This window comes from Methylotenera sp., from assembly GCF_029945535.1.
Classification (GTDB): Bacteria; Pseudomonadota; Gammaproteobacteria; order Burkholderiales; family Methylophilaceae; genus Methylotenera.
In genome coordinates, this window is sequence record NZ_JAQSCU010000019.1 from 1 (window position 1) to 57,671 (window position 57,671).

Annotated in this window: 59 protein-coding genes, 1 tRNA gene and 1 pseudogene (1 of these 61 running past the window's edge); 6 read left to right on the forward strand and 55 right to left on the reverse strand. The window is 42.1% G+C overall.

The window, feature by feature from the left end; genetic code table 11:
* The 6 genes and pseudogenes from PSU72_RS14015 to PSU72_RS14040 form a co-directional block, all read right to left on the reverse strand.
* Nucleotides 1-463, reverse strand: a pseudogene (locus tag PSU72_RS14015) (hypothetical protein); the annotation flags it as partial.
* A 349-nt stretch (nucleotides 464-812) separates the two neighbouring features.
* The gene (locus PSU72_RS14020) at nucleotides 813-1,253 is read right to left on the reverse strand and encodes a hypothetical protein (RefSeq protein ID WP_300433317.1); all 441 of its coding nucleotides are present in this window, start codon (nucleotides 1,251-1,253) and stop codon (nucleotides 813-815) included.
* Between the two features lie 110 nt (nucleotides 1,254-1,363).
* Nucleotides 1,364-1,882, reverse strand: a complete 519-nt coding sequence (locus PSU72_RS14025; RefSeq protein ID WP_300433318.1) for a hypothetical protein — start codon at nucleotides 1,880-1,882, stop codon at nucleotides 1,364-1,366.
* An 82-nt stretch (nucleotides 1,883-1,964) separates the two neighbouring features.
* Nucleotides 1,965-2,336, reverse strand: a complete 372-nt coding sequence (locus PSU72_RS14030; protein ID WP_300433320.1) for a lysozyme inhibitor LprI family protein — start codon at nucleotides 2,334-2,336, stop codon at nucleotides 1,965-1,967.
* A gap of 235 nt (nucleotides 2,337-2,571) precedes the next feature.
* Nucleotides 2,572-3,084, reverse strand: coding sequence for an arsenate reductase ArsC (locus tag PSU72_RS14035; RefSeq protein WP_300433321.1), 513 nt, complete (start codon nucleotides 3,082-3,084; stop codon nucleotides 2,572-2,574).
* A 55-nt stretch (nucleotides 3,085-3,139) separates the two neighbouring features.
* Complete coding sequence (locus tag PSU72_RS14040; RefSeq protein WP_300433322.1) at nucleotides 3,140-3,364, reverse strand: hypothetical protein; 225 nt, start codon at nucleotides 3,362-3,364, stop codon at nucleotides 3,140-3,142.
* Between the two features lie 276 nt (nucleotides 3,365-3,640).
* Here PSU72_RS14040 and PSU72_RS14045 point away from each other — a divergent pair, with 276 nt between their 5' ends.
* Nucleotides 3,641-5,461 carry a GGDEF domain-containing protein gene (locus PSU72_RS14045; protein WP_300433323.1) on the forward strand — a complete coding sequence of 607 codons (1,821 nt, stop codon included), beginning with the start codon at nucleotides 3,641-3,643 and terminating at the stop codon, nucleotides 5,459-5,461.
* Nucleotides 5,462-5,657: 196 nt separating this feature from the next.
* Nucleotides 5,658-5,897, forward strand: a complete 240-nt coding sequence (locus PSU72_RS14450; RefSeq protein ID WP_367186096.1) for a helix-turn-helix transcriptional regulator — start codon at nucleotides 5,658-5,660, stop codon at nucleotides 5,895-5,897.
* 5 nt (nucleotides 5,898-5,902) lie between these two features.
* Here PSU72_RS14450 and PSU72_RS14050 read toward each other — a convergent pair whose 3' ends face one another.
* The 9 genes from PSU72_RS14050 to rpsU all read right to left on the reverse strand — a co-directional run bounded on the left by PSU72_RS14050 (nucleotide 5,903) and on the right by rpsU (nucleotide 14,870).
* Entirely contained in the window at nucleotides 5,903-6,460 is a 558-nt protein-coding gene (locus PSU72_RS14050; RefSeq protein WP_300433324.1) for an FxDxF family PEP-CTERM protein, read from the reverse strand.
* Between the two features lie 301 nt (nucleotides 6,461-6,761).
* Nucleotides 6,762-7,454 carry a hypothetical protein gene (locus tag PSU72_RS14055; RefSeq protein ID WP_300433326.1) on the reverse strand — a complete coding sequence of 231 codons (693 nt, stop codon included), beginning with the start codon at nucleotides 7,452-7,454 and terminating at the stop codon, nucleotides 6,762-6,764.
* 25 nt (nucleotides 7,455-7,479) lie between these two features.
* The gene (locus tag PSU72_RS14060; RefSeq protein ID WP_300433328.1) at nucleotides 7,480-9,612 is read right to left on the reverse strand and encodes an SEL1-like repeat protein; all 2,133 of its coding nucleotides are present in this window, start codon (nucleotides 9,610-9,612) and stop codon (nucleotides 7,480-7,482) included.
* A 175-nt stretch (nucleotides 9,613-9,787) separates the two neighbouring features.
* Nucleotides 9,788-9,866 (reverse strand) — tRNA-Ile (locus PSU72_RS14065).
* A gap of 49 nt (nucleotides 9,867-9,915) precedes the next feature.
* A complete protein-coding gene (gene rpoD / locus PSU72_RS14070) occupies nucleotides 9,916-11,853 on the reverse strand; it encodes an RNA polymerase sigma factor RpoD (RefSeq protein ID WP_300433330.1) in 1,938 nt (645 codons plus the stop codon).
* A gap of 161 nt (nucleotides 11,854-12,014) precedes the next feature.
* Nucleotides 12,015-13,751 (reverse strand): DNA primase, encoded by a 1,737-nt coding sequence (gene dnaG / locus PSU72_RS14075; RefSeq protein WP_300433332.1) that lies wholly within the window; start codon nucleotides 13,749-13,751, stop codon nucleotides 12,015-12,017.
* A gap of 142 nt (nucleotides 13,752-13,893) precedes the next feature.
* Entirely contained in the window at nucleotides 13,894-14,337 is a 444-nt protein-coding gene (locus PSU72_RS14080; RefSeq protein ID WP_300433334.1) for a GatB/YqeY domain-containing protein, read from the reverse strand.
* A 7-nt stretch (nucleotides 14,338-14,344) separates the two neighbouring features.
* Complete coding sequence (locus tag PSU72_RS14085) at nucleotides 14,345-14,650, reverse strand: DUF3144 domain-containing protein (protein ID WP_300433336.1); 306 nt, start codon at nucleotides 14,648-14,650, stop codon at nucleotides 14,345-14,347.
* Nucleotides 14,651-14,657: 7 nt separating this feature from the next.
* Nucleotides 14,658-14,870, reverse strand: coding sequence for a 30S ribosomal protein S21 (gene rpsU / locus PSU72_RS14090; protein ID WP_013149160.1), 213 nt, complete (start codon nucleotides 14,868-14,870; stop codon nucleotides 14,658-14,660).
* A gap of 212 nt (nucleotides 14,871-15,082) precedes the next feature.
* Between rpsU and tsaD the strand changes: the two genes are divergently transcribed.
* A complete protein-coding gene (gene tsaD / locus PSU72_RS14095; protein WP_300433338.1) occupies nucleotides 15,083-16,117 on the forward strand; it encodes a tRNA (adenosine(37)-N6)-threonylcarbamoyltransferase complex transferase subunit TsaD in 1,035 nt (344 codons plus the stop codon).
* 9 nt (nucleotides 16,118-16,126) lie between these two features.
* Here the strand turns inward: tsaD and plsY are convergent, their stop codons facing one another.
* The gene (gene plsY / locus PSU72_RS14100) at nucleotides 16,127-16,750 is read right to left on the reverse strand and encodes a glycerol-3-phosphate 1-O-acyltransferase PlsY (RefSeq protein WP_300433415.1); all 624 of its coding nucleotides are present in this window, start codon (nucleotides 16,748-16,750) and stop codon (nucleotides 16,127-16,129) included.
* Between the two features lie 267 nt (nucleotides 16,751-17,017).
* On the opposite strand from plsY, the gene folB reads away from it, so the two are divergent.
* A complete protein-coding gene (gene folB / locus PSU72_RS14105; protein ID WP_300433340.1) occupies nucleotides 17,018-17,371 on the forward strand; it encodes a dihydroneopterin aldolase in 354 nt (117 codons plus the stop codon).
* Between the two features lie 5 nt (nucleotides 17,372-17,376).
* Complete coding sequence (locus PSU72_RS14110; RefSeq protein WP_300433342.1) at nucleotides 17,377-18,075, forward strand: endonuclease/exonuclease/phosphatase family protein; 699 nt, start codon at nucleotides 17,377-17,379, stop codon at nucleotides 18,073-18,075.
* A 298-nt stretch (nucleotides 18,076-18,373) separates the two neighbouring features.
* On the opposite strand, the gene xerD is transcribed toward PSU72_RS14110, so the two are convergent.
* The 25 genes from xerD to PSU72_RS14235 form a co-directional block, all read right to left on the reverse strand.
* Nucleotides 18,374-19,282, reverse strand: coding sequence for a site-specific tyrosine recombinase XerD (xerD, locus tag PSU72_RS14115; RefSeq protein WP_300433343.1), 909 nt, complete (start codon nucleotides 19,280-19,282; stop codon nucleotides 18,374-18,376).
* Nucleotides 19,275-19,784: a methylated-DNA--[protein]-cysteine S-methyltransferase gene (locus PSU72_RS14120; RefSeq protein WP_367186097.1), complete on the reverse strand. Its 510-nt coding sequence runs from the start codon at nucleotides 19,782-19,784 to the stop codon at nucleotides 19,275-19,277. Before PSU72_RS14120 ends, xerD begins: the two co-directional genes overlap by 8 nt.
* A gap of 379 nt (nucleotides 19,785-20,163) precedes the next feature.
* Complete coding sequence (gene rplS, locus PSU72_RS14125) at nucleotides 20,164-20,559, reverse strand: 50S ribosomal protein L19 (RefSeq protein WP_300433345.1); 396 nt, start codon at nucleotides 20,557-20,559, stop codon at nucleotides 20,164-20,166.
* A gap of 67 nt (nucleotides 20,560-20,626) precedes the next feature.
* On the reverse strand, nucleotides 20,627-21,373 hold the full coding sequence (gene trmD, locus PSU72_RS14130) for a tRNA (guanosine(37)-N1)-methyltransferase TrmD (protein WP_300433417.1): 747 nt from the start codon (nucleotides 21,371-21,373) through the stop codon (nucleotides 20,627-20,629).
* A 37-nt stretch (nucleotides 21,374-21,410) separates the two neighbouring features.
* Entirely contained in the window at nucleotides 21,411-21,950 is a 540-nt protein-coding gene (gene rimM / locus PSU72_RS14135) for a ribosome maturation factor RimM (RefSeq protein ID WP_300433418.1), read from the reverse strand.
* A gap of 104 nt (nucleotides 21,951-22,054) precedes the next feature.
* Nucleotides 22,055-22,555 carry a 30S ribosomal protein S16 gene (gene rpsP / locus PSU72_RS14140; protein WP_300433346.1) on the reverse strand — a complete coding sequence of 167 codons (501 nt, stop codon included), beginning with the start codon at nucleotides 22,553-22,555 and terminating at the stop codon, nucleotides 22,055-22,057.
* Between the two features lie 163 nt (nucleotides 22,556-22,718).
* Complete coding sequence (gene queC, locus PSU72_RS14145) at nucleotides 22,719-23,411, reverse strand: 7-cyano-7-deazaguanine synthase QueC (RefSeq protein WP_300433347.1); 693 nt, start codon at nucleotides 23,409-23,411, stop codon at nucleotides 22,719-22,721.
* A 26-nt stretch (nucleotides 23,412-23,437) separates the two neighbouring features.
* Nucleotides 23,438-24,076, reverse strand: a complete 639-nt coding sequence (queE, locus tag PSU72_RS14150) for a 7-carboxy-7-deazaguanine synthase QueE (RefSeq protein WP_300433348.1) — start codon at nucleotides 24,074-24,076, stop codon at nucleotides 23,438-23,440.
* A gap of 208 nt (nucleotides 24,077-24,284) precedes the next feature.
* Nucleotides 24,285-25,133, reverse strand: a complete 849-nt coding sequence (ybgF, locus tag PSU72_RS14155) for a tol-pal system protein YbgF (RefSeq protein ID WP_300433349.1) — start codon at nucleotides 25,131-25,133, stop codon at nucleotides 24,285-24,287.
* A gap of 46 nt (nucleotides 25,134-25,179) precedes the next feature.
* The gene (gene pal, locus PSU72_RS14160) at nucleotides 25,180-25,755 is read right to left on the reverse strand and encodes a peptidoglycan-associated lipoprotein Pal (protein WP_300433350.1); all 576 of its coding nucleotides are present in this window, start codon (nucleotides 25,753-25,755) and stop codon (nucleotides 25,180-25,182) included.
* A 125-nt stretch (nucleotides 25,756-25,880) separates the two neighbouring features.
* The gene (tolB, locus tag PSU72_RS14165) at nucleotides 25,881-27,185 is read right to left on the reverse strand and encodes a Tol-Pal system beta propeller repeat protein TolB (protein WP_300433351.1); all 1,305 of its coding nucleotides are present in this window, start codon (nucleotides 27,183-27,185) and stop codon (nucleotides 25,881-25,883) included.
* Between the two features lie 183 nt (nucleotides 27,186-27,368).
* A complete protein-coding gene (locus PSU72_RS14170; protein ID WP_300433352.1) occupies nucleotides 27,369-28,202 on the reverse strand; it encodes a TonB C-terminal domain-containing protein in 834 nt (277 codons plus the stop codon).
* 35 nt (nucleotides 28,203-28,237) lie between these two features.
* Nucleotides 28,238-28,636: an ExbD/TolR family protein gene (locus PSU72_RS14175; protein WP_300433354.1), complete on the reverse strand. Its 399-nt coding sequence runs from the start codon at nucleotides 28,634-28,636 to the stop codon at nucleotides 28,238-28,240.
* Between the two features lie 3 nt (nucleotides 28,637-28,639).
* Nucleotides 28,640-29,314 carry a protein TolQ gene (gene tolQ, locus PSU72_RS14180; protein WP_041360197.1) on the reverse strand — a complete coding sequence of 225 codons (675 nt, stop codon included), beginning with the start codon at nucleotides 29,312-29,314 and terminating at the stop codon, nucleotides 28,640-28,642.
* Between the two features lie 2 nt (nucleotides 29,315-29,316).
* A complete protein-coding gene (ybgC, locus tag PSU72_RS14185; RefSeq protein WP_300433356.1) occupies nucleotides 29,317-29,754 on the reverse strand; it encodes a tol-pal system-associated acyl-CoA thioesterase in 438 nt (145 codons plus the stop codon).
* Between the two features lie 4 nt (nucleotides 29,755-29,758).
* Nucleotides 29,759-30,793 (reverse strand): Holliday junction branch migration DNA helicase RuvB, encoded by a 1,035-nt coding sequence (gene ruvB / locus PSU72_RS14190; RefSeq protein ID WP_300433357.1) that lies wholly within the window; start codon nucleotides 30,791-30,793, stop codon nucleotides 29,759-29,761.
* 57 nt (nucleotides 30,794-30,850) lie between these two features.
* Nucleotides 30,851-32,968 carry an EAL domain-containing protein gene (locus PSU72_RS14195; protein ID WP_300433358.1) on the reverse strand — a complete coding sequence of 706 codons (2,118 nt, stop codon included), beginning with the start codon at nucleotides 32,966-32,968 and terminating at the stop codon, nucleotides 30,851-30,853.
* Nucleotides 32,969-33,907 carry an ABC transporter substrate binding protein gene (locus PSU72_RS14200; RefSeq protein ID WP_300433359.1) on the reverse strand — a complete coding sequence of 313 codons (939 nt, stop codon included), beginning with the start codon at nucleotides 33,905-33,907 and terminating at the stop codon, nucleotides 32,969-32,971.
* A 69-nt stretch (nucleotides 33,908-33,976) separates the two neighbouring features.
* A complete protein-coding gene (locus tag PSU72_RS14205) occupies nucleotides 33,977-36,004 on the reverse strand; it encodes a TonB-dependent siderophore receptor (protein WP_300433361.1) in 2,028 nt (675 codons plus the stop codon).
* Nucleotides 36,005-36,055: 51 nt separating this feature from the next.
* Entirely contained in the window at nucleotides 36,056-37,114 is a 1,059-nt protein-coding gene (locus PSU72_RS14210; RefSeq protein ID WP_300433362.1) for an AI-2E family transporter, read from the reverse strand.
* A 66-nt stretch (nucleotides 37,115-37,180) separates the two neighbouring features.
* Nucleotides 37,181-38,086: a DUF4349 domain-containing protein gene (locus PSU72_RS14215; RefSeq protein ID WP_300433364.1), complete on the reverse strand. Its 906-nt coding sequence runs from the start codon at nucleotides 38,084-38,086 to the stop codon at nucleotides 37,181-37,183.
* Between the two features lie 60 nt (nucleotides 38,087-38,146).
* Nucleotides 38,147-38,725, reverse strand: a complete 579-nt coding sequence (gene ruvA / locus PSU72_RS14220; protein ID WP_013149186.1) for a Holliday junction branch migration protein RuvA — start codon at nucleotides 38,723-38,725, stop codon at nucleotides 38,147-38,149.
* A gap of 77 nt (nucleotides 38,726-38,802) precedes the next feature.
* Nucleotides 38,803-39,366, reverse strand: coding sequence for a crossover junction endodeoxyribonuclease RuvC (gene ruvC / locus PSU72_RS14225; RefSeq protein ID WP_013149187.1), 564 nt, complete (start codon nucleotides 39,364-39,366; stop codon nucleotides 38,803-38,805).
* Nucleotides 39,367-39,437: 71 nt separating this feature from the next.
* Entirely contained in the window at nucleotides 39,438-40,163 is a 726-nt protein-coding gene (locus tag PSU72_RS14230; RefSeq protein ID WP_013149188.1) for a YebC/PmpR family DNA-binding transcriptional regulator, read from the reverse strand.
* A 59-nt stretch (nucleotides 40,164-40,222) separates the two neighbouring features.
* The gene (locus PSU72_RS14235) at nucleotides 40,223-41,158 is read right to left on the reverse strand and encodes a DMT family transporter (RefSeq protein WP_300433368.1); all 936 of its coding nucleotides are present in this window, start codon (nucleotides 41,156-41,158) and stop codon (nucleotides 40,223-40,225) included.
* Nucleotides 41,159-41,254: 96 nt separating this feature from the next.
* Between PSU72_RS14235 and PSU72_RS14240 the strand changes: the two genes are divergently transcribed.
* Complete coding sequence (locus tag PSU72_RS14240; protein ID WP_300433369.1) at nucleotides 41,255-41,686, forward strand: CBS domain-containing protein; 432 nt, start codon at nucleotides 41,255-41,257, stop codon at nucleotides 41,684-41,686.
* Between the two features lie 62 nt (nucleotides 41,687-41,748).
* Here the strand turns inward: PSU72_RS14240 and PSU72_RS14245 are convergent, their stop codons facing one another.
* The 14 genes from PSU72_RS14245 to PSU72_RS14310 form a co-directional block, all read right to left on the reverse strand.
* Nucleotides 41,749-42,285, reverse strand: a complete 537-nt coding sequence (locus PSU72_RS14245; protein WP_300433370.1) for a cytochrome b/b6 domain-containing protein — start codon at nucleotides 42,283-42,285, stop codon at nucleotides 41,749-41,751.
* Between the two features lie 39 nt (nucleotides 42,286-42,324).
* Complete coding sequence (locus PSU72_RS14250) at nucleotides 42,325-42,588, reverse strand: PepSY domain-containing protein (protein ID WP_300433371.1); 264 nt, start codon at nucleotides 42,586-42,588, stop codon at nucleotides 42,325-42,327.
* 77 nt (nucleotides 42,589-42,665) lie between these two features.
* The gene (locus PSU72_RS14255) at nucleotides 42,666-43,346 is read right to left on the reverse strand and encodes a Fe2+-dependent dioxygenase (protein ID WP_300433373.1); all 681 of its coding nucleotides are present in this window, start codon (nucleotides 43,344-43,346) and stop codon (nucleotides 42,666-42,668) included.
* Between the two features lie 86 nt (nucleotides 43,347-43,432).
* Nucleotides 43,433-45,757, reverse strand: a complete 2,325-nt coding sequence (locus PSU72_RS14260) for a TonB-dependent siderophore receptor (protein ID WP_300433374.1) — start codon at nucleotides 45,755-45,757, stop codon at nucleotides 43,433-43,435.
* Nucleotides 45,758-45,995: 238 nt separating this feature from the next.
* On the reverse strand, nucleotides 45,996-46,658 hold the full coding sequence (locus PSU72_RS14265; protein WP_300433375.1) for a PepSY-associated TM helix domain-containing protein: 663 nt from the start codon (nucleotides 46,656-46,658) through the stop codon (nucleotides 45,996-45,998).
* 30 nt (nucleotides 46,659-46,688) lie between these two features.
* Nucleotides 46,689-47,348, reverse strand: coding sequence for a hypothetical protein (locus PSU72_RS14270; protein ID WP_300433377.1), 660 nt, complete (start codon nucleotides 47,346-47,348; stop codon nucleotides 46,689-46,691).
* Nucleotides 47,349-47,373: 25 nt separating this feature from the next.
* Nucleotides 47,374-49,560, reverse strand: coding sequence for a TonB-dependent receptor (locus PSU72_RS14275; RefSeq protein ID WP_300433378.1), 2,187 nt, complete (start codon nucleotides 49,558-49,560; stop codon nucleotides 47,374-47,376).
* A gap of 141 nt (nucleotides 49,561-49,701) precedes the next feature.
* Nucleotides 49,702-50,889, reverse strand: coding sequence for a DUF6607 family protein (locus PSU72_RS14280; protein ID WP_300433379.1), 1,188 nt, complete (start codon nucleotides 50,887-50,889; stop codon nucleotides 49,702-49,704).
* Nucleotides 50,890-50,930: 41 nt separating this feature from the next.
* Nucleotides 50,931-53,198, reverse strand: coding sequence for a TonB-dependent hemoglobin/transferrin/lactoferrin family receptor (locus tag PSU72_RS14285; RefSeq protein ID WP_300433381.1), 2,268 nt, complete (start codon nucleotides 53,196-53,198; stop codon nucleotides 50,931-50,933).
* 137 nt (nucleotides 53,199-53,335) lie between these two features.
* Nucleotides 53,336-53,815, reverse strand: a complete 480-nt coding sequence (gene azu, locus PSU72_RS14290; RefSeq protein ID WP_300433383.1) for an azurin — start codon at nucleotides 53,813-53,815, stop codon at nucleotides 53,336-53,338.
* Nucleotides 53,816-53,936: 121 nt separating this feature from the next.
* Nucleotides 53,937-56,174 carry a TonB-dependent siderophore receptor gene (locus PSU72_RS14295; RefSeq protein ID WP_300433384.1) on the reverse strand — a complete coding sequence of 746 codons (2,238 nt, stop codon included), beginning with the start codon at nucleotides 56,172-56,174 and terminating at the stop codon, nucleotides 53,937-53,939.
* Between the two features lie 102 nt (nucleotides 56,175-56,276).
* Nucleotides 56,277-56,450 carry a hypothetical protein gene (locus PSU72_RS14300; protein ID WP_300433385.1) on the reverse strand — a complete coding sequence of 58 codons (174 nt, stop codon included), beginning with the start codon at nucleotides 56,448-56,450 and terminating at the stop codon, nucleotides 56,277-56,279.
* A 1-nt stretch (nucleotide 56,451) separates the two neighbouring features.
* A complete protein-coding gene (locus PSU72_RS14305) occupies nucleotides 56,452-57,624 on the reverse strand; it encodes a PepSY domain-containing protein (protein WP_300433387.1) in 1,173 nt (390 codons plus the stop codon).
* A 26-nt stretch (nucleotides 57,625-57,650) separates the two neighbouring features.
* Nucleotides 57,651-57,671, reverse strand: the 3' portion of a protein-coding gene (locus PSU72_RS14310; protein ID WP_300433389.1) for a biopolymer transporter ExbD. 402 nt of this gene lie beyond the right edge of the window; only the last 21 of its 423 coding nucleotides appear in the window; its start codon lies off the right edge, out of view — the gene reads right to left on this strand; the stop codon is at nucleotides 57,651-57,653.

A 57,671-nucleotide genomic window follows, 5' to 3' on the forward strand; every position in this document is an offset into this window, starting at 1 on the left:
CAGATTTTTTGATGGGTGTAACTGGTACATATTTTAGATCTACGTCTGAGGAAACTAGCTTATTGACCTCGGCCATAAACGCTACTGAATCAAGCTTTTCATAGCCACGTACTTTACCTTCCAGCAATTTGACTAAACCTTCATGCTTCAGTACAGCTAATAAGAATCCAGGTGTGTTAACTGATTTACCTATAAACAGATTGATGAATGGGATTGCTGTGATGGGATGTGCTGCTTTATCTAATGCGTCCAAAGTTGCTTTAAGTGGTATCCACTCTTCACTAAAGAATCCACCACCAGAATTCTCAATAATGCGGATGTGTACTTGATTGTCTTTGTTACATCCAAAATGATAAGTTAGATTGGCTTTACCAGAACATGTGGGGCAGGATGCGATTTTAATGATGCGCATTGATAGTGTGGAGTTTTCAGAGGTGGAACTGCTGCTTGTTGCTTCTTTCATGGTAAGTCTCCTTGGTTGATGTTTAGATAGGCATGTTGGTCTTTCATATAAGATGGGTGAAAAGGCGCAGTTAAAAGCAAGATTAATTGATGCATTCTTTAACTTTGGACGTAAAAAAGCCTGCAAGTTTTTTAGGCTATGCAGGCTGGGATTTGATGTGCGTTAATGGTTAAGTTGAATGATCTTAATCAGGTAAGATGAAAATTGAAAATGGACTTATCAATAGCGTTCGTTCGAGATCCTTCACTTTCGACACTTAGCAATCATTTAAAATGTAGACATTTTGAAAGTCCTATCGTCATAGGTAAGGGCGCGAAGCCGAATGCAGGACATCGGGTTGAGCTCAGAGTTAGTTGTACGGCGTGGCATAGCGCGCGAATATTAAGAGACTAGCCATACCACTCAACATAGTGGCCGCCACATAAACGTAATACCCCATCGTGTTCCGACGCGTTTTGTAAAATTGCCAGACGGCCACAGCTAAAACCGATAAGACAGTTGCCACAGAGGCAAGTAAATAACTGCCAAGGATGCCAGCCCAAATACTGCTATATACGATGCCAAAGAACCATAGTGACAAGGCCTCTACTGGACGAGAAAGAACAATGGGCTTTTCTGGAAGACCCAAACGCTTTGAAATTGCCTTCGCGTACCAAACCACTCCCAAAGCAACTCCTGTTGCAGTGATGAGTGCCATACCTCCAGCTGGAAATGATGGAAATGCTTCCTTTATCGCCACTGCAAGAAAAAGCCCCGCAATAAGCCCTAAAATAATACGTAGCTTGTACATGATGCGTCTGTGAATTGAAAGGGTAGTGACATCGGTCTTCTAACGTTTTAATTTAGGGGTGCCGTTAGGCGTCCTGTTTGAATGATTGGTAGGAATGTTCGATGGTGAGTTCATAATTTTGACAGACGTTCGTCGAAGTACTTCATAGGCGACTCCCCAATACTTAATACCTCACGGGCTTTTTCTAAAGGGACATAAAATTCAATTCGGAACTCCCACAAACTTGCATTTTCTAGAGGCGACTTGGCTTCGTCAAAATGAGTATTTAGCGCTGAACCCTGTAATTGGCATGTGAAAGAATCTCTTTGATAGGAAATACCAAACTTAAGCTGCTGTACTTCCCTACTTCTATAACCATCTGACGCTGCTTCATAACCTCCATTTAGGGCAAAGGTGGCTATTCTCGGCCCATGAAATTCGTATGAGACTCCACTGCGCATATTCTCAACTGACTGGCCTGTAACAATCATGCTTGATAGAAAGCTACAGGAGAATCTGCCACCATTGTTTTTCATAAACGGAACTTCAAGTCCCATCGCAAACTCTGGTCGAAATTTAGGGGCGGTAAATTTTTCTACTAACTGACCATTAATTACGATTTGACCTTCTACGTCATCATTTGGATACATCGCTTGCCTCACGCCATTATAAAACGGAACAATTGAATACAAGGGTGCCGTTAGGCGTCCAGCTTGATGGACGTGCTAAACATTAAAGCTTGCTATTTTGGCAACCTGAGCTTGAGCATTCTCTGATACGGTCTTGCAGGAACTGAGACCTTTTGATTGTTGTACTAGTGGCACAATCTAGATTTACAAAAAATCCATTGGCTTCACGTTTTGAGCAATTATTGTTTCGCTCTTCCATCCATGAAAGCTGGCTGAACTTAAGTGCTTTTTTGCCGTCACTATCAAGCTTTGTAGTTAATTTTTTGTAGTTTTCGTTTAGTTCTTTATCCGCTTCTTGGTAAACTTTATTCAGGCAATATAAACCATCAAAATCGTTTTTTGGAATATCGCATGCTGAGTTTGCAAAAGCTACGTTACATGAACAGAACAGTAAAACAAACAGCATTTTTTTCATTGTACAAAACCTTCACGCATCTTAAAGATAATACTGTAAGCGATCATGATGATGATTTTATGACTTATATAAAACTGGGTTAATAAGTGCATCAGTAGGCGAAATAGTGATGCGTACTACTATGTTGTTCATCGCATTTTGTGTATGTGATTAACTATGTAGCAATATTTAATACATTTCATTCACGCTTACTGCTCTGAGAGCTAGCTTGAGACTGAGAATTACTTTAGTTAGTTTAGAGTTTAGGGGAGCCTGTAATTGTCCCAATGGCATCTATTTCACCTTTGAGTTTAATTCGATTTAAATTATCGATTGGCAAAGCAACGAAAAGTTTAATGCGATTCTCTAAATACCTACAGCATCTTTGGAACACTTCCAGTCTTTCCTCATCTGTACCTTTAGCTACAACAGGATCTTCAATTCCCCAATGAGCTGTCATTGGCTGACTAGGCCAGATTGGACAAACCTCACCAGCTACATCATCACAAACTGTAAATACAAAATCCAAATGAGGCGCGTCTTTTCCAGTAAACTCATTCCAACTTTTACTTCTTAGCCCGTCGATATTCAGCCCATGGGATTCTAAGGTCTTAATCGTTAAAGGATCGATCGAACCTTTTGGGGTATTACCTGCACTATAAGCTTTGAATTTCCCTTTGCCCCAGTGTTCCATCAATTTTTCTGCCATGATGCTGCGTGCTGAATTATTGTTGCAAAGAAAAAGCACATTAAATACGTTTGGTTCCATTTGATTACAACCTCGCTAATTAATTATATGACTCGCAACTCAGTATAAAATCGAATTATGTATCTTTAAATTTTTCGTTTAATTTAACTCTGTTCTCACGCCACTCTTCAAGCTCCTCATCTTCTCTTTCAAGCTGTATTGCTATAGCCTCAATAGTACTGAATATTTTGTCATCTATTCTGCGTACTAATTTTGTACGCATACGGCTTAATAGACGTTCAGTATCTTCCTCATTTAAATTAGCTGCTTTTTCAAGATAGTCTTTATCAGGTTTTCTCATTTTCAGCATTCCCCTTCTAGAGTTCATATTTCATAAATGGTAATCGACAGTATAGTTCACTGAAATTAGTGCATTATTATAGTGACGATTAATGACAGGAAGATATTAGAACTTATTGAACTGGACTACACTAACTTTCTCGCCTTATTTAGGCTACTGACTGAAGTGTTATCAAAGCATGAACTAGGAAGAATAATTTAAACTACTTTTCCGATTTTAATTAGATTGTCATTTAGTTATGCAATTGTTGATTTTTTATTCAGTTGAAAAATAGTGATGATAAACGGGATTTTCGACAATACATTCGCCAAGGAACATGATTCAAGTTTTGGTGAAGCATTACATCTACACCTTCATGACATTGTTCAAAGCAATCTGCTTACCGCTGTTTTTCAGCCAATACTAGATATGCAGCAAGCCAAAATTATTGGATATGAGGGATTGATTCGCGGTCCTGCAACCAGCGTACTTCATACTCCAATTGAGTTATTTCGTGTGGCAAGGGCATGCGGCATGGTGGCAGAGGTCGAGTACCTTTCTCGTCGCACAGTGCTTGAGTCTTTCGCTAAACAGAATCTGTCAGGTAAGATATTTCTAAATGTCAGCCCTGACGTGTTATTGCAACCTGATTCAAAAAATGGAGAAACTCTAAAATATCTTGAAGAGTTAGGCTTACAACCTAATCAGGTGATCATTGAACTTACTGAAAATGCTCAGGCCCTTGATTATCAGCTATTACGTGATGCAACTCAGCATTATCGTAATATGGGTTTTGAAATCGCGATTGACGATCTCGGTGAGGGTTTTTCTGGTTTACGCCTGTGGTCTGAGATTCGCCCTGAGTATGTCAAAGTAGATAAGCACTTCATTCATAACATTCATCTCGACCCAGTAAAAATGCAATTTGCCCGCTCCATACAGGAAATTGCCGCCAAATCAGGTGCACTTGTTATCGCAGAGGGTATAGAAATACAAGATGAGTTAATGGCTATTAGAGATCTTGGCATCACTTATGGCCAAGGTTATCACATTGGTAGGCCTAGCATCTTGCCTTCACAAGTAGTACCTACTGAAATCACCAAATCTCTAATGCGAATAGAAATTTCCCGAGAAAATTTGCTACAGAATCGCGCTACAGTAGAGAAATTGCTAAAACACGTCTCCCCAGTTGCACCAACATGTAATAACGAAGATGTGTTCAAAATGTTTGACATGAATGCAGATCTTTACGCTCTTCCAGTAGTAGTTGATGGTCGTCCCATTGGACTTATTGGGCGCAATATGATGATTAATGACTACGCACGTCCTTACCGCCGTGAATTATATGGACGCAAACCTTGCGAAATGATGATGGATCGTTCAGCCATCATAGTAGATCAAATGATTAGCTTGCAGGAGTTAAGTGATTTGATTCTAAAAAGTGACCCTCGTCACTTATCCATTGGTTTTATTATTACCGATAACGGTATATACCGAGGCATGGGTAGCGGTCATGACTTGTTAAGAATAATCTCACAAATGCAGATCAATGCAGCACGATATGCTAACCCACTGACAATGTTGCCAGGTAATGTGCCCATCAGCGAACAAATAGACAGCTTGCTAGAGTCCGGCGTTTCATTTGTTGCCTGTTACTGTGATTTAGATAACTTTAAACCGTTTAACGATGTCTACGGCTTTAAAAAAGGGGATGAAGTCATCCAATTAACTGGGCGTTTGCTGACTGAGGTTTGTGGACCATATGATTTTCTTGGACACATTGGTGGCGACGATTTTATCGTACTCTTTCAGAGTGAGCATTGGGAAACCCGATGTGAGGAATTTCTGTCGAAAGTAAGTGATACATTTCCGCAGTTTTACACGAGTGTTGATCAGCAACGCGGGGGTATTGAAACTGAAGATCGCCAAGGTGAACGACGTTTCCATTCAATTCTCAGTATTTCTATCGGAGCACTTATTGTTGAACCAGATCATTATCCGTCACACCATGAAGTATCTGCAGCCTGTGTTAACGCTAAGAAGCAAGCAAAGAAAATCCCTGGAAACAATCTATTCATTGAGCGTCGAACTGAAAATAACCCAGAAGTTATTTCCTGAAAATCCTAACTAGTCTGATTAAACGTGTTTGATGACGTTGCAAACAACTTAACATGGCACCTGTTGCTACTGTATAAAAGAGCCATTAGCTCTGGCTCCTACACTTACACAGCAACTACAAACATATCTAAGCAAACTTTAATTAATATGTGGCTAAGAATCACCATCACTCTCTTGAAAGCCCCCGCTTGTTAGCTTGGGTACTGCCATACGAGCAGCAAGGAAGGCAAAGGGCCTCTCTCAAGAAGCCTTAGCTAAGCTGGCTGATATGGATCGTTATTACATGAGCGAGATTGAAAGAAGCAATTATGCACGATTGGAAATTACAAAAGAAAAAAGGACCCAGATTTCTCCGAGTCCTTTATTTTGGTGGCCCCTTGTGAGTCGAACACAGCACCAACGGACTATGAGCTTAGGCCCTGTCAGGAATACTTAAAATATTTAGCTAATTCTACGACGACGTGAAATAAGTCCGATTACACCCAAACCTACTAACAACATAGCATACGACTCTGCTTCTGGCACTGGGGTTGTAATATTCAGCACACCTGCATAGGATCCACCGGATAGGCCAGCAACAGTGCCCTTAATTTGTAATGTATAACTACCCGCCAATAACGATATAGGATTTAACACCACAGTGGTGATACCTACAGTTGGTGAGAAGTTTACTGTAGTTCCCCAATTTTCAATGATAGACGCTACTGAGCTTGCTGTGTCATTCACATTGCCAGCATAAAGTCGCGCTTTAAGGTTACTTAAACCCAAAATACTGTCTAAGTTAATTGAGGATGTAACAGAGTTTGCAGAGCCATTCGGAATGGTGAAATAAAACGCATCAAAAAACGTTGTGCCTGTAGTTGCAGCTGCAAATGAATTGCCATAATTAAGTGAAGTTGGTAGGGATCCTACCGTCAGATTAGTTGCTGAATCAGCAAATGCAGTCACGCTAGATACGGCTAGCATGCCAGCAAATAAGATACTTTTAATTAATTTCATTTGTGTAACCCCAATTGATAAATTTATATTTAAGTACGATTTAATACATGCAATCATGTTATGGGTAGATTGTGACAATGTTGATGAAAAGTTATATTGATTCATAGTTAATATGGACTATATTTTCCAACCATTTATTACATTGTAAAAATTGAGTTAATAGGCTTTCCCATCCTTATAACTAGAAATATGGTTTTAATCTCTAGTGACTACAAAAAGAAAAAAGGACTCAGATTTCTCCGAGTCCTCATTTTGGTAGCCCCCTGTGAGTCGAACACAGCACCAACGGATTATGAATAAACTACTTCTCAAGTCTTCGCTCGCCTGTACATTTTTCACTATAAGTCATTAGAGTATCGTTAAATGATTTTTTTCGATTATTAAACTGCGTTGTTTTATCGTTCAAATATTCTAACTTCAATTTTAATGGCGTTAATGACTCATTAAAAATTTTCTGCTTTTCTTTAAAAAGCCTAATACGTTCATTTAATGCAGATGAGTCAGCATTTTGTAGCTTAACTTCTTTATTAAATTGATCTATTTGTGAGTTTATTTTTTTGGCTGCTGCCGAATCAACTTTTTTAGAAGTTAAAGCCGTAAGCTCTAATTTTTTCTTATCCAGCACTTCACCTCGACTATTCATTTGAGCAGTTTCTGCATTAAGAACTGTGACTTCTTTTTCTATTATAAGTCTAGCACTATCATTTTCTTTGACCTGATTTTCAACTACCATGACTTCATCATTAATTAACTTTGTTTCACTCTGAAAGTAGTCATACTTTTGTCGAATATTGTTATCTTGTCCCATACACTTTTCAATTTCTTCGATAGTAATGGTCGGCTTATTTTGCGCATCTTCTTTCAAAATATGATAAATCCCCGGCAATCTAACTGATGACGACGGTAAGTCTTCACAAACACCACTGATGCTATAACTAGAAATCAGGCTAGCAAAAATATTGAGAATGTTTGCTGTGTTATTGTTTTTTTTCATATCAAATTCCGAATGCACTTATAAACTAAATAGAATTTATTGGTTTATTTTGGTGTTTATCTTTCCAATCACTAAGTGCATTTTTTGAAGTGTTAATTTCAGCTGTCGTCATACTTTTTTCTAAAGTATTCAACTTGGTTTTAATATTTTGAATTCTCTTAGCTTCTGCGGATGAGTCTATCCCAATCTCAAGTCTAAAACCATTAGGGGCGTCTTCTTCAGGGTTGTAATCAGATGCGGACGGAAAGGCACCAACCGACAATGGCTTTATACTCGCAATTTTCTTTGAATATTCGATAACTAAGCTATACCAGACATAGGCTTGTGATTTATCCAATGGCACACCTAATCCATTTTCATATATTTCAGCTACAGGCATTGCTGTGTTGTAAAAATCTTCGTATCTATTCCCATCTACAGAATAAATATTTGTAGCTAAGCTTTTAAATAACTCAAGTGCTTTAGGATAATCTTGCTTAGTGATTACTCCCTCTTTATAGGCTTTAGCTAAATCCAATTGAGCATCAAAAAGATTTCTATTAGCTGCTTTTGTAAGTAAGGCCATAGCTTCTCTAGGATTTTTCTCGCCACCTCTGCCATCAATATAAAGCTTAGCCAGCTCATATTGGGCGTAAGGCTTGTCATTAGTGACTACTTTTTTATACCAATACAAGGCGTTTGTGTAGCTTGGACGTGCCTCGATTCCAGCCTCATTTGGGGCATCAGCCATATATAGCCTAGCAAGCGCTAATTGAGCGTCAACATCCCCACCATTAGCAGCCTTATCATACCAATATCTTGCTAACTTCAAGTTTCCACCGTATTCTGGTCCATATCCATTGTAGAAGCGCGCCAAAAATTTCATTGCTGCTTTACTCTGTGTTTTTGCCATTCTGTCTATAGTAGCCTTAGACTCCTTTGCATTTTGCTCTTTAGCTAAACCTGTTGAATAAATCAAACCTAAGTTCTTTTGACTTCTCTGATATTTATACTTATCTATCTCCATAAAGCGTAAATAAAGTTCTGTTGCATAAGTTAAATCTTTTTGAACTCCAATACCTTCCTTATAGGCATTTGCCAAATTCTCAATCGCGAATTTGTCATTATTTTTTGCCCCAACAGTCCAAGTTGCAACTGACTTTTTAAGCCAAATATCCGCTAATTGATTATCTTTTTTAGCAATTTTAATCTTTGGGTATGCAGTATATTGATCATCACGGTAAATCAGTCCTAATTTATATTGCGAAAACCCATAGCCGCCTTCAGCAGATTTCTTTAACCAGTCAATACCCAATTGATCGTTTTTATCAACACCAATGCCATCAAAATAACAATCAGCTAAAATTGCTTGCGATTTCGCAATACCATGTTCAGATAGTTTCTTTAACCAAGAAACAGCAAGTGGTAATTTTGTTTTATCACTTTTACCTTGCTCTAAATATGTGATCGCCAAGTTATTCTGTGCTTGCTCGCTACCTTTATTTGCAGCTTTTTCAAGCCATTCGATGGCCTTGTTTTCATTTTTCTCATATCCACCTAAACCTTGAAGATATGCTATACCTAGCTCAAATTCAGATGATGTAAAGCCTTGCTTTGCGGATTGTTCATACCAAAATATTGCTTTAGTACTACTTTGCTCAACCCCAACACCTTTTTCATATAACTGCGCCAGATTGTACATAGCCTCAGCATTGCCTGCTTCTGCGGCTTTTTTATTCCATTTGAACGACTCGGGGTAGTCTATTTTTGTACCGAGCCCAATCGAATATAAAACTCCCAACATATTCTGAGCATTAACATCGCTTTGCTCAGCGGCCTTTTTAAACCATAGCATTGCTTTTTCAGGAGACTTTTCGGTGGATTGTCCGTTTAGAATAAACTTTCCATAATAAAACTGAGCTTCTGGCTGACTTTGCTTGGCTGCTTTTTCGAACCAATAAAGGGCCTTATCGAAATTTTTTATTACACCATTACCTTGTAGATAGTTAATTGCAATTTTGTTCTGAGCATTTGCATCGCCTTTTTCTGCCATTGGCAAATATTCAGCAAATATTTCAGCTGGTTTCTTTTCTTGATCAGCGGCTGCATATATCGAAGTTGTGAATAGGAAAAATAAGAAACAAATTATTAATTTTAAAATTTTCAGTCTATTTTCCATATAGAGATCTAAATCGTAATAGTTTTTAGTAACCAATTAAAACTTATTTTTGTGTCATTAGAATGAATTGAGGTTTGTCTTGAGTTACTTTGTTGAATATTCTTTTTAGCCCGAAAGTTGGCTCTGACAACTACATAAGAAAAAAGGACTCAGATTTCTCCGAGTCCTTTTATTTTGGTGGCCCCCCTGTGAGTCGAACACAGCACCAACGGATTATGAGTCCGCTGCTCTAACCAAGCATGAGCTAGGGGGCCAAAACTTTTAAAGACGCTATTTTAAACTAAGAGTTGAAATCAAGACTAGTTAATCTTGTCCTGTTTCTAAGAAACTACGCAATCTTTCTGAACGAGTTGGATGACGCAGCTTACGCAACGCTTTCGCCTCAATTTGACGAATACGCTCACGGGTGACATCAAACTGTTTACCAACCTCTTCTAGGGTGTGATCTGTATTCATTTCAATACCAAAGCGCATACGTAATACTTTTGCTTCGCGTGGCGTCAATGACTCCAACACCTCACTGGTCGCATCACGTAGGCTCGCGTAAATCGCGGCATCCACTGGTGCTAATGTTTGTCCGTCTTCAATAAAGTCACCTAAGTGTGAATCTTCATCATCACCGATTGGCGTTTCCATTGAAATTGGCTCTTTGCTGATTTTCAAGATTTTACGAATCTTGTCTTCAGGCATTTCCATTTTCTCAGCAAGCAATGCTGGATCTGGCTCTACACCGGTTTCTTGTAAAATCTGACGGCTGATACGATTCATTTTATTAATCGTTTCAATCATGTGCACAGGGATACGAATGGTACGTGCTTGGTCGGCAATAGAACGTGTAATCGCCTGACGAATCCACCATGTTGCATAGGTTGAGAATTTGAAACCACGACGGTATTCAAATTTATCAACGGCTTTCATCAAGCCGATATTACCTTCTTGAATTAGGTCTAAAAATTGCAAGCCACGGTTTGTGTATTTTTTAGCAATCGAAATTACCAAACGTAAGTTAGCTTCAATCATTTCACGTTTAGCACGACGCGCACGCGCCTCGCCAGTCGTCATTTGCTTATTGATTTCTTTAAGCTCTTTGATTGGAATACCCACATTTTTTTCTAAATCAATCAAACGTTGTTGTTGATCTAAAATTGAGTGGTTATAACGGATTAATTTCTCAATATAAGGCTTATCCGCTTTCAATTCTTCAGCTAACCAGCCTAAATTACTCTCATTACCTGGGAATGATTTAATGAAATGCAATCTAGGCATACCTGATTTTTCTACGCAGAAATCAAGCACTTTACGTTCGTGGCTACGAATAGTTTCAACTAAATCGCGCACTTGATCGCACAGTCCTTCAACTTGTTTTGGAGAGAATCTGAATGCTGTTAATTCAACCAGAATTTCTGATAATAAAGTTTGATATTCAGGGTCTTGTGAGCCTCTTAAAGGTAAGATTTCCGTCATTTTTTTGTTCGCTGCGCGCACTACCGCAAAGCGATTAACAACTTCTTCTTTAAGTTTTGCGAGCGCTTCAGCAGAGATAGCAGCAGCCTTTGCGCCGTCTTCATCTTCACCTTCGTCGATCTCTTCATCAACTTCATCTTCGTCTTCTGCGGCTTCAATCACCACATCGGCAACTGCACCCACATCAGAATCAATCAAGCCATCCACTAAGTCATCAACGCTTAACTCATCGTTTTCAACTTTATCAACTAATGCCAATAAAGCAGCAATAGTCGTTGGGCAGGCAGCAATCGCTTGCACCATATGTTTAAGGCCGTCTTCAATACGACGTGCAATTTCAATTTCGCTTTCACGGGTAAGTAAATCCACTGTACCCATTTCGCGCATATACATACGCACAGGGTCAGTTGTACGACCAAAATCTGAGTCTACTGTAGCAAGTGCTTGTTCAGCCTCTTCTACAGCATCTTCATCAGTCACAGCAGGCGGAGCATCAGACATTAGCAACACTTCAGCATCAGGCGCCTCTTCGTACACCTGAATGCCCATGTCATTAATCATGCCGATAATGCCATCGATTTGCTCGGAGTTTTGTACATCATCTGGAAGATGATCGTTAATCTCAGCGTAGGTTAAGTAGCCGCGCTCTTTACCTAATACAATTAGAGATTTTAAACGTGAGCGGCGTTCTTCAGCACTAGCTTCTTGCAGCTCAGGGCTAACGAACTCCATTTTGTTTTTTTCTGCTAACTGATCGCTTTTCTTTGGTCTTGCCATGTACTCACCTCTAATTTATGCAATTACCATGTTTTTATTTAAAAATTGGCATGGTGAATGTAATTTCCGTAACCCTCTATTATAGCAGAAAATATCGCTATTTTGACCTACAGGCGCTGCTAATAATTCAACGTCGCGACACTAAACACGACCAGTAAAAACTATTTTTTAACTTTACTCCCTAAACTTTTTAGCAAGCTTCGCTCATCCTCCGTCAGTGCGCTTAAAGGCTTTTCACTGACCTGTGCCAGCAACGCACTTTCATTTTTCTGTAGATAAAGCTGCTTTAATTGCTGCCTTGCACCAGACATCGCAAGAGCTAAGTCCAGTGTTTCATCCAGCACATTAAGTTCTTTTTTAAGCTCAGTAATGATATTGGTATCAACTTTACTTTCCAACTCGCGCATTATCACTACTGGTTTAGAATGAGGATGCATGAGGCAAGTTTCAATAGTCTGTCTCAATAATAATTCATCACCTGAACTGCCCGATATCCACAGCAGATCATCCTTACCTACCAGCGCAGGCTGCATAATCATGGTTAAACAAAAATGGTGATGCAGAGAGTTGGTTGTACGCGTAAGCTTTGGCCTAGCTTGCACAGGCGCTTTATTCAGATTAGGCAACTTAAGCAAGCTCTGCATTTCATCTATGGATAATTGCGCTAATTCCGCTACCTTCTTGCGCAAATACATCGCGCTGCGTGGCGCATTGATTTGCTGCATGATGGGTTCAGCTTCGTTTAAAAAACGCACTTTATCCTCTTGGCTTTGCAAAGGATTATCTTCACTCAAATGCTTCAAAATATACTGCGAAAGTGGCATTGCGGTTTTAATTTCCGCCTCAAATTGCTCTTTACCAAACTCACGCACATAAGAATCAGGGTCATGCGCTTTGGGCAAAAATAAGAATGACAACTTCAAGCCATCCGTAAGCGCCGGCAAAGCGTTCATGGCCGCACGCCAAGCTGCGGTTAACCCTGCATTATCGCCGTCAAAACAAAATACCACCTCATCGGTTTGCCGCATCAACTTAGTAATATGAAAAGGCGTGGTAGCAGTACCTAATGCTGCCACAGCATACTCAATACCATACTGAGCCAACGCGACTACATCCATATAACCTTCAACTACCAACGCGCGCCCTGCATCGCGTATCGCTCTGCGTGCTAGAAACAAACCATAAAGCTCATGGCCTTTTTGAAATAGTGGCGTTTCTGGGGAGTTGTAGTACTTAGGCGTATCTTCTGGATTAATCACGCGGCCACCAAAGCCAATCACCTGACCTTTTTGGTCATGAATCGGGAACATGATGCGGTCACGAAATCGGTCATAGCGGCGACCTTGGTCATTCTCAACGACTAGGCCCGCAACACTCAACGCTTCGTTGTCATAGTTTGGGAAAACACTCTGCAAATTTTGCCAACCCGCCGGTGCGTACCCTACTTGAAATTTAGCCGCCACTTGCCCGCTTAAGCCACGTGCTTTTAGATACTCAATGGCTCGAGGAGATTTTTTCAGTTCAGCTTTATAGTATTGAGCCGCTTGCTGTAATGACTCTTGCAAACCCAATACAACCTTATGCTCAGGCTTGTTTGCATCGCGTGCTTCTTGCGGTACGATCATTCCGACCATTCGAGCAAGATCATTAATCGCTTCAACAAAACTTAAACCTTGGTATTCCATTAAAAAACCAACGGCGGTGCCATGCGCGCCACAACCAAAGCAATGATAAAACTGCTTAGTTGGACTGACAGTAAAACTCGGAGACTTTTCGTTATGGAATGGGCAGCATGCAGAGTAATTAGCTCCCGCTTTTTTCAAGGGCGTGCTTTTATCAATCACGTCGACAATATCAACGCGATTTAATAACTCTTGAATAAAGCTCTCTGGAATCAAAGTATTCTGCTTTTATAAGATTTTAGGTAATTTTAGCTTATTTTAGAAAAGTCGCTTCTACAAATAGAAACGAAATAGAAATACCCAGAAACAAAAAAGGAGCTTTTCGCTCCTTTAGTATTTTTTGCTACCTGTCTTTAACTTAAGCTAATCGAGTTTTAATCAAACCTGATATTTTTCCCATATCAGCCTTACCAGCAACTAACGGCTTAATCGCAGCCATTACCTTACCCATATCTTTAACGCCAGCAGCGCCTGTATCTGCCACCACTTGATCTAAAATACTTAGGATTTCCGCCTCAGTCAGCTGTTGTGGCAAATACTCCTGCAACACACTCACTTCATACTTCTCAACATCGGCTAAATCTGTTCTGTTTGCAGATTCATAAGCAGCGATTGAATCACGGCGTTGTTTGAGCATTTTTTCGATTGCGGTAATAACATCCGCATCACTTAACTCAATACGCTCATCCACTTCACGCTGCTTAATAGCGGCTTGCAATAAACGAATAGCACCTAAACGCGCGCTATCTTTAGCACGCATTGCGGTTTTCATATCTTCAGTGATTTGTAACTTAAGGCTCATCTAAAACTTATGCACTCTTGATGTAAGTATCAAACTTAGCCTGATAATCCGTCATATGTTCAGTCAGGGCGATTTTGTATTGATTAACAAAGTACTCTAATGCGGCGGCTTTTTCAGCTTCAAAGTTTTCTTTGGTACCACACTGCGTGGCAATCAAAAACGTATTGAACCGTGCAGACGCAAACAAGAAGCTCGCATTCACCACACCAACATCGTTGCTTGCAGCTTGTTCATTGGCAAAACCAATGAACTTATCTGTCAAACTCCAAAATGCTTCATCTGGCGCTGCTGGAGCGTTGTTTGTATCAGCCATACTATGACTAGTAAAGTTTAGCTGGAAGTGTTTGTTTTAGCAAACGGCGATACTGACGTTTAACAGCGGCAGCAGCTTTACGTTTACGTTCCCATGTTGGTTTCTCGTAGAACTCGCGAGCGCGAAGATCATTCAACAAACCTGTTTTTTCAATTAGGCGTTTAAAACGGCGAAGGGCAACGTCAAACGGCTCATTTTCTTTTACGCGTACACTAGACATTCGATCTCTCTTATAACAACAAATTTAATATGGGTATACTCAAATTTCTAACAGGCACTTACGCGCTTCTGATTTAGAAACTGAGAAAAGCCGACTATTTTAATCGCATAATTGTTTTTATTCAATTACTTTTATGCATTTATGCCCTAAATGCGCAATAATTCAACCTTTAAAATATTTAAAGTCATTAAATAGATGCTGGAATTTCTCAAATGATAGTCTTAGGTGTTGAATCATCCTGTGACGAAACAGGGCTTGCATTATACGATACCGAGCAAGGTTTGCTCGCACACGCGTTGCATTCACAAGTTGAAATGCATGCTGAATATGGCGGCGTGGTGCCAGAACTTGCCTCGCGCGACCACATTCGTCGCGTGCTACCTCTTACTGAAAACGTACTAAAAACTGCTAATAAAACGCTACAAGATATCGACGCAATCGCTTACACACAAGGCCCCGGTTTGTCTGGAGCGCTATTAGTTGGCACTAGCTTTGCTGAATCACTCGCGTTTAGCTTACAAATTCCTACAATTAATGTGCATCATCTTGAAGGGCATTTGCTTGCACCTTTGCTTGAGGCTAACCCACCAGCCTTTCCATTTGTAGCGTTGCTTGTTTCGGGCGGTCACAGCCAGCTGATGCGTGTAGATGGCATTGGCGAATATGAATTACTAGGCGACACTTTAGATGACGCTGCGGGTGAAGCTTTTGACAAAACCGCTAAATTATTAGGTTTAGGTTACCCAGGTGGCCCTGCGCTGTCTAAATTAGCCCAAAGCGGTAAGGCGCGCTTTAAGTTACCACGACCATTATTGAACAGTGGTGATTTAAACTTTAGCTTTAGCGGCTTAAAAACGGCGGTGTTAACACTAGTGAATCAACACCAACCCTTAGATGCTGCAACTACAGCGGATATTGCGTGGGAATTTCAAGAAGCCGTGACTGAGATATTAACGCTGAAATGCATGACAGCTTTGCGTGAAACAGGTTTAGATAATTTGGTGGTTTCGGGCGGCGTAGGCGCAAATTCAAAACTGCGTGAAAAATTGAATGCAGCGACCAAACGTAAGCTATGCAAGGTGAGCTATCCACGCTTAGAGTTCTGTACTGACAACGGCGCGATGATTGCCTTTGCAGGTGCCATGCGCCTAAAAGCCATGCATGGTAATGGTAATGGTAATAAAAACTATGGCTTTAGCGTGCGCCCACGTTGGGATTTAGCAGAGTTGCAAAAACCCGCTATTTAAAAAGACAGCTTACTTTTTCTTACCAAAACTCGATTCAGTGCCAGCCAGCAACTTTTGAATATTGCTTCTGTGGCGCCAAATCAGCATTACCGCCATAATAGTGACCGCAATAACATAGTCGTTATATGCTGACAATAGAAACCATGCATACACTGGCGCAAGTGCTGCCGCCACAATCGCACCGAGTGATGAATAACGGGAAATAGCAAAAACTACAATCCACGTTACCACTGCCGCTAAACCGAGCAATGGCGAAATAGCTAACATCACGCCCAGCGCTGTCGCCACGCCCTTGCCGCCTTTAAATTTATAAAAAATTGGATACAAATGCCCAAAAAATACAGCTAAACCAACTGAAGCAACTACCCACATCAACATATCAGACTGCAAAGCTAACCAAACTGGCAACCAACCTTTAAGCACGTCACCTAACAATGTAAGCGCTGCAGCCAGCTTCTTACCACTACGCAATACATTAGTCGCACCCGGATTACCAGAACCCACCGTACGCGGATCAGGCAACCCAAACAGCTTACTCACGATAATACCAAATGCAACAGAACCCAATAGATACGCAGCCACAATCCAAACCACAGGAATTAACGTGACTGGTACAAACCCTAATTCATTCATAAAATCTCTCTTTACCGTAATTCCCGCGCCAACGGGAATCCATTTTAACCACACAAATACCCTGTCATTCTGAGCATAGCGAAGAATCCAAGCCATAAGTCAACTTGCTGGATTCTTCGCTATGCTCAGAATGACGAAAGTGAATAACAATCCGTCCGTTATCTAAAACTTTTGTACGATGCACACTCGCACATTGCAATTGTAGTTTAATATTCAAAATATTACTGGATTCTGGATTGCAGGAATCACGACACGAGAATAAAGCCAATGGACACCATATTTTTAGAGCAAGTTAAAGTACAAACAAAACTAGGGGTACCCGAGTGGGAACGCATGATGCCGCAAACCATTATCCTAGACATTGAAATTGGCTACGATTTAACTAACGCCTGCCAAAGCGACACCATTGCCGACACCATAGACTATGGCGCAGTCGTTAGACGCATACGCGAAACCTTAACTGAAAACAGCTTTAAATTAGTAGAAGCCTTAGCTGAATATCTTTGCCAATTGATATTGAAAGAATTTGGTGCGCTAAGTGTGAAGATTAAAGTGGCAAAACCTGGGATATTGCCGGGATTGAAGGCGTTGGGGGTAATTGTTGAACGCAACAGAAATTAGATAACATGAAAATTGTAACTTGGAATTGCAATGGGGCATTTCGTAGAAAGTTTGAATCCATAAAGCATATGGATGCTGATATCTTAATTATTCAAGAGTGCGAAGATCCTGTGCGCAGTAAAGACATTGCCTACATAAACTGGGCATCCAATTATCTATGGCTAGGTAACAATAAAAACTCAGGTCTTGGCGTATTCGCCAAAGATGCCATATCTCTAACATTGCTTGATTGGGAAACACAAGGTCTAGAGTCTTTTATTCCGTTTCTAGCAAATGATAATTTAACAGTTTTGGCTGTATGGACTAAACAAGCCAACTCCCCTACATTTCAATACATTGGGCAATTGTGGAAATATCTTCAAGTTCATAAATCAAAATTACCGTTAGCTCAAGCCGTTGTTTGCGGCGACTTTAATAGCAACGCCTGCTGGGATAAATGGGACCGATGGTGGAATCATTCAGACGTAGTTTCAGATTTACAAAAATTAGAAATTCACAGCATTTACCATCACCTCAAGCAAGAGATTCAAGGTAAAGAAAGTTCAGCAACATTTTATATGCATCGTAAAATTGAAAAGCCGTATCATATTGACTATGCTTTTACATCAAAAAATCTTTTGGCATCAGCACAGTTAGAAATAGGCAATCCTGCTGAGTGGCTCAGATTAAGTGACCACATGCCAATAATTTTTGAAATTGCTTAATACTTACCCCTCACGTTCCCTTACACCACGCCGAGCAACGCAAACTTAAAGGAGTTTTCAGCAAGCGGCTGTTTGAGCCAAGTGATTTTATTGGCGAGTTTCCGATTGCTGCCTTTATGTTGAGTAGCGCAGGGAAGGCGAAGCCCGTGGGGTTGGGGTGCCGTTTTCTGTGGTTACTTTCTTTTCAGGCAATTAAAAGAAAGTGACTAGCTGTCGGGCTACCCCCCGACACGGTTCAATAACCTACACAGTTAAAAGACACTGGATTCCGACTTTCGTCGGAATGACGAATGGGAAATTAGCCCCTAGGATGATGCATACTATGCAATTGCTTTAAACGCTCCCGCGCCACATGCGTATAAATCTGTGTAGTTGAAATATCCGAATGCCCTAACAACATTTGCACCACTCGCAAATCAGCACCGTGATTCAACAAATGCGTGGCAAATGCATGGCGCAACACATGCGGTGACATATGCTTATTAATACCAGCACGCAAGGCATAGCGCTTAATCAAATACCAGAAAGCTTGGCGCGTCATCGCCTCACCTCGATTGGTGACAAACAACGCATCGCATAAACGCTTTTGTAAAATTGCCGAGCGCGCATCACTTAGATAACGCGAAATCCAATCCACAGCCTCTTCACCCATCGGCACTAAGCGTGTTTTACTGCCCTTACCTGTAATTCGCACTATGCCGTCGCTCACGCTGACTTCTGTGACTTTGACACCCACTAACTCAGATACACGCAATCCACAGGCGTAGAGCAGCTCTAGCATCGCTCTGTCGCGCAATCCTGCTGACTCTTCCACATTAGGCGCATTAAGTAAGGCAACGACCTCTTCTTCATTCAAGCTTTTAGGCAAGCTGCGTGGTAATTTAGGCGATTGAATTTGAATGGTCGGGTCTAGGCTGATTTTGTTATCGCGCATTAAGTAGCGATAGAATCTGCGCATACTTGCAATCAATCGACTAATACTACGCGGCACACTTTGTGGAAATTTCACCGCGAGATATTGCTGAATATCAGCTTGGTCTACTGTGAGTAATTGCTTATTTTGTGGTGTGAGCCAATGGGCAAATGAGGTTAAATCTAGGCGATAACTTTCTAGCGTATTTTTAGATAAACCATCTTCTAGCCACAAATGGTCAATGAAGGTATCAAGCTCTGCTAAGTCTTGCGGCGAGAGCGTGCGCTCACTCATGTGTATAGCCTTGCACACCTTCATGCGCTAATAGCCAGCGTTTAATGACCAAACCATTTTCTTTACCTTGCATAAATCCGCCTATGCCATTTTGCGCAACGACGCGATGGCATGGAATGATAAGAGGGATATTGTTTGCACCACAGGCATTTGCCACGGCGCGAGGCCCTGAGCCGATTTGGCTGGCAATCTGCCCATAGGTTGCAACTTGCCCCAACGGAATCGCGACAATGGCCTGCCAAACGCTCTGCTGAAAGGCTGTACCGTGTTGATAGTGAAGCAATGTATGAAATTGAGTATTGGGCTGCTGTAGATATTGATTGATCTGCTCATAAGCTTGCCTGATGATGGCATTTTTTATTACGGCGGGGTGATATAGCTGCAGATGCTCTTGCGAAGGGGGTTCTGGCAACAAATCAATCCCGAGCTGATTGCCTTGCATGGCAATGGCTACCACACCAAAAGGTGCATCAATGAGGGCTTCGTACTGAGTAATCATCATGTTATGTTAAACCAATACAGTGCAGATGCAAACGAAAAATCATGGGCGTAAACTATAGTGATAAGACTTATATAACCAATCCATCAAGTCACCCAATGCCATAAGTAACTTTCACTACCATCATTCCGTGCTTTCGCATGTGAATAATGTGTTTTAGCACATATATTCCACGGTGAAGACCTTTACGGTCTGACAGGGAATCTAGAGACTTTTGCAATGTTGCTAAGCCTCTGGATTCCGATTTTCATCGGAATGACGGTAGTGAATGGTTTGTCAGACTATTTAGCGGAATAACTACAGGTATAAAACCATAGTCGTAAAAAAACCCAAAAGCCTTTCGACGTTTGGGTTTTTGCTATTCAGCAATAAAGGCTTAGATTTAAGCTTTTGCTTCTGGAGCCATAACTTCTTTTTCACGTGTGAACAATTTTTCTTTAATACGTGCTGATTTACCTGAACGCTCACGTAGGTAGTAAAGTTTCGCACGGCGAACATCACCACGACGTTTAACTTCAATGCTAGCAATTAGCGGTGAGTAAGTTTGGAATGTACGCTCAACACCTTCACCAGATGAGATTTTACGTACGATGAATGATGAGTTCAAACCACGGTTACGTTTAGCGATTACAACGCCTTCGTATGACTGCACACGTTTACGTGTACCTTCAACTACGTTCACGCCAATTACTACAGTGTCGCCTGGTGCGAAAGATGGGATGATTTTGCCTAAACGGGCAATTTCTTCCTCTTCCAACATTTTAATAATATCTGCCATTTTATATCCCTTGCGGGTTCCTTTTAATTATGAAGATGCTTGTTCCTGCGCTGAACTTAATACCAAGTTACTCAGTATCGAGTTCTTTGAGCAGCCGTGCTTCTTCTTTCGTCAACGGCCTTGCGGCCAATAAATCGGGACGTTGATCCCGAGTTCTTTTCAGCGACATTTTCAAACGCCACTGTTTAATCTTCGCATGATTGCCCGATGTTAAAACATCCGGCACTTTCACGCCTTTATATTCTTCTGGCCTAGTGTAGTGCGGGCAATCTAACAAGCCATCTACAAATGAGTCTTCAATGGCCGAATCACTATCGCCTAAACTGCCCGGCAAGAGCCTGACAATCGCGTCCATCAAAGCCATGGCAGGTAACTCACCACCACTTAACACATAATCGCCAATGGAGATTTCCTCATCCACTAGCGCGTCTATCAATCGTTGGTCTACACCTTCATAACGACTGGCTAACAACACTAAACCTTGTTTCTTGCTTAACTGCATGACTTTTTCATGCGTCAACGGTTTACCTGCTGGTGAAAGATGGATCACCCAACTTTCGATATTCTTTTCAGCTTGGCTTACTTTCGCTGAACCAATGGCTTGCTCTAATGGCTCAACCAGCATCACCATACCAGGGCCGCCACCATAAGGCCTATCGTCTACCGTTTTATGATTATCTGTTGTGAAATCACGTGGATTCCAAAACTGCACATCATAAATCTTTTGCTGTAATGCTCTACTGGTAATACCATATTTGGTAATGGCATCAAACATTTCAGGAAACAGCGTTATGACGTCAAATTTAAAAGCCATCATCAAACTTGGACGACATGAAATTTAAACAGCATGATTAGAAATCTGCATCCCAATCCACCAACATCGTTTTTGCCGCTAGATCAACTTCAAGGACTACATCGTCAATAAACGGTATTAATCTCTCTTGCGGTTTTTCTTTAGCTATAGTCTTATCGGCTGGAGCATCCTGCTGAACGGCATCTGCACGTACAGCAATCACATCATTTGCGCCAGTTTCAAACACATCAACTATCAGGCCAAAATCAACTTCCTGCTTATTCTTAACGCGTAAACCAATCAAGTCTGACCAGTAATACTCATTCTCGTCAGCTTCAGGCAATTGTTCTCTAGGCACTGCGATTTGCTTACCCTTGCAAGCAAGCGCAGCATCGCGATCATCTATGCCTTTTAGCTTAACAACAAGCACATCATTGTGAGTTTTGGCGGTTTCAACAACCATTTCACGCCAATCGTCGCCTTTGCCTAGCCACCAAGTTTCGTAATCAAATAGACCGTCAAACGCTTCTGTATCTGGCACAATTTTTAGCCAGCCAAAAACGCCGTAGGGCGCAACTATGCGCCCCATGACTACCATATCAGTGCTTGTTTGCTGAGTGTTTGCCAAAATCTTAGTAGCTGCCAAAATTACCCACAGACTGAATCAGTCGCTCGGTGACACACATCACCTGAGCGATGATATTAAGCGTCTGCAGCTGGTGTTTCAGCTACTTCTGCAGCAGCTTCAACTGGAGCAGCGGCAGCTTCGGCCTCAGCAGCTTTTGCTGCGGCTGCAGCTTCAGCGGCCTGTGTAGCTTCTTCAGCGGCTTTCGCATCTGCTTCAGCTTTAGCAGCATCTGCAGCAGCTTTAAGTTTTGCAGCTTCAGCAGCAGCAATTTTAGCTTTTACAGCATCAGCTTTAGCAGCATCTTTTGCTTTAGCAGCAATAGCGTACTCTGGACCTTTAGCGTGAAATTTAACCAAACGCGCTACTGTATCAGACAACTGTGCACCTTGACCTTGCCAAAATGTAACACGCTCTTGATCTACACGAAGCGCTTCTGCACCAGCTTTTGCTGATGGGTTGTAAAAACCAACACGCTCGATAAAGCGGCCATCACGACGATTGCGTGAATCTGCCACTACCACGTTGTAGAAAGGAGTTTTTTTCGCGCCACCACGAGCTAAACGAATAATAACCATAATCTTTGTTCTCTTTTAGAAAATTTTAAAGCAGAAAGGCGCGGATTTTACGTTATTAATGATGGGTTTGGCAAGTAGTTTGTGCATTAATACCATAATTAATCTTTGTGTAAAATCGATAGTTTTAAAACTGCGCTGCTTATACACAGTCTTAGCGCCACGTTTAGTTGTGTTTTTTATATCGTGTTGGGTCTGCCAAGCCTGCTGCAGCAAAACCTTCCCGCCTTAAACGGCATGAGTCACACAATCCACATGCCTCACCATGGCTGTCTGCTTGATAGCAAGAAACAGTCATCGCGTAATCCACACCGAGCTCTGTGCCCAGCGTGACTATTTGTGCTTTTGTCATATCAATCAATGGTGCATGAATAGTAATTGCATGACCCTCCACTGCGCTCTTAGTTGCTAGATTCGCCATGGCTTGAAATGCCTTGACATATTCGCCACGGCAATCCGGGTAACCTGAATAGTCCAGTGCATTCACGCCGATAAAAATATCCTGACTTTTTAACACTTCTGCCCATGCTAAAGCTAAAGACAACATAATAGTGTTTCGCGCGGGCACGTATGTGATTGGTATGCCAGCAGTTTCGCTTTCTGGCACCGCAATCGCATCATCGGTTAATGCAGACCCGCCAAATAAAGATAAATCTAAATTCGCGGTTTTATGTGCTGCTGCGCCCATAACATTGGCAACGTTTTTAGCTGCATGCAATTCAGCAATATGGCGCTGATGATAATCTAAGCTTAAGCAATAGCAATCAAAACCTTGAGATTTGGCAATCGCAAGACAGGTAGCGGAATCTAACCCGCCAGAAAGAAGTACGACTGCATTCTTTTTTGTTTTATTTTCCATATTTGAATCCATACCGAAACTACAACCTAAACCCCAGGCTTTTCGCCCCATAATATTTTATGCAATTGAACTTGCATACGCACAGGTAATTTATCCGCCAGCACCCACTCAGCTAGGTCGGTAGGACTCACTTGACTATAGACTGGCGAGAATAACACGGGACATTTTTCGGCAATTTTATGCGTACTTAATAAATCTCTCGCCCATTGGTAATCTTCTCGACTACACAGTACAAACTTCACTTCATCTGAGCTTTTCAAATGATCTAAATTGCTCCAGACGTTATTTTTTAGCTCGCCTGAATCTGGTGTTTTGACATCTAATATTACAGAAACACGTTTATCTACTGGGCTAATATCAATCGCGCCGCCTGTTTCTAAGGATACGTTGTAGCCTGCATCACATAAATCTTTTAACAATACATGGCAATCTTTTTGCGCTAGCGGCTCACCGCCCGTCACTGTGACGTATTTTGTGCCGAATTCTGCGACCTTAGCCAAAATATCAGCAATCTCAATATTGCTGCCGCCACTAAATGCATAAGCGGTATCGCAATACACACAGCGCATTGGGCAGCCTGTTAAGCGCACGAATACTGTGGGCAATCCTACGCGTGAGGACTCGCCTTGTATTGAGTAGAAGATTTCGTGGACTTTGAGTTTCATTACTTAAGTTTCATTAATGCTTAATATGCCAGAGAACTGATTGTATAAAAAAATAGCGCCAACTTGAATTGGCGCCATTGTAACTTAAATATGGATTTACTTAAATTGAGCTAAGCTAATGTTTTAGCAATAGAACTTATTTCAATAGCCGCCAATGAAATAGGTGTTAATTAAAATACCATTAACTAAATACCAAATTAAATATAAGTTACTTAATCGCCTCTAATGCTTTCAATCGCTTTTGTGCGGTAGGCGTTACTTCGCTATTCGGAAACTGAGCAATTAAATCGCGCAAAGTTTTTTTCGCACCCGGCACTAGGCCTAATTGAATTTGACTATTCGCCATATTCAACATCGCATCTGGTACTTTTGGGCTTTCTGGATGCAAGTCTATTACTTTTTGTTGTGTAGCAATGGCAGACTTGTAGTTTTTTAAGGCAAATTGTGAATAACCTAAGCCATAAGTCGCCTCTGCTGCCAGCGTGCTGTTTGGGTAGTCTTTTAAGAATTTATCATAAGCATTAAACGCATCTTTATGCTTAGACTCTTTGGATAAACCATTAGCCAGCTCTAGCAATTGATACTCTTGCGTATTTTTAGCTGGTGCGGCTGCCACCACTGGGGTTGACTGTGGCGCTGACGCATCACTTGAACCCGCTGCTGCAGGAGTAGCGCCGCTTTCTAGCTTGCGCAAACGTGTATCAGTATCACCATACAAATCTTTTTGTCTTTGCTGAGTCGCATCGACATTATGATTTGCCACTTCTAGATCGCCTTTAAGCCTTGCTACTTCTTGCCTCAAAGACTCGATCTGATTCTGCATTTCCATCAAGCCACCACCTTTAGTGATGGCTTCAATGGCTTGCAAACGCTGCTCGAAGTTCTTTTTTACATTCGCTAACTCAGTCTGATTCGCCTGATCCTGGCTATTCATTGTCGTTTCAACTTCAAGAATCTTTTTGCGCGCTTCTTTGTCGTCAAACAAAGCCGCATGGCCACTTATTGCAAATAGCTGCGCAGACAATAACACACTAGCCAGTATCAGTTTCTTCATCATACTTTTTAAGTCCTAAATAGTTAGCTCTAAGTCAACGATCTTACAATTACTCGTTTTCGTAGACTACATCTACACGACGATTTTGTTTTGAACATGCATCATCCGCACAGCCTTCTGTCGCTTTTTCTTCACCAAAGCTTACTGTTTCAATTTGTGCATCTTGCACGCCAAGTAAGTTAAGTGATTTTTTCACAGCGACTGAACGGCGTTGACCTAATGACAAGTTGTACTCACGAGTACCGCGTTCATCGGTATTGCCTTGTAGAATTACTTTTGCTGAAGAGTGTGCTAGCAAGTATTTAGCATGTGCCTCAATGAGCGGACGGAATTCAGCTTTAACTGCATCGCTATCAAAATCAAAATAAACATTACGTTTAGACAAAATATTGTTCGGATCTTTTAGCGGGTTATTGCCTGAATCTGTCGCATTACCATCAATCGCCACTTCTTTAACGGCTGAAGTATCTGCACCTGTATTTTCTGCAGGTTTAGTCACTTGAGCTGGACTTTTATCTTCCACAGTCACAGGCTTAGTGTTCATTGGTGTGCTTTTGCAAGCGCTTAATACCAATGCAAGCAATAAGCTGCTTAGTAACTTAGTGTTCCATGTAGATTTATTCATATTACTCTCCTCAAGATGTCATGCTTTATAAAATATACTTAAACTTAATTATTTCTATTACTCGAATTACAACTATTTTTACTACTGAATATCTATTCAAAACGCCTACTACTTATCTAATAGAACTATTTAATTAACGGTCCCCAAGCAGGTTCACGAATATCACCACCAGATTCATTCAAGCGTTGCTTCACGCGACCATCTGCCGATACTGCTGCTAAAGCACCATGTCCGCTGGAACGTGTTGCATACAGAATCACACGACCATTGGGCGCAAAACTTGGCGATTCATCTTGCGAGCCATCACTTAATAGTTGCACTTGCCCTGTTGTTAAGTCTTGTAGCGCTACACGGAACTTACCACCATCATTACGTATCATTGCCAATGACTTACCATCCGGTGAGAAACGTGGGCTAACGTTATACGCACCCTCAAAAGTCACACGTTGCGGATCTCCGCCGTTAGCAGAAACTTTATAGATTTGCGGCTTTCCACCACGGTCTGAAGTAAAGTATATCCACTTAGCATCCGATGACCAAGTCGGCTCGGTGTCAATCGCATTGCCCTTAGTAATACGACTCAAACCAGAGCCATCAGCATTGATAGTATATACCTGAGAGTTTGCACCATAAGTGAGTACGATAGCCAATTTACTGCCATCTGGTGACCATGCTGGCGCGCTATTATTCCCTTTAAAACCAGCTAATACAGTGCGTTGACCACTTAAAGACTGCACATAAATAATCGGCTTTTTCTTTTCAAAAGACACATAGGCAATTTTATTGCCTTCTGGTGACCATGCTGGCGAAATAATAGGCTCTTTTGATGACACCATGGTCAAAGGATTTGCGCCATCGGCATCTGCTACTTTGAGCATATAACGGTCATTCGCCTTAGTGATGTAAGCGATGCGGCTCGCAAAGATGCCTGATTCGCCAGTCAGTTTCTGATAAATCACATCCGCAATTTTATGTGCAGTTGTTCTTAGTTGATTGGGTGCAATATTGTACTGCATGCCGGTTAGTTGGCTTTGCTTAAGCACGTCTGCTAACTGAAACGTGACCTTCAAACGGTTATTCGGCAATGTTTCTACCACGCCTACTGCCATGGCCTGCGCTTGCAGATTTGCCCACTCTGAATATTTGATTTGCGTGATATCGGTAGGTTTATTCACCACGCCGCCAGTTTCTAACACGCGAAATAAACCGCTGCGTTTCAAATCTGCCGCAATAATGCTGCTAATGTTGTCTGTGCTATTACCACTTTGCTCAAATGGCACAATGGCGATTGGCACTTGCTGCGCACCACCGCCACTAATTTCAATTTCTAATGCTGCATTAGCTAATGATGAGATAAACAGGCTTGCAGAAAATATAGCTAAATTAAGTAATTTGGTGAACTGCAATCTTGAAAATTTAGGGTTATGCATAGGCTATGTTTAATGTCTTTAATTAATCATTCATTAAAATTTAAGAATTGGAACTCAGAACCCGTAACTTAGTTCTCATTGAATTCCAATCCAAGCTTATTTTGACGCCTCAAGCATTTTGACGCCACACGATTTACACTTTGTTACATTCAAACACGCTTTTATAAGACGTGAAAAACCAACTTAATCATTAGGGCGGAATTTTAAATTTAAGTTTCTAAATTGAGAGAAAAGCGATGGATCATTAGGTAGCGGCAATGGCTCAGAAGCCATAATTGCCCGTTCCACGGCTTCATCACAGGCTGCGCTACCGCTTGATTTAACCAGTTTAGGGCTGCCACTTAACTCACCTGTTGGTAGCAAGCCTATATCAAATCTAAGCTCCGGGTTACCTTCACCACACAGCGTTTTATTGACATTACCTTTAATTTTAGCCTGTATTTTATTCTTGAACTCACCTACTACACCCGCATTGGCTGAGGCTTTAGATGATAAAGCTTGTTGTTCCCCTGCTGTTTTTTCTTCCGCTAATGCCTCTTGTTGTAGCTTCTTTAAGGCGTCATTCGGTTTATTTACTTTTACAGCAGGCTTCGCATCATCTTTAAGTGCTTCTAGCTTTAGCGCATCAAGCTGTTTCTTTAGTTCTAAAGCTTTCTCTTTTTTAAGTTGGTCTTCCGCTTTTTTCAACTCTAATGCTTTTTTCTTTTTTTCTAGCGCAATGTCGACTTGCGGCTCTTCTTTTGGCTTTTCTTCTACGATGGGTTTAGGTTCTGGCTTAATCTCTTCTTTAACAATCGGCTTTGGCTCTGGCTGTACTATTGGTTGCACTACTGGCTCAGGTGCTGGTGCGGTTTGATTAGGGATGCTATCCCACAGCTCAACTTCTGTGACATTTAAAGTAGTGTGTGCGGCTTTCCAGTTAAATGAAATCAGCAATGCACCAAGTAAAGCCAGATGCACAGCAATTGCTAGCCCGCCAGCCTTCCAAGAAACTTCTTTTTCGTACGTTCTAATCATTTTAATAAACTGGCCATATTAATAGTTCTGCGAGCTTATTTCGCTGGCGCTAACAATAGCCCAACTTTATCCACTTTGTTCTGTTTGAGTAAATCCATCACACCTATCACATCGTCGTACTTAACATTTTTATCTGCGGCAATCACGACCGAACGCTCTGGTGATTTTGTAAGCGCTTGGCGCACAGCCAGCAGCAATTCATCGCGCGGCATAGGCTTACTGTCGAACTCTATTTTGTGATTGAGTTTAACCGTGAGTACCAATGGAGGCACTTGCGGTTGCTTTAAAGCCTGACCTACTTTAGGTAAATCGACCACGCCAGGGTTAGTCATAGGTGCGGTGACCATAAAAATAACCAGTAGCACCAAAGTCACATCAATGTAGGGCACTACATTGATTTGATTCATCACGCGACGTTTGCGAGTACGCGCCATGATTTAGCTCTTTCTTTGCAGAATATTAGTGAACTCTTCCATAAAGCTTTCGTAACGTACAGAAAGCCTATCGACTGAACTGGCAAAACGGTTATAAGCAATGACGGCTGGAATCGCCGCAAACAGACCGATTGCAGTTGCTACCAAAGCTTCGGCAATGCCAGGAGCGACTTGGCTAAGGGTTGCTTGTGCCACATTAGACAAACCTCGAAACGCATTCATAATGCCCCACACTGTGCCAAATAAGCCGATATATGGGCTCACAGAGCCAACTGAGGCTAGAAACGGCAGATGTGCATCCAGATCGTCTAACTCACGGTTATAGGCAGCCCGCATTGCGCGACGAGAGCCTTCCATTACATCAGAAACATCCATCGTCGTTTGCTGTTTGTGACGTACATATTCCCTAAAACCCGCTTCAAATATACTTGCCATGCCTTGTGGTTTTCGACGGCTTGAGGCGAGGCCTTCAAATAGTTTATTCAAATCACCACCGGACCAAAATGCTTTTTCAAAGTCTTCCGCATTAGTCTCAGCTTTTTTAATCGTTGCCAGTTTGATGAAAATATACCACCAAGAAAATAGTGAGGTGCCTATTAACACCAGAAGCACCATCTGCACAGGCAGGCTGGCACCAGCCACTAGCGAAAAAATAGACATATCATTGGCCGCGCTTATACTCATAACTTCTCCACATTTAAATTTATTGCTTGTATTCTAATCATGTCTTGCTTCATAGCAGTAGGAATGGCTACCGGACGAAAAGTTTCCGCATCGACAAATGCAGCTTTTACATATGCTTGAATCAATTCGATGCCATTGCAGATAATCGTTTGCGCCATTTCTATGCTGCCATGCCCGACATTTGCCAGCTCGCACTTTACCTCAAGCATGTCATTGAACCTTGCAGGCTTCTTGAAATTAATCGATAGGCTATGCACCACAATAATGACGCCAAGCTCATCTTTAACTGTGGTTTGCTCGTAACCCAAAGCGCGGAGCCATTCAGTACGAGCACGCTCCATAAAGTTCAAATAATTCGAGTGGTAAACCACGCCGCCTGCATCGGTATCTTCGTAATACACACGGACTGGCCAGCTAAAACTGTTCTGACTCATGCTTTTACTCTTGCCACGTTTCACCACTTAAATGCTTAGGCATGGGCAATTCAAAATGCTGATAGGCTTGCTGCGTGGCGATACGTCCACGAGGTGTACGCATTAAATAGCCTTGTTGAATCAAATAAGGCTCAAGCACATCTTCAATCGTATCGCGCTCCTCACCTATGGCTGCTGCTAGATTATCCAGACCTACAGGACCGCCGCCGAATTTTTCTATCACTGCGAGTAAAAGCTTTCTATCCATCACGTCAAAGCCAAGCTTATCGACATCCAACATCTTCAACGCTGCATCAGCGATTTCTGATGACACGATGCCATTGGCTTTTACTTGAGCGTAGTCACGTACACGGCGCAGCAATCTATTGGCGATACGGGGGGTGCCGCGTGAACGGCGGGCAATTTCGAGAGACCCCGTATCAACCATTTCAACTTCTAATAAACCAGCTGAACGATGAACAATTCGAGCCAGCTCTTCAGAAGTATAAAATTCCAACCGAGAAACGATACCAAAGCGGTCACGCAATGGGTTAGTCAGCATACCTGCACGAGTGGTCGCGCCTATCAAGGTAAATGGTGGTAAGTCGAGACGCACACTGCGTGCGGCAGGGCCTTCACCAATCATAATATCTAGTCGATAATCTTCCATCGCTGGATATAAAATCTCTTCGACGACTGGCGAAAGTCGGTGAATCTCATCGATGAACAACACATCATTCGGCTCTAGATTCGTCAGTAAGGCAGCCAAGTCGCCAGCACGCTCTAGCACTGGACCAGAAGTTTGGCGCATATTCACGCCCATTTCTTTGGCAATAATATGTGCCAAAGTAGTTTTACCTAAACCTGGTGGCCCAAACAGTAAGACGTGATCCAGCGCCTCACTACGACCACGTGCAGCATTAATAAAAATCTCTAATTGGCTGCGTGCTTTTTCTTGTCCGACATACTCGTCTAAAAGCTTGGGGCGCAGAGCGCGTTCTAAGGCTTCTTCGCGAGGGCTTTCAGCATCGGGGGCAATCAGACGGTCAGTTTCTATCATAAGTTCATCTTGTTATTTGGGTTTTAGTGCTAAGGCGCCATTAAAACACGTGCATATTTATTGCGCATGCAATTTTGCGTAGCGTTCAATCAATCCTTTGACTGTGACTGGGCCACCTAAATAGAGACCTTGCCCATAGTGTACGCCTATGCTTTTCAATTCACGCAATATCTCTTCATTTTCAACAAACTCAGCCACCGTTTTAATATTCATAGCTTCGGCTACGCTATGAATTGAGCGCACCATGGCGTGGTCAATTTTATTAATATGCATTTCTTTAACAAAAGTACCATCAATCTTCAAATAATCCACGTCAAAATTTTTCAAATAGGTAAATGATGACATACCACTGCCAAAATCATCTAGCGCAAAACTACAGCCCAGTTTTCGCAATGCGCTGAATAACAAAATGGTATTTTTTAGGTTAACAATCGCAGCGGTTTCAGTAATTTCAAAACAGATAGACTCAGGCGGAATTGAATATTTGATGAACATATCTTGTATAAAGCTCAACAAACTTTTATCACCTAATGAGGTACCAGACAAGTTAATTGAGAATATATAGTTACATTTTTCTGCATTAATATCTAACAACTGCTGGTACGCTAAGAAAACGTTTTTAATGACCCATCTATCAATATTAGGCATCAAATGATACCTTTCGGCAGAGGGTATAAATGTGGTTGGCAGAATTATTTTGCCATCGAGATCAATTTTTCTAAGCAAAATTTCATAGTGCTGTACTTGTGTCGTTACAGAGGTGAGCGGCACAATTGGCTGGCAATAAAGCATAAATTGCTCGTCATCAATTTCATCGGTAATGTCTGATATTGACTCTACCGCACTGCGCTGACGAACCACTTCAACATCACCTGGGTTAAACAAAAAGCTTTGATTTCGCCCAGCTGATTTGGCTGAGTAACAGGCCGAATCAGCTGCATGAATAATCTCACTGACGTTTTCAAAGCCTTGATTAATTACCACTAAACCAATACTGACGCCAACATTAAAAATTTTATCATCGTGAATAAAACGATAATCCCGAATGGTTTTTAGTAGCGCATTGTTAATCTGATTCGCATCTCCTAACGTACAGTTTTCCAATAGCAAGCCAAACTCATCGCCGCCTAAACGCGCCAAAGTGTCTCTCTCTCGCATTTTATTCGCCATTAAAATACTGACTTGCTTGAGTAACTCATCACCCGCGGAATGCCCGCAAGTGTCATTCACTAATTTGAACTGATCTAAATCCAAATAACAAAATATATGTTGTGCATTATTTTCATGTACGCTTTTTAGGCAGCGCTCTAAGCGCACTTCAAACTCGCGGCGGTTAATTAAACCAGTTAAATCATCATGCTGAGCCTGATGGCGCAACATTGAGGTTGCATCGTTTATCTTATCTTGCATGCTGTCATAAGCATGCTTTAGGCTACTAGACATGGAATTAAAACCTTTTTGCAAGGTTTTTAGCTCGCCACTTGAATTTTCCATAATCGTATGTGAAAACACGCCTTCACCAATACGATTCACTGCTTGCGCAATCTCTTGAATAGGTTTGGTAATATTTCTACCTAGCTTCCATGCCAACAGCCCACTTAAAACCAAACCAAAAATAGCCGTTAAGAAAATCTTTACGATTAAATCTTGCTTAATATTTTGTAGAGTCTGGTTACTCAGCTCCACGTACACTTGACCAATTTTTTCTGGAGTGTACGATTTTTTCAGCTCCAATTCTTTACTACTTAGATTAGCAAAATCATCTATCTCAACCAAACTGCGGTATATAGGGAATGTAAAAATAATGCCTTTATTTTGAGGAATTTGCTCTAGATTTTCTTTGATAATCTTAGCAATTAACGCTTTAGGCAATTCACGACCACTTAATGCTAGCGTCAATCCTTGGCTGTCGACCACCATCACCGTTCTTAAGTCCTGCTCATTAGATAGTGCCTGTTGGACTAGCCTTTGCAGCACTTGGCTATTACCAGAAATCACACCATACTCCGCCGCTGGAGCGAGCTGTGAAGCAATCACCTTGCCTCGATCTTCAAGGGATTGATCTAAAACACCGAAAATATTGGTGATTGCATACCCGACTAAAATAATAGCGAATAGCAAAGCTGGAATCGTACCCAAAAATATAACACGTGATTTGATGCCGAGATTCTTCATTTACATAGCCTCTTGAGCGTCAGACTCTAGCATTTTCTTTAAAATCTCGTCTTCATCCATTAACGGAATGTTAAGCGAGCGTGCGACTTGATAATTCAACATGATAGAAAAATACTTTGGCAATTGCGGCGGTGGCAAATCGCTCGGCGCTACGCGTGATCTAATCGCGATTTCTGCGGCCTGTTTTGCCAGTTGCTTGCTGGTGCTATACACCGCCGCTAAAGCGCCGGCACGCACATAGGATTGAGAATAACCAAAAATAGGTTTTTGATAACGATAGCTCGTTAACAAAATAGGTTGGGCTGTTTCACGGCTATAAATAGCGGGATCTGGAATCGCTAAAATAGCATCGACGCTATCCAAAAGCTTTTTCAATTGGGGAATTAAATCAGCCTCTTGATTAACTTTCTCTTCCTGAATATTCAGCCCGCGCTTTTCGCCCTCCTCTCGCACATACTCAATATATTGTGCAGAAGTCGTACCGAGTAAAACGCCTATTTTTTGCGCTTCGGGTAGCACACGCTTAATCAGAGACATTTGGCGCGAAAAAGGTTGATCTAAGACAATCGCGCTAAAATTACCTAAATCGCGCTTATTTTTTGCCATGATGCTATTAAATGCTGGCAAGGGCGTAAACACGCCTAATACAGGCGTAGACCGTCTTAATTTGCTAGCCGCTTCTAGCGCTTTTACACCTAGCGCAATCACTAACTCACTGTTTTCAGCTACCACCAGCTTTTCTGCGTCTGGCAGCGTAATGACATTCACTCTAAGATTAATTTGCTTATACTTTGCAAGCTCAGCATTGAATTGATCGACAAATTCAAGGTTCGCTGGCGTTTGTACACTCATGACAATCGTCACACCTGTATAGGCATGCGCAACAAAGGGTACAAAAAGACCAAGCACTAGCATTGCGCATGCAAGTACGCTATTCATCCAGACTTTTCTATTTAGCTTCAAGAACAAAATTGATTTCTCAACCATTCAATTCATTATTCAATTGCATTAAAAATCTAACCTTACATTAAGTCGAGCGCGACGCTTGAGCGTGTTGTAATCTGCAAATTCTTGATAATGTTCGTTAAACAAGTTTTCAACGACCGCAGAAACTTCGCCACTGATATGTTTTTCTTTAAACTTACGCGCCACTCGAATATCAGATCTTCTCGCTAAACCGACATAATCACCATCCCCTAAAGCGGTAACCTCACTGGTTTGATAATAAGCATAACTGGCATCCCATTGCGGGTTAAAACGGTGAGTGAGCAATCCGCTAAAAGTGCTACTGGGCATAGACATGGTGATATTTCTGGCAGTTTCAAATTCGTCAGCGTTAATGTCTACATAAGCATAATTTAGCAATACATTAGTATTCGTTGTCACTAGCCATTTGACTTGTGCCTCAAAACCTTGAATCGCAACATCACCTCCATTTGTATTTTCGCTTGGATTTTTAATTACATTAAAGCTTGGTGCAGTAAAGTCGTGGTTAGTAGAGGATTGAATATAATCATGAATATCATCTCTGAAAATTCTTGTATCCAATTTAAACTTACCAAAATCGCCTAGATATCCGATCTCTTTAGAAACTATTTTTTCTGGCTCTAAGTTCCCTGCATCTACTACAAAAGCAGCTAAATAGGGTAGCCTTTGCGCAACTCTTGGGATAACTATAATTGTATTAAATTTTTCTTCTAAATAATTGGGGGTTCTCGAAGCCGTTGAAACACCAAATCTAACAGTATGATTCGGATTTATCTTGAAATTAATACTAGCGCGCGGCGAGATGTTTGTTGCAGTAAAATCGTTATGCTCTAACATAGCACCCACATTAAACACCATTTTACTCAATGGGCGCCATTCAACGTGTCCAAACATCCTTTGTAGGTCAAATTGGTCAGTTCTATCATTGCCTAAATAATGTGGGGCATACATCGTATCTCGACGAAAACTCCCCCCCCAGATTCCACGCAGCTTAGGTGATAGTGAGAAATTATGCTGTGCTTCAACATCATAACGCTCCATTTCTATATCATTATTAATCTGCAATGTAGGTGAAACCAAATGAGTAAACGGTGGATCTAGGTTAACCGAATCAATACGATCATCCGATTTATCCATTGAATGATAAGCTTGAACGGAAAAGTCACTATTTTCACTCCCGCTATGACGCCATCGAATCAGCTCGTAGTGATTATTAATATCTCGGCTTCTAGGCTCAAAATAACGAGTTGTATTGATAGTTTCGTCATCATCGCGCTCACCATTGACAATGCCTAGCTCAAACTCAAGGGTATTTTTACTATCTAACTTGTAATCAGTTTGTACATTTAGCAAGCGTGTACGCTTAAAGTCATAACGATTATCCAGACCATCATCATCACGATAACCCGCAGTCACTCGATAGCTTAAATTATTTTGCTTAGCCCCATATCGTAGAAACGCCTCATGTCGACCATCACCATAGGTAGCGCTGACACTAGTACCAAGCTGATCTGATGGGCTTTGTGTGATGATATTAATCACACCAAAAAAAGAATTGGCGCCATAACTCGCAGCATTTGGGCCACGTGTGATTTCAATACGATCAATATCAGCTATCGCAATCGGCAACTCACTCCACTGCACACCACCGTATAAGGGACTGTAAACCGAACGACCATTCACCAACACTTGCATAGAGCCTGCGTAAGCTGTCGTCATGCCATGGTAACTGACTGCGTGATTGGTGTTATGTACGAATCCAGCATTCGTCCCCACATAAAAACCTGGGACTAGACGAAATATTTCTGGGAGATCAACAACTCCAGATGCGCGTATGGTTTCTCGGTCTAACACCGTAACGGCTGAAGGGGCATCAGCGATAGATTGTGACAACCTAGAGACCGTAAGCACTCTAGGTACATCACCAATATAGTCATCTTCAGAGACTTCCTTAATAGGCTTTTCTTCAGCCGCCAAAACTGGGCTAAAGCTTACAAAAACCACAAAGCTCAATGTAAAAACACCTTTATTAATCAACTTATTAATCATTAGTTTCCCCTAATTTTTAATAAACCACCGCAGAAATAATACGTTTTATCTTCATTCTGCAATCTCCAGCAGCTTCTTGTTTTGCAAGGCCATCCAATGCAATATGAGCGTAAAGCCTACCGCGAGCAATGTTGGTCCAAGAAAAATACCAATAAACCCAAAACTTAAAGCACCACCAAGTACGCCGAACACAATGAGTAATAAAGGCAAGTGTGAAGAATGGCTAATAAGTATTGGCTTAACTACATTATCTACCGTGCTAATCGCTAGTAAACCATACAGCGCTAAGAATATTGCCCAACCATGCTCGCCCTGGCCATATAGCCAAAATGAAGCGCCTCCCCAGATTAACGGCGGTCCTACAGGAATTGCCGATAAAAAGAATGTGGCACATGCTAGCAATAACGGCGCTGGCGCACCGGCCAGTAAAAACCCAGCCATGGCAACAGCTGATTGCGCTAGAGCAGTACCAAATATCCCTAGCATGACGCCCTTTACGGTGTTGCATGAAAGAATAAGCATCTCTTCACCAAGTTCGCCACCTAATCTGCGCACGATGGTAACAAGTCCTTGAGCTATTCTAGCGCCATCACGGTAGAAGAAAAATGCCACAAAAACGACTAGAAGCAATTGTAGAAAGCCACCCGCGACTAATTGCACCGCACGTAAAGCAAACGCGCGCATAGGTTCATAATACTGACGTAACAGCTTCATCAACTCTTCATGGCTGGCGGTGGCGCGCTCCCATGAATGGCTGATTTGCTCGCCAACAATGGGTAGATTACGCACCCAATCAGGCGCTTGTGGCTGCAAATTTTGCAAGCTAGCACCCAGCTGATTGAATAGCTTATCTGAAGAATCGGCCAAATTCATAGCAAGGTATGCCATAGGCAGAATCAAGGCGACCAGTAGCAGCAAGGTCATAATCATGGCGGCCCAAGTATCCCGCTTGCCTAAGCGCAACCACAATCGATGATAAAGCGGCCAAGTAAATAAGCAAAATATGGCGGCGAATAAAGCTGCTGCCATAAAAGGCTGCAACACATAAATGCAGCCTATCGCCAACAAAGTGATGATTGCAATTCGTGTGACTTGGTTGGTATTAATCATTGAGGTCTCGCCTTAAATTTAACATTCAATTACTTGGCTGCCAAAATCTCGCAGACTGACTTCAAGCTACTTGCTTCGCCATTTATCTCTAATTTTAATCCACAATTTGCGCGCTAAGATGAGTATGGGAATACCAAATAATAACCACGGCAATATCGTTACAAAGAACGTAATAGCGGCGGCTAAGCTTTCCATCATGACATGCCCAGCCTCTTTAAGCGCATGTGCAACTGGGGAAAAGAAGCCTTGCTCGGTAATGCCTTGTTTGGCAGTAAAGTCAATATTGACTGCAACCAATTCGGTTTCTTGTGCTAATACTTTACGCACACCTTGAATGGTATCGAGTTGACTTTGTGTATCCACCAACTCACGCTGCACTTCAATTAAGTCTTTAAATTTAGCAGACTTGTCCGTGAGCATTGCACGTAAACTATCACGAAATTCTGTTAGGTTTTTAATCCGCGCTTCTGCATCTATCACTGCGTCCGTTTTATCTTCACTATCTCGATGATGCTGTAATACTTCTGCATTTTTTGCTAAACCCGAAAGAAATATCTCAACAGACCTAGGTGGCACACGTACGGATAAACTCGCAGAAGGCGGGCTATATGGCGTTGCACGATTGTAATTTGCACTCAGAATTTGGCACTTTAACAACTCACAATGTGCAACCGTAGCATCAAATGCAGACTGCATCTTTTCAGCTTCGGTTTCAACCGTCAGTGCGTGGCGCAAAGCGATATAGCGTTTAGCTGTGGAGTTAGCCGCATTTGGCTCAGTTACTTCGGTGAGAGATTCCTCGCCGCCGCCCACGCTATCCGCCACTTTAGCTCTTGCCATATCTGACATTGGTGCCGACTTCATCGCAACACTTGGCGCTGGCATTGACTCAGCTGCACCATCGTTATGTTGCCCACAAGCCACGAGTATTGGTACCGTAGCAATCAAAAACAATTTACTCAAAATACTCATAATGTCTCCGATGCTGGGCTGACGCTTAGGCTCCTTCACTGAGCTTCACATAAACCCATCTTATTTAGATAACGATTTCAATGCTAATTTAATACCTTCTGCTACAGTCGCGTCTGCTGGCAACAGTTTCACAGCAGCCAATGCTTCGCGTTCATTGTACCCCAATGAAATCAAGGCATTTAGCACGTCGCTACTGGCTGATTTTGGCTGATTGCTATTACTTGGGCTTAATCCAGCAACCGTAAATTTATCTTTAAGTTCTAACAATAAACGCTCGGCTGTTTTCTTGCCCACGCCCGGCACGCGCGTAAGCATTGCGGTGTCCTGCATGGCAACAGCCTGCACCAAATCATCAATCGATAAACCGCTTAAAATTGAAAGTGCTGACTTTGCACCTATACCATTCACTTTAAGCAACTGCCTAAAGGTCGCACGCTCTTGGTCGCTGCCAAAACCATACAAAAGCTGTGCATCTTCACGCACTACAAAATGCGTGAGCATCACCACTTTTTCACCAATGGCTGGTAGATTATAAAAGGTACTCATCGGCACTTCGCATTCATAGCCCACGCCATTGCAATCAATGAGCACCAACGGCGGTGTTTTTTCCAGCAAAATCCCGTTCAATCTTCCTATCATGGCATCATCCAAATCATTACTAGTGTTAACAACTGTATATTTTTAAAACTATGACTGTTTAAAAAAGAAAAACATCATTAAACCAACCGTCCGCCACGTACTCGGTAGCCAGCGGTAGCAAGCTTGCCCAAGCCTTGTCCACCATGCGCATGGCAAATGGCACAAGCCAAGGCATCGGCTGAATCTGGTTTAGGCGTTGCGGGTAAGTTAAGTAAGCGTTTTACCATTTCTTGCACTTGTTCTTTTTGTGCATGGCCGTTGCCGACTACGGCTTGTTTGACTTGTAGCGCCGTATACTCGGCTACAGATAAATTACGAATCACCGCCGCGCTGATGGCTGCGCCACGGGCTTGACCAAGCAATAAAGTTGATTGTGGATTGATATTCACAAACACCTTCTCAATCGCCACTTGGTTAGGTTGATAAGTATCAATCACCTCAAACAAACCATCTAAGATGATTTTTAAACGAGCTGGCAGCTCTTCTCTATCATCTTCGCCTTCAACCTTATTCTTTTTGCCGCTAGCAGTTTTAATTGTGCCGCTTGAGATATAGGTGATTTTTTCACCTACTTTTTCGATGACACCGAAGCCTGTTAAGCGCAGGCCAGGGTCGATGCCTAAGATTCTGACATTACTCACAATGCTCAAAAAACTAATCGCTTAAAGTCATAAAAGACGCGAATCAAAAAAGGGATTAAGCAATTCATTTTTTAGTCTTCGATGACAGCAGAAGTATAGACATCCTGTACATCGTCTAAGTCATCTAGCGCATCTAAGATTTTTTGCATTTTCACCGCATCATCACCCGTAAACACGGTTTCCATGTTCGGCTTCATCGTCACTTCTGCCATCACAGCTTTTAAGCCTGCAGCTTCCATGGCTTCTTTAATCACCATAAAATCGTTTGGTGGCGTGATCACTTCAATACTGCCATCTTCATCCGTCACTACATCTTCTGCGCCAGCTTCTAGCGCCACTTCCATGACTTTATCTTCATCAGTACCTGGCTCATAAATTAAGCTACCGCAGTGTTTGAACATAAACACCACGCTGCCATCTGTGCCTAAATTACCGCCATGTTTGCTTAACGCATGACGCACATCCATCACCGCACGTTGTTTGTTATCGGTTAGGCAATCAATAATAATCGCCGCGCCGTTAATGCCGTAACCTTCGTAACGAATTTCTTCGTAGTTAACGCCTTCTAATTCACCCGTACCTTTTTTAATGGCACGAATGATATTGTCTGCCGGCATGTTCTCTTCTTTAGCTTCTGCCACTGCCGCACGTAAACGTGGGTTCATGTTCACGTCACCACCGCTCATGCGTGCAGCAACAGTAATTTCTTTAATGATTTTAGTGAAAATTTTGCCGCGTTTTGCGTCTTGACGACCTTTGCGGTGCTGAATATTTGCCCATTTACTATGACCAGCCATATTACCAACCCTTAATACTTGAAAAATAATTGAATTTTAACACAAGCTCACGCTGCCACTCACTCTTGCCCTTGAGCAGGATCAATCTGCGTATGTTTAATAATGCTGATGCCTGAAATGGTCACCAAAGATAATGCAATAAACACCATGCCAATCAATTCATAAGTATTTGGCACTTCATTTAATTGAATCCAAGCGGCTATTACGCCGATAACTGGGGCCAACATACTTGCCATACTTGCTACACCTGCTTGCAAACGTTGCAGCGCATATAGCCACAACACCCAAGCCAAACAGCCGCTAAATAAGACATTAAACAGCACAGCAAAAACAAAAGTTGGCGTCCACTGCATAGGTTGAGCTGGCAAAATAAAAGCAACTACGACAACTGGAATTGACCCTAGAAACATAGGCCAAGCAGTGAGGTTGAGCAAATCTAAATGAGGTGCGCGTTGATGTAACTTCTTTGAAACGATGGCGGATATGGCCCATGAAACGCCTGAACAAACCGCCAAAAACATACTAAAGCCATCTGCCTTAATATGCAGCGGATCAAAAATAAGCACCATACCAAACAAGGCAAACAACACCGCCAACCACTGCCAGCCCTGTATTTTTTCACCCAACATTGGCCAAGCGAACAACATGACCCAAAATGGCATTGTGTAAGTTAGCACCGCAGTTTTACCCGCTCCGCCCTCTACCAGCGCCCAAATCAGCACCCCAGTAAACCCACAAGACTGCAAAAGTCCTAGTACTAACATTGTAGGAAATTCTTTTAGTGCTAATGGGCGCTTAGTCAAATAAATCAGTACAAATAACACAATAGAACCAAAGAAAGTACGTATCGCCGCAAACTGAAAAGGGCTAGCAAACTGCACCGCTTGCTTCATCACCACCCAGTTATAGCCCCAAATAATCGTGAGTATAAAAAGTGCAATGAACGCTTTAACGATGAGCTTTTTCTCTTGTTTACTTTCAGTTTCTTTTTGCATAAATTATTTTTTTGCAGAATTAGATGATTTTTGAATTTGCTTAGATCATTATAAGGTGTATATTTTTATGGTAGTACTAAATGTGAGGAGAACAACATGAAAACATTACAACAATTACTAGATAATAAAAAACATAAAACCGTTATTTCAATTGCTCCACATCGCCCTGTATTTGATGCCTTAGTGGTGCTTGCGGAATATAAAATAGGTGCATTACTGGTACTTGATGGCGACAAACTAGTCGGTATTTTTTCTGAACGTGATTACGCGCGGGAAATTATTCTTAAAGGCAAATCTTCAAAAACTACGCCTATTAGCGAAGTCATGTCATCCAATGTGCTCACTGTTAAGCCTAGCGATACGGTAGAGCAAGCGATGAATATTATGTCTGATAAACATATCCGTCATTTACCTGTGCTAGAAGGTGACAAAGTCATTGGCATGCTATCGATTGGTGACTTAGTGAAAGAAACCATTGAGTATCAGCAAACACTCATTAAGCAGCTTGAGAGCTATATTACGGGATAGGTGTTAGCTAGGCTTATCATTAAGCCAACCAGTTTTAGCACCACTTGATAATGCGCTTCAGCTTAGCGAGTGGTGTCATACGGCTTGCCTGAAATCATCTGCTTCAGTAGGCTCTTCTTTTGTAGCCTGGACATAAGCAAGACTGCTACTATGTGCAACATTATCAGGCCTTGCAACACATTAGAAAAAATCATGTGTAAATCGACAGGCCAATCTTCGCCCCAATAAACATCTGTGCGACTTAGCCAACCAGTCAATGCTAACAATATAATCAGCAACCAAATAATGTAGACCGCTAGCTGTCCAAGTGGGTTATGGCCAATATGTGGTGCAAATATTTGCGTGCGAATCTCATGAATATGCAGCTTAATACTTGCAAAAGTGGGCATATAAAATCTGGAAGAAGCTACTTTGCTTAGCCATAGTCCATAGCCAACTCTTGCAAACACTAGCGTCAAACAAAAATAACCAATAAACCGATGCCAAAAACCGGTATCGTTAAAAAAGTTGACGAGTACAAAAAGCGCTACCAGCCAATGCGTGATGCGCACAAAAACCGTCCAGACAATAGTCTGTGTTTTTGTTTCAGGAATACTCATCAGGTTACGCTAAATTAAGGCTTAGTCTTTAGGTGCCGCTTACTCTTTAAGACCTTCAGCTTTAATGATGGCTAGCGTTTTTGTATCAAAGTAAATTTCTACTTTTTTACCTTCTTTATTTCTACCGTACATTTCATAACAGTTACCATCTACCTTGAATTTTTTAATGGTGTAACCTTCGTCCGTTAATGCTTTTTTTAGGGTTTCTTCAGCAGCCCACTCGGATTTTGGGTAAACAGGGCAATCCGCAGAAGCCATTGCTTGTAGCGGAATTAAACTTAATAGTGCGAATATAAAACGCATGATTTTTTCCTTAGTGTATATATCTCGAGTTAGATCTCAAGAGTTTTAGTGCAAGTAAGCGAGTATTGAACAAGCTGCTAAGTATCGGCCCACATACGAATCAAATTATGATAATTACCTGTGAGTCTAATCACCGCAGCATTATCACCAACTTGCTGACGTAACGTCACTATTGCCGCATCCATATCGAATAGCAAGGTTCTTTGCGCGTCATCTCGTATCATACTTTGCACCCAGAAAAAGCATGCTAAGCGCGCCCCGCTTGTGACAGGGCGCACATGATGCAAACTGGTGCCAGGATAAAGCACCATATCACCCGCTGGCAATTTAACCATTTGGTGCCCATAGGTATCTTCAATTACCAACTCACCACCTTCATAGCTATCAGGATCAGCAATGAAAAGTGTGCAAGAAATATCTGTACGCACATGCAGGCCAGTAATAGCATGCGTACGCACGGCATTATCAATATGCGCACCAAAATCCATGCCTACCCGATATTGGTTAAACAACGGCGGGTAGATTTTTTTTGGTAAAGCCGCAGAAAAGAACAGCGCATGACGGCTTAAAGCTCTTAGCACTATTTCACGCGCAGCTTCTGCATCTGGTGAAGTTTCAGGTAATTGAATATTACGTTTAACCTGTGCCGATTGCGTACCCGCAGTCACCTTACCATCTGTCCATTCGGCCTTAGCCATGAGCACTTGCAACTTTGCAAGTTCTTCAGCATTTAATACTTGGGGTACGCGCAACAACATTTTAAATCCTTATTCAACCCTTAATTTCGTCATTCCCACCTGCGCGGGAATGACGTGTGTGTAGTGACACAGACTATGCTTTACAATTAAAACTTATATTCAGTCGTAATGATAGCTTGTCTACGATTACCTGGCACAGTGAAACCGCCATTATCATAAACATCACCATAGTAGGTTTTATCAAACAGATTCTTAACGTTTAAACGCACCGCCCATTTCTGTGCTTCATAAGCCAGCATTGCATCCCAACGTGTATATCCAGGCGCAATATTTGGCTTAAACTCACCATTCACAAAATTAGCGCCGGCTCCGCCACTCGGATTATAACCATAGCGTTCATCTTTAGCTTCAAAGCCTCCACCAACTTTCCAGTTACCCAAAAATTTATAGGTGGTCCACATATTAAAAGTGACAGGTGCAGTATTACGAGCTCGCTGCCCTTTATATCCCGAATATGCGGGTGTAATAACACCAGTCGTTGCATTCACATTTTCAGCGACTTCTAAAATTTTTGCATCCATGAATGCTAGTCCGCTGAATATCTCCCAGTTATCAGTAATATTACCAGTCACCTCAAACTCCAAACCATCAGTACGGCGCTTTTTCGTTAAAATGCTTGCGGTTGCTTCCAAATCAGTACTACGTTCCCAATCTTTGGTAGTACGGTAAAGCGCTGTTCTAAAAGACAAATCACCATCTAAGAACAGCCACTTTGCACCCAGCTCTACCGTTTTACTTCTTTCCGGTGGTTGTGGCACAACCGTCAATTGATACAAATCAGCTGTCGGGCTAAATGAATCACTGTAACTCAGGTAATAATGATTTTCTGGTGTTTGGTGCCATGACAAACCTGCTCGATAACTATTCTCACCATAACTTAACTTAGGTGATGTAGCACTTGAATACTCTGCTCGCATTTCATCACGACGTACTCCTAATAACAAATCCCAATTTCGAACAAACTCAATCGTATCCTGCACATACGCAGCATAGTTATCTGCCTGAAACTTCGATGCTGCGGCAGAGCTATAAGAATTGCGATCGTAAAATACACCATTTACTGCGATGGCACTGCTTAGCGCATTGTTATTAGCATTGGTATTATTCAAATTTCCGTATGATAAGCCTGTTGTTGCATTAAAGCCTTGCAAGCTATGTCGCTCGGAGTCTTCTTTCAAATACTCGAGACCTGCCAAGAATTGGTTTTTCATGCCAGCCAAATCAAATTTGGTACTAAAATCGGACTGAATCGTGTCAGTTGTATACTGCGTGCTACGCGTTGTGTTGCCGTTAGAGAGGGTAACAGTGTCAGGGTTAGTAGCAAAATTGATAACCCCTGTTCCTGTAGCCGTTGGTGCTAAAGCACCAGACGTTTGTGCCCAATAGGCACGATCATAATCAGCATGCCTGATTTGCGTACGTAGTTGGGTATCTTCAGTAAATTTATGGGTAAATATACCGGTCGTGATACTGGTCTCACTATCATCAAAATTGCGAGCTGTACCCCAGAATGTAGAGTCATTTCCAATGCTATTGTTAATAGGTCTGGTACTAACAAAACGAATACCATAATCCGGCACATCTCTTGTTTTGGTATAAACGTGATTTAGAAAAAATTCGTTATTAGTGCCAATACCAGTACCAACACTTAAAGCGATACCTTGACGATCAGATTCTGGTCTGTCACCTGTTGCTGGATTTTCGCGGTAAGTCTCTTCCGAGCGATCCATCACATTGACACGGATAGCAGTAGTATCACCTAATTTTTTATTAAAATCACCTGTAAATTGATGATAATTATATTCACCAAAACTACCCGTAACTGTGTTTTTATCAGCAAGCTCAGCCATTTTAGTGACTTGGTTAATCACACCACCCGCTTGACCGCGACCGAACAACATAGCGGCAGAGCCACGAAGCACATCAACTTGCTCTAGGTTAAATGTCTCACGGTAGTATTGAGCAGTATCGCGAACACCATCTAGATAAATATCACCGAAAGTATAAAAACCGCGTAAGTTAAAGTTATCACCACCACGACCACCTTCTGCCGCATTAAAAGTTAAGCCAGAAACATTACGCAGTGCTTCACGCAATGAACTCACTTGCTGATCTTGCATCAAGCTATGTGTAACTGTAGTAATCGCTTGTGGAATATCGTGTGGATCTTGCAGCACTTTGCCTACGCGTGTTTTAGTGGCTTGGTAGCCATCTGCTTTTGATTCTGTATTGGTGGCATTCACCTTCACTTCACTAAGCTCCGCTGGTGCATTTTCCGCTTTATTTACGGTGGTTGGCACTGCTTTTTCTTTGTTTGCAGTATCTTCTGCCATGCTCACTAACGGGTAAGCTGAGGCAATAGCGATTGCGACGACATTCAATGCCAGCCTAGGCATTTTTCTTGATTTCATGGTTTTTCCTAAAAATTAAACTTGGAATTATCAAACTTGGCTGGCTTGCAAGTGTGCTGGCTGGCTAATGAATGTTTTAATTGAGTGTTCTTACTAAAAATATCTAGCCAAAACTAGAGTATTGAATGCTAATAAGAACTATTCTCAATATGATAGCAAATTTAATCTTGGAAATAAAGTGTTAAGTTGAGTAAAGATTTAACTTAGTCACACGAATGAATACTAGAGAAAAGTAGAATTAACTAGACTGTATGACAAATATGATCGCCAGTAGTATTGAGCCTCCACTAAGCCCAACTAGCATTAGCCTAGAATTTCGCATTTTTGTCCAAAGCAAAACGCCTGTCATACACAGTAGGATAAGCGCACCTGCTAAGCTATCCACTAGCAATATCCAGCCATTATTCATGCCTACCCCTTTGTGCAGACGACTTAAAAATGCGAATACGTTAGCCTCTTGCCGCTTGACTGATACAAACTGGTTGCCCACCCAATACTCTGTGGTAACAGAATATTGGGCTGTATGAAAATCAACTTTCCATAATGTGGGCTGTTGCACTTGCAAACCGTTCCATGTGACTTTTTTGCTAGGTTCAGCTTCCATTTTGCTGGCTGGCTTGGTCAAATGCAACTCACCCTGCAACCATTGAGACAATTGCTTTGGATCGCTAAAGCCTGCACTAGGCAATTGCAGCTCAATATTAGATTTTTCATATTGAGCCAATGGCAACTTCATCACACTTCGATGGTTTAGCAAAATACCAGTAGTGCCAAATAACAAACCTAAGCCCGCACCCCATAAACCTAAAATACCATGCGTTTTACGTAACCACCGTAAAAATGCACCTCGGTTAAGAAGTGCTGGCTTAGCCACAGGACTAGTCTTTAAAATGATACTCATAGTTGTACGATACTCACGGTTAGGCTGTAATTATGGTTGCACAATGCTTAGCGTACTGACATGTCGAATAGCCTCATAAGCGTCGCCTTGATAGCTACCGGCTGTGGGTTGCACATGCACCACTTCGAGCACATATAAGCCTTTCCAAGGGCTTACAAAACTCACTTCACCACTTTCGTTTAAATCCAACTCTTGGCTCCATTGATTTGGCGCATAGATATGTAATTTACCTTTTAGCAAGGGCCTGCCATCCAGACTCACACGTACTTTGTGGTCGCCAATTGACTGAATATCTAAGCCAACAGGCAATGCGGCTGCGTTCTTATCGTCACCAATACGGGCGTAATACATTGGTTTGACTATGCCAATATTATTTTTGCGTAAGTCTTTTACCTTCATTGTTAGCTCATGTGCAACTACAGCCTGATTCACAACGGGTTGATGCTTAGCCGCTTCTAACAGCAAGTAATTTTCTTTGCGCTGTATTTCAAGCTTAGTTAAATTAGCCAGCGCTTCTGGTGCGGCAATAGTGTCTAATCGCCCGCCTGTTTTTTCGCGCAAACCGTTATCATATTCGCCAAAATAAAGCTTAGTTTGTCCGTCCGCTTGCTCTAACCACATAAAATGCGCTGATGCTGGCAATGCAGTGAGCGCGCTGATTAATGCAGCAATAATGTTTAATTTTTTCATGATACTTATCCTCTTTTAGCCAATATTATTTAAAGTCAAAACGCAATGTTGCAAAAATGCTACGCGGATCACCTGGTAATGCGCCTGCAAATGTTGGGCTTGTGTAATAAGTTTTGTCAGTAATGTTTTTAAGATTAAGTGCGGCTTGCCACTTTGGCTGAGCATAAGAAATTGCAGCGTCATACACGGTATAAGCTGGTATTTTGTACAAGTTCAAATTGTCAGCATACGAATCGCCTTTATGTGTTGCGCCTATGCCAAACTTCAAGCCTTTCACATCACCTGTTTGAATTTCATAACTGGCAAAAATATTAAATATTTGCTCACTAACAGCCGTAGGACGTGTGCCATAAATACTGGTAAGCGGCACGCCTAAGGCATCATTTTTTGCTAGAGTTGTTGATTTAGTTTCAGCATCCATAAATACCGCATTGGCATTTACATTCAAGCCTGCAATTGGATGTACGCCAACATCCAACTCTACCCCTTTAGACTTATCCTTACCGTCTGGTGTGCCTACTGATGCGCCTGGCAGAGTGATAATATAGTTTTCACGCTTGGTATCGAACAGTGCAACATTTAAATCAATCTTACCCTGCAAAAAACTAGATTTAGTGCCAATCTCAAACTGTTCTGAGCTTTCAGGTACATCTACTAATATATTGCCTTCAGTAGCCATATTAATAAACTTACCGTTGCTAAACCCAGTATAAAACGCTAAGTTTGCAGTAGGCTGAAACACCGCCCCCAACGAGCCTGTCGTCAGGTCTTTGGTTTCATCCACCACTCTGGCAACATTTGCGACATTATTAACAGTGGAAACACCTTTATCTTGGTAATTCACATGGTCGTTACGCAAGCCAACACGCACTTTAATCTTCTCACCAAATGCTAGTTGATCTTGCACATAAACAGAATTAGTATCGCTGGTGAGCTCTCTATTAAAACTTTGTATTGCTAGTTTAGCTAAGCTAGCCAAGCTAACTTCAGGTACAACTGGATTTAGAATATTGGTAATATTGGCTAGTGTATAACCTTGACGCAGAGTGTCATTTTTTGTATTTTTATATTCGTAACCAGCCAGCACAGTATGCTTTACGCTACCAGTATCTACTTTCCAAGTTAGCTCGTTTTGAAACGTGGTGTAGCGTGCATCGTCAGATTGTTGGCGTAAATTACGATTCTTAATTAGGCCTGTTGCGTTGCCACCATCACCACCCGCATTTCGAATAAAATCTAAATCACGCGTATCATTAGAAAAGACTGTGCGCATACTAAGTGCATTGTTAATTGCCCAGTCATGCGTGGCGGTGATGCGGTTAATATGCTGCTCTGAATAATCAAATGGCGTGTAATAACGTGTTTTGTCGCTCACATTGGCAATATTAGCTTTACCATCAAACAAAATGCCGTAGTTATCTGGCTTCACTTTAATATCACGCACATCCACATCTATCAACAGCGTTTTGTCATCCGCATAGTTAAATGCAACGCTAGGTGAGAACTCGGTAATTTCTCGACCCAAACCGCGAATACCATCGGTTTTTTCAGTATCAACAATTAAACGACCCGTCACACCTTGCGTGATTGTGCCAGTTAAATCCATGTAAGCATCACGCGTGTTAAAGCTGCCAAATGTTGTGCCGACCTCTAAGCCATATTCAGCTTGCGGCTTCTTTGTCACCACATTAATGCTGCCACCCGGCCCACCCGAGCCAAACAATGCTGAACCAGGTCCTTTTAGCACCTCAATACGTTCAACATCGTACATAGTGCGGAAGTAACCATTTTGCGCAGTGCCATCAGGCAAGTCATCGCGTAAGAAATTAACCGCTAAACCTCGAGAGTTGTAGTTATTAGCATAACCATAACCACCGCCATGCTGTGGCTGCACGCTGCTCACGTTGCGCATCGCCTCATTCATGGTTTGTACGCCTTGCTCACGCAAAGTCTCAACAGGCACTACAGCGACACTGGCAGGTACATCACGTAATGGCGTATCGGTTTTGCTGCCTGTATGCGCTGCATCTTGCGGGTTACCTGCACGAATACGGTTTTGCTTAACACTCACTTCTGGCAAAGCTTCACTCTCGTTTTGTAATGCTTCTGCTATTTTCTGCTCTTCTGCCACTTTTTGTTCTTGTGCCATGGCGGCCATTGAAGACAAAGCCAGCATCACTGCCAGCGTTAAGGTTTTTTGTTGCAAATTCATTGAAACTCCCTTTTTATTTAGTTATTTTATTGGCTGGCTAACTAAACATTGCGGGGCAACACTTACTGGCTGGCTAGAATTGTTTTATTTCTAGTGATTGTGAAGGTGCTCATGAGAACGCCTTCATAACAGTTCGATCTATTAATAGGTGCTACTTCCTGCCTTAGTACTGGTTTCAGCTAAATAGCCTTTAACCACTTGCGCAGCAAAGCTTGAAATTTCTACTTCTGTTTTTTGTTTACCCTCATTTAAATCCTGTGCGTAATTAAATGGTGATAAATATAGGCTGTCTTTATCAGCAGATGCACGTAGGTGAATAGGTTTATTCAACTGACTTAAACTAGTCCACTGCTTACGCACCTCATGCCAAAATGGTTCAGTGCTTTTTAGATAAGTGTCACCCAATGCAAAGTCATAATCTTTGATACGTTCATAGCGATCAAAACCCATTTCACGTGCAATTACAGGTGCTTTAACATCTGGTTTTGCATTAGCATCTAAAATAACCTTGTTGTTTTGCTGCTCATGCACCCAGCCAGTTGGCAAAATAATGTGTCGATTATTGCCTAGTAAGACTTGGTAATCGTTGCGCACAGTGTACTCACGTCGTGGTAATGGGCGCCATGTATCTGCACTGTTCCAATTTGAGTAATTGCCAAAATGTTGCCATGCCGCCACTCCGCCATAGCGTGGTGAATCGTCAACCTGATACACGGTTTGTGACCAAGTACCCTTTTGTTCAGCCTTTGGCACAGGCTGCGCCAGCCACGTGTTGTAGCCTTTATAAGTAAGCACTTGCTTAGGCTGATATTGCCAATCTTGGCGCCAATGTTTGGTCACCATAGGTGGATTTTTAGTGCCGTCTTTATTCATGGTTTGCATGACTAAAATGTGCTGCAATGAAATAAAGTCTTCTTTATCTTCTAGCACATAGACTTTTTCTGTTGCCCAGCTTTGGTAAGGCGCTTTAGGTTGATAGTTTTCAGTAAAACCTGCCACTTCTATAAAGTCGAAACTCACTTTATATTCTCCAGCCATGGCTAGAATTGCGCGCCTATCTCGCTCTAAATGACTCAGATTTGGTTCTTGTAACTTTAACCAAGCTTCGCTAGGCGCTTTATCTAGTGTGACTGGTACACCTTTTGATGTACCACCACGTGGTTTTAAATCTGAACTATCGTTAAAGTTCCACGTAAAAGTGTATTGGCGTTGCTGGGTGTCGGCCGCTTGATGGCCGCTGCTGCCAGTGGTGTCCTCTGCCTGCACAGCAATAACATAAGATGCTGATAAAAGGATGGCCGCTAGTATTAAGTATTTAATTTTAAACATTTAATGCCTCTTGATATGAAGTGTTAATCACTAGATTTATATTAGAAATGATAGGCAAAGCTTGCGGAAATATTACGCCCAGGCTGCGAGTAAAAATCTACACCTGCTGGATCAGCAGCATCAGCTTGACGAATATCACTCCATAGAAAATACTTTTTATCGAATAAATTATTCAGTGCAACATTTACCTCAGCATCTTTAAATGGTTTCCACCAAGCCGATAAATTGGTCACAACATAACCAGCTGGTTTATATTGCTGGCCGTTGCTATCATCAACCCTTGAAACTGCAACAGCACTGCGAACTCTAGTTTCAGCACCCCAATTTCCTGCATCGCGCATTAGGGCTAAACTTAAACGTGCTGGTTCAATGCTGCTTAAAGGCTGATTGCTTGATTCATTTTCACCATGTGCATAGGCAACAGCGCTATCAACGCTCCAGCCTGGCGTAAAGTCCCACTTGGTACGCGCTTCAACACCGTATATACGTACACGAGAAACATTTGTATTAATAAAAGTCGTTGCTACGCCCGCTATGCATCGTGGGTCTGCTGGACAAGTTAAACGGACATTTTCAATAAAGTCTTTATAGCGATTGTCATACACAGAAAACTGCCCGTTCACATTAGACGCATGCCATTTTGTACCTAGCTCGATGCCAACACTTGTTTCCGGGTCTAAATCTGAATTAGGGCTAATTGCATATTGTTGAATACTGTTACGAAACGAGCCATTCACTTCGTCGTAATTGGGTGCACGAAAGCCTGTAGCCACTTGTCCGAACAATGACCATACAGAATCTAGTTTCCAAATTGCGCCGAGCTTAGGTGAAAAGGCTGATTCTGTTTTCTCTACCGCATTGCGACCATTGGCTGTTAAAGCTTTTTGAAATAGCACATCGACCTCTGGCTTAAGATTGCGTCTATCAAAACGTAAGCCTGGTGTTAATGTAAGCTTGCCATCGGCTAAATTGCTAATCTCATCTTGCACAAAGAGGCCAACGGTATCAGTAATCCCTTTAGGAAAATCGCGCATAGGGAACGTATCACCCGCAATGGTGTTGCTAACCGTACCAGTTGTTAAATTAAAGCGTGTTGCGTCACGGCGCTCTTCGCTGGTCAACCTAGAAACATCAATCCCATAAGTGAATAAATGCCCTTGCTGCCCAATTTTGCTAGCAGTTTCTAGCTGTACGCCACCACCTGTCGTGTCCTGCGTAATATTAAACTGCTGTTTAACCAAACAATTATTGCCTGCGCCAGCAGCCCCAGAGCAGGTTGCACTGGTGTTAGTACGCGTCTGTAAGTTATCGTTAGTCGTTTCAGCTTGCTGATGGTAACCGCGCAAGACTAGGCGATCATAAAACATATTTTCCGGCTTTTGCTCCCATTCAACACTCGCACGCCAGCGATTAGTATTGTCACTGCCTTCCATGGCTGTAGTTTTTGGCGTTAAAGCCACTAGGCGTTTAATGCTGACATCAGCATCTTGGTCACGCCCCTCAAATGTCAGAGATAATTTATTCTTATCATTCGGACGTAAGGTAAATTTAGCAATCACACCCTGATCTTTAACATCTTGCTGGTTAGGTTTGGTGCGGTTAACCGCAGTATTGTTATCGCCACCTTGATTATCAAACTCGCTAGCATCTGTGCGAGAGTATCCAAGCATCACGTCTAACATATCACCACGCCAAGCACCTAATAGAGAGTTGGTAAAACCATTGTTCTCGCCTGTATAGCCAAATCGATAGACTGCCCCATAGCTTTTATCCGCTTTTATGATGTCATCAGCATCTAAGGTAAGGTAACCCACCACCCCACCAATCGCATCAGACCCATATAAGCTAGAAGCTGATCCACGCAGGATTTCTACTCGTTTAAGAAAATCTTGCGAAACACCTAGCGGCCCACTAAACGTAAAGTTAGTAGGACCTCCACTGTCATATACATCTGGCAAACGCACGCCGTCCACAATTTGCGCAATACGGTTGTTTTCAATGCCGCGAATATTTAAACGCGTTGCGCCAAAGCGGCGCATATCCCGCGCAAAAGTTATATCTGGCTCATCTTTAAATAAATCAGTTTCATCGGCCGCCAAACCACGCGTTAAGGCTTGATGATTAATCACGGTAATCGTGGCGGGTATTTCATCGATAGCCGCTTCAGTACGCGTTGCAGTGACCGCTACTTGTGGCAAAGTGACTACATCCAATGCCGCTAATTTGGTTTCTTCATCTGCAATCGATTGCATAGAAGAAGTCGCAAGCATTAATGCGACTAACAGTTGTGAGGGTTGTTGCAATAACATTATCAAACTCCGTCATATAGTGGTTGGCTGGCTAACTAAATGTTGACGGTCAATCGAAATTGACGGAGCAATCGTTACTGGCTGGCTAAATTTTATAAAAAATTACTAAGTGGCTAAATTACAAAACAGTGCCACTTCTAAACTAACTTAACTGCACCTTTCATCATAAAAGCATGACCAGGAAACGAGCAGAAAAATGTATAACTATCAGTTGAATTTAGCTTACTTACGTTAAATTTTGCTGTTGATGTCTCACCGCCGCCGATTACTTTAGTTGCCATAATCACGCGGGCGTCTTTAGCTTTTACGTAGTCACCTGCCGCTCCTGACTGAATGCCATCATCTAACACCGCTTGCTGATCACTCACCTTAGCAATCACCAAATTATGCCCCATCACATTCTTAGCAATTTTTCCTACGTGCTTAAGGTTAACGGTAAACTCTTTACAGCTTTTCGAAACTTCTATGCTTTTAGTATTAAATGCCATGGCATCATTAGCTTCTACCGTGATTTCACAACTAGTAGTGGCAGCCTGTGCTGCAGGCGTGGTAGATAAAATAAAGACAGCGATAAAAAATAAAATAACTGAAGCGATGAATAATCTTTGTGTCGTCATGATGATTTCCTTAATTGATAGAATTTTATGGATAAATTGTTAGTGCCTTTTAAATAGCATCATTAAATACGCGCTCTGCAAGCCGCATAAATATTGCGACTGCAAAGCATGTGAATGCGTATTAGAACTTATAAGTTAAGCTGCCGATCACACTGCGCATATCTCCGTAATAACATTGTGAAGCATCACAATTGGATATAAATTCTTTATCGGTTAGGTTACGTGCGTTGAGTGCAAGCTCCCATTGGCCTGTGGTATAGCCCAACATTGCATCCACTAGGGTGTAAGCAGATAGCGCCTTTGGTGCGCTTTCGTCTACCCCCTTGGTTGATCCCACATAACGCAAACCCAGCCCTGCCTTGATGCCACTAAGCCATTGGTAATCAGTCCAAAGAGAGATTTGATGCAGCGGAACGGGGTTTGCCTGCTTGCCAACCGAGCTAGGATTGGCTGGATTGCGAATCACATTCGCCTCTGGTGTCCACGTCCAAGCGGCCACCACATTCAGGCGGTCAATTGGTTGTAGATTAGCTTCAAGCTCAAGCCCACGCACACGAATTTCTCCGTTTTGCTTGGGGATAAAATTACTGTCTGAATTCACCACATTATCACGCGTCAACTGGAAAACAGCTGCACTGTAAGTGGCTTTGCTTTGCGGTGGCTGGTAACGCAAGCCGACTTCATATTGATTGCCACTTTCTGGGTCAAACGGTTTACCAGTGGCTGGGTTAATAGTGGTATTGGGCACAAAGGATTCGCTGTAGCTTACATAAGGCGCAAAGCCATTTGGCGCCAAGTAAACTAAACCAGCACGCCCTGTAAGTTTGCTATCACTCTGTTGCGATTTTGACGAGGTTAGATTGTCGGTGGCGTTTATCTTCGCGCTGTCATAGCGCCCACCCAACGTGGCTACCCAGCGTTCATCAAATTTAACCTGATCTTGCAGGTAAATGCCTGTTTGTTTAAGCTTGGTGCTGGCATTAGCGTAAGGCGCGGAGGTTGCGATAGTGCCAGTAGTGGCACCAGTATAAGCATCTATCGTGGTGCCGCTATCATCATAAATAGTATACTGGCCATAACTGCTGCGCTGATAATCTAAGCCTGTAAGAAACGTATGCTTAAACGCGCCAAAATCAAATTTGGCCTCAAACTGGTTATCGATATTAAAAGCCGTTGCTTGTTCTATGCTAGTAAAATTTTTGCGCTTCAAGGTGCGGAAATTTGCTGGATCACTGGGGTTACCAGCGTTAGCATTGACAAAAGCATCAGGATAAAGCGCTCCATAATCCATGTCCATTTTGCCATAGCGCGTGCTTTGGCGAAAAGCAAAGCGGTCATTCAATTTGTGTTCAAGCTTATAGCCTATCATCCATTGATTTTGGTTAAGCCTGTCAAAATCTTTATCACCAAAATAAGTATCGGCCGAAATTTTGCCATTTGGATTAGGTAAAATAGACCCCTCTCTCGGCAAAGCGCGTGAGTATACGCCAGCCCTATCTTTTAAATAGGAGGCTTGCAGATCAAGCGTTGTGGCATCGGATATTTTCCAAGTGAGCGAAGGGGCAATAAAAGCATGGTCATCTTTCATCCCACCAATAGGCAGCTCAGCATCGCGCAGCACGCCCACAATGCGATACAGCACGCTACCATCATCGTTAACTGGCCCTGTAAAATCACCCGAAATTTGACGGCGTGCGTCATTACCCACTTGTACTTGCAACTCGCGGCTTGTTTCTTCTAAAGGTTTTTTGCTGACGATATTGGTCATACCGCCAGGGCTATTTTGACCGTAAAGCACAGAAGAAGGCCCGCGCATTAATTCAATACGTTCGGTGGCGTAATTTTCTGTGCGCCACACGCCCCAAGTGTTATTGTTGCGCAGTTGCAGGCCATCTAAATAAAAGCCAGGTGTTAGGGCATAAAATCCACGCACATTAAACCACTCAAAACGCGACTCAGCACCGTAAGGCGCAGCAGTGACTCCGGCCGAATATCCCAAAGCATCACGTACGCGATTAGCACCAATCGCTTTTGCAAAGTCTGAAGTAATCACGGAGATAGATTGCGGTGTTTCGATAATCGGCGTGTCTGTTTTAGTTGCTGATGCTGTGCGTTTGGCGACGTAGCCATGGACTGGACCAGTCGCAGTTTCCTGCTCAGCTTTTGCTTCCACCTTAACTTCTGGCAAGGTTTCTGATTTATTAGCTGCATTATTTTTTGCACTATCAGTCACAGCTTCAGCAGAAGCTTGTGACTCTAAGTTAGCATCAGCTGCAATGGCAAACTGCGGCAGCGCCGCAATAATAGCAATGAAAATAATTTTTTGACGCGCGACCTTATCGCACAATAGATATTGCATGGTGTATCCCCTGTAATGTAAAGCTAGCTCAAAATTGATTTTGGCTGGCTACAGGCGATACCGCTTTGGCTGGCTATTTTATTGAAAACTAATGATTAAAATTTAATGCCTATAAAAATAAATGTAAACAATCACGGCGATCGGAAAAGTCAGCGCTGCAAGCGAAAGATCTTCTAATAGACCATCTCTCACTAACGCCACGACTAGGCCAGTCAGCGTAAAAAATCCAATAATAGTCGGCCATAAAAACATTTCTTTTAGTGTTTTTGCAGCCATTTTATTTAGCGCCTTGTACGTTTTTGGCTAATACATAAGTCGTTTTATCTGCTTGTGATAAAGCTTGGCTAACTTCGGCTGGCGATTGTTTACGCTTTTTCCACCACAACATTAAACCAGTCCAAAGCACCACAATCGTAATCACATCTAAAATCAGCCAGATGATTTTCAGCGGCATGCCACCATAATCACCAAAGTGCAAAGGCTGCGAAATAAGCAAAGTGGCCAAGTACCAAGGCACCTCTCGGCTATCTGTCAGTTTGGCTGTTTGTGCATCAATCAACACAGGTTTAAATAAGCGTGCGGTGAGTGAGGTATCTCCACGCATAAACATGCCGTAATGATGTGGACTAGAGAAACTAGTGCCAGGAAACGCAATAAAGCCTAAACGCATGTTTGGCTCACGCGCTTGAGCCGTATCAATAGATGTTTGCAATGACGCGTAATGAGTGGGCGGCGGCAACCCTTTATACGGCGCAGTCATGGCTGACATTTGGTCAAATTGCCAGTATTTAATGACCAAGTCTGACCATGCATTTATCACACCTGTTAGGCCCACCGCCAGCGCCCATACTAAGGTGACAACGCCTAAAAAATTATGCGTATCTAAACGTTTTAATTTAGGTGCGCGATCTTTACGAATCTCGCCAAACTCTAGTCGTCGCATAAATGGCGCATACAACACCACGCCAGAAATTAGCGCGACCACCAGCAATAAACCCATAAACCCTAAAAACAACATGCCAGGGAAACCTGCAAATAAATCCACATGCAGCTTAAACATAATGTGCATAAAGCCTTCATCAAATTTAGGCTCGTCTAACACTTTGGCGGTGCGGGAATCTACCAATACAAATTTAGTATCATCTTCAGAAGTTGCAGTTTTACCTAAACTCACTGTCCACGTTTTGTTCTCATCCACATCACGAAACAAAAACTGTACAACGCGTGTTGGATACAAGGCTTTGGCACTCGCCAATACATCATCCATATTCGCAGACTTTGTATTCGCCGGCATTTCAGGCGCTTCAACCTCATTACCAAGCAGATGGCTAATCTCATGACTGAATATCAACGGTAAACCCGTTAGACAGAGTAACAACATAAACGCTGTGCAAACTAAGCTAGACCACTTATGTACCCACGCCCAAGTTTTGATGGATTTGATATTCATGATGATGAATGATAAAAACTAATAAATTAGTTTTTTGGTTCACTGAC

What these genes read in the sequence shown, in the direction of transcription:
- PSU72_RS14020 (WP_300433317.1), bottom strand. Translation starts at nt 1,253, where the DNA reads ATGTACAAGCTACGTATTATTTTAGGGCTTATTGCGGGGCTTTTTCTT.
- PSU72_RS14025 (WP_300433318.1), bottom strand. Translation starts at nt 1,882, where the DNA reads ATGTATCCAAATGATGACGTAGAAGGTCAAATCGTAATTAATGGTCAG.
- PSU72_RS14030 (WP_300433320.1), bottom strand. Translation starts at nt 2,336, where the DNA reads ATGAAAAAAATGCTGTTTGTTTTACTGTTCTGTTCATGTAACGTAGCT.
- PSU72_RS14035 (WP_300433321.1), bottom strand. Translation starts at nt 3,084, where the DNA reads ATGGAACCAAACGTATTTAATGTGCTTTTTCTTTGCAACAATAATTCA.
- PSU72_RS14040 (WP_300433322.1), bottom strand. Translation starts at nt 3,364, where the DNA reads ATGAGAAAACCTGATAAAGACTATCTTGAAAAAGCAGCTAATTTAAAT.
- PSU72_RS14045 (WP_300433323.1), top strand. Translation starts at nt 3,641, where the DNA reads ATGATAAACGGGATTTTCGACAATACATTCGCCAAGGAACATGATTCA.
- PSU72_RS14050 (WP_300433324.1), bottom strand. Translation starts at nt 6,460, where the DNA reads ATGAAATTAATTAAAAGTATCTTATTTGCTGGCATGCTAGCCGTATCT.
- PSU72_RS14055 (WP_300433326.1), bottom strand. Translation starts at nt 7,454, where the DNA reads ATGAAAAAAAACAATAACACAGCAAACATTCTCAATATTTTTGCTAGC.
- PSU72_RS14060 (WP_300433328.1), bottom strand. Translation starts at nt 9,612, where the DNA reads ATGGAAAATAGACTGAAAATTTTAAAATTAATAATTTGTTTCTTATTT.
- rpoD (WP_300433330.1), bottom strand. Translation starts at nt 11,853, where the DNA reads ATGGCAAGACCAAAGAAAAGCGATCAGTTAGCAGAAAAAAACAAAATG.
- PSU72_RS14080 (WP_300433334.1), bottom strand. Translation starts at nt 14,337, where the DNA reads ATGAGCCTTAAGTTACAAATCACTGAAGATATGAAAACCGCAATGCGT.
- PSU72_RS14085 (WP_300433336.1), bottom strand. Translation starts at nt 14,650, where the DNA reads ATGGCTGATACAAACAACGCTCCAGCAGCGCCAGATGAAGCATTTTGG.
- rpsU (WP_013149160.1), bottom strand. Translation starts at nt 14,870, where the DNA reads ATGTCTAGTGTACGCGTAAAAGAAAATGAGCCGTTTGACGTTGCCCTT.
- tsaD (WP_300433338.1), top strand. Translation starts at nt 15,083, where the DNA reads ATGATAGTCTTAGGTGTTGAATCATCCTGTGACGAAACAGGGCTTGCA.
- plsY (WP_300433415.1), bottom strand. Translation starts at nt 16,750, where the DNA reads ATGAATGAATTAGGGTTTGTACCAGTCACGTTAATTCCTGTGGTTTGG.
- folB (WP_300433340.1), top strand. Translation starts at nt 17,018, where the DNA reads ATGGACACCATATTTTTAGAGCAAGTTAAAGTACAAACAAAACTAGGG.
- PSU72_RS14110 (WP_300433342.1), top strand. Translation starts at nt 17,377, where the DNA reads ATGAAAATTGTAACTTGGAATTGCAATGGGGCATTTCGTAGAAAGTTT.
- xerD (WP_300433343.1), bottom strand. Translation starts at nt 19,282, where the DNA reads ATGAGTGAGCGCACGCTCTCGCCGCAAGACTTAGCAGAGCTTGATACC.
- PSU72_RS14120 (WP_367186097.1), bottom strand. Translation starts at nt 19,784, where the DNA reads ATGATGATTACTCAGTACGAAGCCCTCATTGATGCACCTTTTGGTGTG.
- rplS (WP_300433345.1), bottom strand. Translation starts at nt 20,559, where the DNA reads ATGGCAGATATTATTAAAATGTTGGAAGAGGAAGAAATTGCCCGTTTA.
- trmD (WP_300433417.1), bottom strand. Translation starts at nt 21,373, where the DNA reads ATGGCTTTTAAATTTGACGTCATAACGCTGTTTCCTGAAATGTTTGAT.
- rimM (WP_300433418.1), bottom strand. Translation starts at nt 21,950, where the DNA reads ATGGTAGTCATGGGGCGCATAGTTGCGCCCTACGGCGTTTTTGGCTGG.
- rpsP (WP_300433346.1), bottom strand. Translation starts at nt 22,555, where the DNA reads ATGGTTATTATTCGTTTAGCTCGTGGTGGCGCGAAAAAAACTCCTTTC.
- queC (WP_300433347.1), bottom strand. Translation starts at nt 23,411, where the DNA reads ATGGAAAATAAAACAAAAAAGAATGCAGTCGTACTTCTTTCTGGCGGG.
- queE (WP_300433348.1), bottom strand. Translation starts at nt 24,076, where the DNA reads ATGAAACTCAAAGTCCACGAAATCTTCTACTCAATACAAGGCGAGTCC.
- ybgF (WP_300433349.1), bottom strand. Translation starts at nt 25,133, where the DNA reads ATGATGAAGAAACTGATACTGGCTAGTGTGTTATTGTCTGCGCAGCTA.
- pal (WP_300433350.1), bottom strand. Translation starts at nt 25,755, where the DNA reads ATGAATAAATCTACATGGAACACTAAGTTACTAAGCAGCTTATTGCTT.
- tolB (WP_300433351.1), bottom strand. Translation starts at nt 27,185, where the DNA reads ATGCATAACCCTAAATTTTCAAGATTGCAGTTCACCAAATTACTTAAT.
- PSU72_RS14170 (WP_300433352.1), bottom strand. Translation starts at nt 28,202, where the DNA reads ATGATTAGAACGTACGAAAAAGAAGTTTCTTGGAAGGCTGGCGGGCTA.
- PSU72_RS14175 (WP_300433354.1), bottom strand. Translation starts at nt 28,636, where the DNA reads ATGGCGCGTACTCGCAAACGTCGCGTGATGAATCAAATCAATGTAGTG.
- ybgC (WP_300433356.1), bottom strand. Translation starts at nt 29,754, where the DNA reads ATGAGTCAGAACAGTTTTAGCTGGCCAGTCCGTGTGTATTACGAAGAT.
- ruvB (WP_300433357.1), bottom strand. Translation starts at nt 30,793, where the DNA reads ATGATAGAAACTGACCGTCTGATTGCCCCCGATGCTGAAAGCCCTCGC.
- PSU72_RS14195 (WP_300433358.1), bottom strand. Translation starts at nt 32,968, where the DNA reads ATGAAGAATCTCGGCATCAAATCACGTGTTATATTTTTGGGTACGATT.
- PSU72_RS14200 (WP_300433359.1), bottom strand. Translation starts at nt 33,907, where the DNA reads ATGAATAGCGTACTTGCATGCGCAATGCTAGTGCTTGGTCTTTTTGTA.
- PSU72_RS14205 (WP_300433361.1), bottom strand. Translation starts at nt 36,004, where the DNA reads ATGATTAATAAGTTGATTAATAAAGGTGTTTTTACATTGAGCTTTGTG.
- PSU72_RS14210 (WP_300433362.1), bottom strand. Translation starts at nt 37,114, where the DNA reads ATGATTAATACCAACCAAGTCACACGAATTGCAATCATCACTTTGTTG.
- PSU72_RS14215 (WP_300433364.1), bottom strand. Translation starts at nt 38,086, where the DNA reads ATGAGTATTTTGAGTAAATTGTTTTTGATTGCTACGGTACCAATACTC.
- ruvA (WP_013149186.1), bottom strand. Translation starts at nt 38,725, where the DNA reads ATGATAGGAAGATTGAACGGGATTTTGCTGGAAAAAACACCGCCGTTG.
- PSU72_RS14230 (WP_013149188.1), bottom strand. Translation starts at nt 40,163, where the DNA reads ATGGCTGGTCATAGTAAATGGGCAAATATTCAGCACCGCAAAGGTCGT.
- PSU72_RS14235 (WP_300433368.1), bottom strand. Translation starts at nt 41,158, where the DNA reads ATGCAAAAAGAAACTGAAAGTAAACAAGAGAAAAAGCTCATCGTTAAA.
- PSU72_RS14240 (WP_300433369.1), top strand. Translation starts at nt 41,255, where the DNA reads ATGAAAACATTACAACAATTACTAGATAATAAAAAACATAAAACCGTT.
- PSU72_RS14245 (WP_300433370.1), bottom strand. Translation starts at nt 42,285, where the DNA reads ATGAGTATTCCTGAAACAAAAACACAGACTATTGTCTGGACGGTTTTT.
- PSU72_RS14250 (WP_300433371.1), bottom strand. Translation starts at nt 42,588, where the DNA reads ATGCGTTTTATATTCGCACTATTAAGTTTAATTCCGCTACAAGCAATG.
- PSU72_RS14255 (WP_300433373.1), bottom strand. Translation starts at nt 43,346, where the DNA reads ATGTTGTTGCGCGTACCCCAAGTATTAAATGCTGAAGAACTTGCAAAG.
- PSU72_RS14260 (WP_300433374.1), bottom strand. Translation starts at nt 45,757, where the DNA reads ATGAAATCAAGAAAAATGCCTAGGCTGGCATTGAATGTCGTCGCAATC.
- PSU72_RS14265 (WP_300433375.1), bottom strand. Translation starts at nt 46,658, where the DNA reads ATGAGTATCATTTTAAAGACTAGTCCTGTGGCTAAGCCAGCACTTCTT.
- PSU72_RS14270 (WP_300433377.1), bottom strand. Translation starts at nt 47,348, where the DNA reads ATGAAAAAATTAAACATTATTGCTGCATTAATCAGCGCGCTCACTGCA.
- PSU72_RS14275 (WP_300433378.1), bottom strand. Translation starts at nt 49,560, where the DNA reads ATGAATTTGCAACAAAAAACCTTAACGCTGGCAGTGATGCTGGCTTTG.
- PSU72_RS14280 (WP_300433379.1), bottom strand. Translation starts at nt 50,889, where the DNA reads ATGTTTAAAATTAAATACTTAATACTAGCGGCCATCCTTTTATCAGCA.
- PSU72_RS14285 (WP_300433381.1), bottom strand. Translation starts at nt 53,198, where the DNA reads ATGTTATTGCAACAACCCTCACAACTGTTAGTCGCATTAATGCTTGCG.
- azu (WP_300433383.1), bottom strand. Translation starts at nt 53,815, where the DNA reads ATGACGACACAAAGATTATTCATCGCTTCAGTTATTTTATTTTTTATC.
- PSU72_RS14295 (WP_300433384.1), bottom strand. Translation starts at nt 56,174, where the DNA reads ATGCAATATCTATTGTGCGATAAGGTCGCGCGTCAAAAAATTATTTTC.
- PSU72_RS14300 (WP_300433385.1), bottom strand. Translation starts at nt 56,450, where the DNA reads ATGGCTGCAAAAACACTAAAAGAAATGTTTTTATGGCCGACTATTATT.
- PSU72_RS14305 (WP_300433387.1), bottom strand. Translation starts at nt 57,624, where the DNA reads ATGAATATCAAATCCATCAAAACTTGGGCGTGGGTACATAAGTGGTCT.